Consider the following 57200-nt stretch of genomic DNA (forward strand, 5'->3'; position numbering starts at 1 on the left):
TGGAATTCAAGATCGTGGACGACTCCATCGATCCTGCCAAGGTGGCCAAGGGCCAGCTGCCTCCGGGCCGCGAGATCATCATGGAACGGGTGTCCGGCCGTCAGGGCGAATACACCGAGCGTCCCCTGGTGGTGAAGTCCGAGGCCGTGATGACCGGCGAACTCATTGCCGACGCCCGGGTAAGCTTCGATCAGAACAACAGCCAGCCTTATGTGACGTTCACCCTGACTTCGCGCGGAGCCAAGATATTCGAACGCGTTACCAGCGAGAACCTGAAGAAGCGCATGGCCATCATCCTGGACGGCAAGGCCTTTTCCGCACCCACCATCCAGGACAAGATTCCCGGAGGCAGAGGCCAGATCACCGGCCGCTACACCGAGACCGAGGCCCGCGATCTGGCCGTGGTGCTGCGCGCCGGAGCCCTGCCCGCGCCGGTGAACGTGCTGGAGCAGCGCACCGTGGGTCCTTCCCTGGGCCAGGAATCCATCGACAACGGCGTGATGAGCGTGGGTGTGGCCTGTGCGGCTATCGCCCTGTTCATGCTGGTGTACTATGGTTTCTCGGGCATTATCGCCAACGTGGCCCTGGTGCTGAACGTGGTGCTCATCATGGCCGGCCTGGCCATGTTCGGGGCCACGCTCACCTTGCCCGGCATCGCGGGCATCATCTTGACCATGGCCCTGTCCGTGGACGCCAACATCATCATCTTCGAGCGCATCCGCGAGGAGATTCGTCTTGGGCTGCCGTCGCGCGCCTCCATCAAGGAAGGCTTCATGCGCGGTGCGCTCACGATCCTGGACGCCAACGTCACCACCGGCATCGCGGCTTTGGTGCTCTACGAGTTCGGCACCGGCCCCATCAGAGGGTTCGCGATCACGCTGATTCTGGGCATTGTGGCCTCCATGTTCACGGCCATCTTCGTCAGCCGCACGCTCATGGACGTGTGGATGAGTGGCAAGAGCGCCGAGGTGAAACTGTCGATCTAGCTTGAAGCGTTGTCTTGATGTCTTTACAAAGGGGGCTTCGGCCCCCTTTTTATTTTGTACGGCAAGGAGATCCCCAATGCGTTTCGCCATGTTCGAGCTGGGCGGCCTCACGGCATCGCGGTGAGTGTTGACGGAAGGTTGCACGGCTATTGTTCCGGCCATCCCGAGTATCCGGGCGACCTGGACGCCTTGCTGGCCCGGGAGGCCGACCTCGAACAGGTTGGCAAGGCGCTTGTGCGTGCCCCGCAAGTGTCGCTGCCGTCTCCCAGGCTGCTGCCGCCTTTAAGCAAGCCGGGAAAAATCGTGTGCATCGGCTTGAACTACGCGGCCCACTCCGCCGAGTCCGGCTACGAGGTACCTGCTTACCCCACGCTGTTCGCGCGTTTCCCCTCCTGTCTGATCGGGCATGAGGCCCCGTTGCTCATCCCGGCGGTGTCCGACCAGCTCGATTACGAGGGCGAACTGGTAGCCGTTATCGGACGGGGAGGGCGCTTCATTTCCAAAGATACTGCGCTCGACCATGTGGCGGGGTATTCCATCTTCAACGAGGCCTCTGTCCGGGATTATCAGTTCAAGACCCCCCAGTGGACCATAGGCAAGAATTTCGACGACACCGGCGCCTTCGGCCCCCATCTGGTGACGGCGGACGAACTGCCTCCCGGATGCAAGGGGCTGCGGGTGGTGACGAGACTCAATGGCCAGACCATGCAGGACGGGTGCACCGATGACATGATGTTCGACGTGGCCGCGCTGGTGTCCATCTTAAGCGAGGCCATGACGCTCAGTCCCGGCGACATGATCGTTACGGGTACCCCCTCGGGGGTGGGTTTCGCCCGGACTCCGCCGGTGTTCATGCAGCCGGGGGACGTGTGCGAGGTGGAGATCGAGCAGGTTGGCGTGTTGCGCAACCCGGTAGAGAAACAAGGAAGGTAGCGGACCACGCACTTAAGCTTTCTTTCTCGCCTGTGGATGAGTTGGGGAGGAGAGCCTCCGGCGGCCAAAGGGCTGACGCGGGCCTTCCCGCCCCTCGTCCTGCGGGCGCTGCCAAAAGCGTCTAATTCCGTTGTCCTGCTGAATTGTCGCGCCCTTTGGACCCCCCAACCCCCCGCCGGTTTCACGCTCTAGTTTACCCGGTAGTGGCACCCCAGGCTCTTCGTATTCCTCATTGCCGACAGCGTGATGATGTACGCTGCCTGACAGCCGTGGAATAGGTCCACGATGGGCTTGGAAAGCGGGGTCTCCCGGTAGAAGTCGTGCAGGTGGACGTTAAGGTCGCGTAGATCCTCGAAGGCCCTTTTCAGGCGCGAGGCAGTGCGGTGGATGCCCACGTAGTTCCACATGGTGCTCTTTATGGTGGTCCAGTCCTGGCTTATGAGCGCCGGGTCCTCGTTACGCTCCTGGCCGGGGCTCACCCAGTCCGGAACCGAGTCCGCCAGCTTGCGGGTTATGGTGGGCTTGGAGCCAAAACGCGAGCCGATGTAGCTGCCCGCGCTCACTCCCCAGACCAGGCATTCCAGAAGCGAGGTCGAGGCCATGCGGTTGGCCCCGTGCACGCCCGTGCAGCTGCACTCGCCCACGGCGTAGAGCCGGTCCACGGTGGTGCGGCCGTGCACGTCCACCAGCACGCCGCCGCAGGAGTAGTGTTCCGCCGGGACGACCGGTATGGGCTGGGTGGCGATGTTGATGCCGATCTCCGCGCATTTCTTGGCGATGCTTGGGAACCTTCGGGCCACGTCGGCCACGTGGTTGGCCGCGTCTAAATACACGCAGTCCTCGCCGGACTTGAGCAGTTCCTCCATGATGGCCCTGGTGACGATGTCGCGCGGGGCCAGATCGGCCCGCGCATCGTAGCGGGTCATGAAGGCTTCGCCCTTGGCGTTTATGAGCTTGGCGCCTTCGCCGCGCATGGCCTCGGTGATCAGGAACCTGCGTTCGGCGCGGTGGAAGAGGGCGGTGGGGTGGAACTGGATGAACTCCATGTTCATGTAGCGCGCCCCGCACCGGTAGGCCATGGCCAGGGCCGAGCCCACGCAGGCCCGGGTGTTCGTGGTGTGCAGGTAAATTTGGCCCACGCCGCCCGTGGCCAGTATGGTGTAGTCGGCCAGGATGGTTTCCACGGCCCCGGAAATTTCGTTCAGCACGTAGGCGCCCAGGCACTGGTTCACCAGGTTGTACTTGTATTCCAAGAGTGCCGCGTGGTGGTGCGATGTGAGCACGTCCACGGCCGTACGCCGGGTGAGCACGGTGATGTTCGGATGGCTCTCCACCGCCGCCACCATGTGCTGCATGATGGAATAGCCGGTGGAGTCGGCGCAGTGCAGGATGCGTGCGAGGCTGTGTCCGCCTTCCTTGGTGAGATGAAAGTCCCCATCGGTCGAACGTTCGAAGGGAACGTTCAGCCGGTCGATGAGCATGCTTTTCACCACGTCGGGCCCTTTGCGGGCCAGATAGCGCACGGCGGTGACGTGGTTGTGCTTCCAGCCGCAGGTGAGCATGTCGCGCTCCAAAAGCTTGGGGCTGTCGTCCAGGCTGGTGTAGACGATGCCGCCCTGGGCCAGGGAGGAGTTGCCGTCGGTGAGGGCGTCGCCCGCGCACAAAAGGACAACCTCGCGGCCTTGGTCGGCCAGGGTGAGCGCGGCGGAACATCCGGCCACTCCGGAACCGATCACCAGTACCTGGGTCTTCATGCGGTAGTGAAACATGCCGCTCCCCTTTTATCTATCTGGCTACCTCGACCTCGGTGACGGGCAGCAGTTTTTTAAGAATCGCCGGATCAAGTTCGGCCAGGGCTCCGCGCTTGCCGGCGTTTATGAGAATCGACGCCAGGGTGAAGATGCTCTTTTCAGCGTAAACCGGCAACCTCTTGCGCGTGCCGAAGGGGGATATGCCGCCCACCTGGTAGCCGGTGTGGCGCATGGCGGCATCGGGCGAGCAGGGCGAGACGGTTTTCACTCCGAGCGCCCTGGCCATTTCCTTGAGAGAGACTTCCTTGTCTCCGTGCATGAGCACAAGCAAAGGCTGTTTCGCGTCGTCCTCGAAGACCAAAGTCTTTATGACGCACGTCTCGTCCACGCCCAGCTCCCGGGCTGCCCGTTCGGTTCCGCCGTGGTCCACGTAGGAGTACAGGCGCACTGAAAAGGGCACGCCCTTGTCTTTCAAAAACCTGGTGGCCCCTGTGGCGGGAATTGCGGAAGCCTTGCTCACTGGGCGGCCTTTTCGCCACCGAGGGAAGGCAGCGGGAAAAAGCGCGGAATCATTTCGCGCAGGCCTCGAGCATCCGGGTGAGAGCCAATTTTGCAGGCTCTTTGAGGGCGTCGTCCACCTGGACCGTTGGGGTATTGTCCAAGGATGCGAGAAGCCGCGCCAGATTCGGCTCTGTCACCTTTTCCATGTTGGAGCAGGTGGAATACAAGAGTGGGCGAATGTCCTTTTCGCCGCGGTACTTGTCCGAGAGCCTGTTCACCAGGTTGAACTCCGTTCCGATGTAGACAACGGCCCCTTTGGGGGCGTCCGCCACGTACTTGATGATAAACGATGTGGAGCCGCAGGCGTCGGCCAGGGCCACGGTGTTGGGATGGCATTCGGGGTGGACCACCACCAGGCAGCCGGGAGATTCCTGGCGGGCCTTGCGGATGGTTTCGGGCTTGAAGCGCGAATGGATGACGCACTGGCCCGGCCACAAAAGAAGCCTTGCCTGTCTGGCCTTGTCCAGGTTCATGGCCTGGCCGTGCTCGCGGATGTCCAGGATGTGGCGGTCCTCTTTGGGCAGGGAGATCCAATCGGCCGCGTTCAAGCCCAGGCGGACGTCCGGCAGAAACAGGGTGTGCTTTCCACGGTCCAGGGCCCAGGTGAGCATGGTCTTGGCATTGGCCGATGTGCATACGGAACCGCCGCGCGCTCCCACCAGGGCCTTCACCGCTGCCGAGGAGTTCACATAGGTGAGCGGCGTGACGTCAAGCCCGCCGTGCGCCAGGATATCCAGCACCTTCTCCGCCAGCCAGGCCGGAGCCATGTCGGACATGACGCAGCGGGAATTCATTTCCGGAATGAATACCTTCTGGCCAGGCCCTGCCAGAATGGCCGCTGTCTCGGCCATGAAGAACACCCCGCAGAAGACGATGTATTGCGCGTCCAGAGCGGGGATCTTTCGGGAAAGCTCCAGGGAATCGCCGGTGTGGTCCGCGTGGCGGGCCACTGCGTCGGACATGTAGTGGTGGGCCAGAATCACCAGACGTTTGCCCAGGCGGGCCCGAGTTTCTTCTATCAAATCGAAATCGTTGCTGAAAGTCATGAACTACTCCTCAAACTAGCGACCGCATCGGGCCGCCTCATGAGCGATCTTGGACCACTTCCGGGAACAAGCGGGTGCTGGCGGGAACACTCGAAACAAACTTTGTCACACCCCAGCCTTCTCGATCTGCATGCTGAAGTCGGCGTAGGGCGCGGAGTGGGTGATGCGTCCCACCGAGATGTAATCCGCTCCCAAGGCGCCGAGTGCCGGAAGGTTTTCCAGGGTGACTCCGCCGCTCAGTTCCGTTTCGATCCCTTCAGGTATCATAGTAAGCGCCTGACGCATTTGGTCCAGGGTCATGTTGTCGAGCATGATGCGTTCAGGATGCAAGGCTACGGCCTGGGTGACCTCTTCCAGGGTACGGCATTCGATTTCCAGGGGAGGAGAACCAGCGGCATGGGCCCGGCGCACGGCGGCCACTGCCTGTGGTATGCCCCCGGCCCGGTCGATGTGGTTGTCCTTTAACATGAGCATTTCGGCCAGATTGCGCCGGTGGTTTAAACCGCCGCCAATGAGCACGGCGTATTTCTCCGGATAGCGAAGGCCGGGCAGGGTCTTTCTCGTGTCCAGGAGCCTGGTGCGCGAACCGGCCAGAGCCGCCGCGTAGCTGGCCGTGAGGTTGGCGATGCCCGAGAGGTGGCAGAGAAAATTGAGTATCACCCGCTCGGCCTTGAGAAGACCCACGGCAGGCCCCAAGAACTGGGCAGCTACGGCTCCGGCGGTGAGCCGGTCGCCGTCCTTGGCCGGATAGTCGCGGTCGGTGACGCTGAGGATACCCATGCGTTCAAACACTATGTCCGCGATGGGCAGTCCGGCCACCAGGGTCTCTTCTTTGGCCACGATTTTCGCGCTCAGCCGGTCGCCGCGCGTGAAGACCGCCTTGGCGGTCAGGTCCGGGCCGTCCTCGTCCAGGGCCAAGTCCACTGCCTTGAGCAGGAAGTCGCGGGCCGGACCCGAAAAGTAGTCGTCGAATGTGGTCATGATGTGGATGGAGCGATTAGCACCAATGAAGTCGGAGATGAAGAGGAGTGAAGAACATCACAAGCGGGCTCTGGGTATCATTCCGTCACGATGGGGCTGGCCTTTTGGTTGAAGGGGTTGGTGCGCACGGCCAGATAAAAAAGGTAGGGGTAGGCTTCCTTCAGATAGAGAACGTAGGTGAGCCACTGCCTGCTGATGTAGGAGTATACCCGGGTCATGTCGCCGGCCAGGTGCTTGAGATCGCTGGCAGGCAGCGAGCTTAGGTCCTCCGGGCGGCAGAGCAGTTCATCGCGCAGATGGTATATGGCGCGCAGGGTATCCGAAAAAATCTCGTGTTCGCCGATGCTCGGGTTCTCCAAGAGGCGCAGCAACAGGTCGGATTTCTCCTTGAGAAGAGCCCTCACCGCGAACAGGTCCACCAGGGAGGCATCCAGGGCGAAGGAATGGGTGGCCAGAAGGCGTTTGGCCGCCTTGAACTTTTTTTTGTCCCAGGACGCATTCACGTCGAGCTTGCCGTGGAGTTGCGAAATGTCCAGGTCCCCTGGGGTGATGCGGTTCAGCAGGTCAAGGCCCACGTCCGAGAAGAACAAACCCCGGATCATGTTGCGCTTCTCGCGCTTGGCCCTTTCCTCCTTCACCGCGAAGACCGACTCCGCCACAGTTTCGACCACGCCGACGAACGTCCCGATGCCGGCGAATACCAGACAGATGGCGATCAGTTTGCCGGTGGTGGTCCAGGGGTGGATGTCGCCGTATCCCACCGTGCCCATGGTGATGATGGTGAAGTAGAAGGCATCGAAAAGGCTCACTCCCTCGGCCCAGCTGAATCCGAAGGTCCCTCCGGCCACGGCGAGAAGGAAAAGGCTTCCGAAGAAAATCAGTCGTGATGTGCGCATGGGTATTTGAGTCTTAGAGAGAATGTGACAGTCAGGACTTCTTTTTGAGCCCTTTGAGCCTGGCCGTCAGCTTCGGCTCCTCCCCCTGGTCCTTCTCCTGGTAAAATTGCACGCCGGCAAGCTCCGGAGGGAGGTACTCCTGCTCCACCCAGGAGCCGGGGTAGGCGTGCGGGTACTTGTATCCCTCTCCGAATCCCCACTGTTTCTGGAGTTTGGCCGAGGGGTTCCGCAGGTGCAGCGGCACGGGCCGCATTCCCTGGGTAAGGATTTCCTTTCGCGCGGCCAGATAAGCGGCGTAGGTGGAATTGCTCTTGGGGGCAAGTGCCAAGTAAACCGTGGTCTCGGAAAGGGGGATGAAACCCTCCGGCATTCCCACCATCTCCACCGCCTGCTGGCAGGCCACGGCCAGGGGCAGGGCCCTGGGGTCGGCCAGGCCCACGTCCTCGGACGCGGAGAGTATCAGCCTGCGGCAGATGAAGCGCGGGTCCTCGCCGGATTCGAGCATGCCTGCCAGGTAGTACAGGGCCGCATCCGGGTCCGAACCCCGGATGGACTTGATGAACGCAGAAGCCATCTCATAGTGCTGGTCCGCATCGCGGTCGCCGCGCATCACCTGCTCGGGCAGGTTGTGCTTCAGTTCCTGGGCCACGCGCTTGTCGGCCGGCAGTTGGGCGGTGAACTCCATGAGGTTGAGGAAGGTTCGGGCGTCCCCGCCGGACATGAAGGAGAGGATGTCCAGGCTGTCCTGCGAGAGGTCAAGCTTCAAAGCCTCCAGGCCGCGCTTGGCCACAAGCATCATTTCTCCGTGCGAGAGCGAACGCAAACGCATGACATGCAGGCGCGAGAGCAGCTGCTTGGTCACGGAGAAGGACGGATTTTCCGTGGTGGTGGCCAAGAGCGTTATGTCGCCGTTTTCGAGCAGGGGCAGAAAAAAGTCCTGCTGCGCCTTGGAGAACCGGTGCAGCTCGTCCAGAATGAGGATTTCCTTGCCCTCGATGAGCGTCCGCAACGTGGGGAGCCCCGCTTCAGGAGCGCTGACACGAACGAATGGCCGGCCCTTGGCCTGCGCCAGCAAGAGGGCCAGGGTGGATTTTCCGCATCCGGGCGGGCCGTAGAAGAGGATGCTGGGCAGGCGAGGGACCTTCAGCATGGACTGGAGCCTGGAGATGACGTGCCCCTGCCCGGTGAACTCTTCGAAGGTTGCCGGGCGGATGGCGTGTGCTAAAGGCGTCATGGAGTGGACCTGGTCGGTTGCGGACGTTTTGTCATTCAGGGCTTTCAGGAGCATAAGGCCAGATTTCCGCCTTGGCGCTTGGCGGCAAGCAGCGCCCTGTCCGCTGCCTCTAAAAGCTCTGAAGCCGAGGCCGGATTCATGGGGTCGAACTGGGCGAAGCCGATGCTCGCGGTCACATTCAGAGGGCCTAGGGAAATCTCCCGGCAGGACGTGAATACTACGTCCAGTATTCGCCTGGCAACGACGGAGGCCTCGGAACTGTCGGCGCTGGAGAGCACAACCGCGAATTCGTCTCCTCCTATGCGCCCCACGAGGTCATCCTCCCGTATCAAGGATTTGGTGGCATTGGCCACGGTTTGAAGGACCAGGTCGCCAGCGGGATGCCCGTACAGGTCGTTTATGGGTTTGAACTGGTCCACGTCCATGAAAAGCACGGAGTACACCCGTTGCTCCTGGCTGGCTCTGCCGGCAAAGTCATCGAATTTTTCCATGAACCCTCTGCGGTTGAGAACTCCGGTCAGCTCGTCCATGGTGGCCTCGGTCACGAGGCGTTCTTGCGCGCTTCGTTGCGCGGTCACGTCGTGCAGGAAAGCCAGGAGCGCTCCGCGGCCATCCCATTCGATCGCCACGATATTGGCCTGCACCATGAGTGATCCGCCACTCGCGGGAGCGGCACGGAACTCAATGGACCGAGGTTCTCCCGGTTTTTTCAGTGCAGCGTCGATACCCGCCTCCACCAGCTCCACGTCGTCCGGGTGGATGAAGCTTGAAAAGCTGGCCTCCTGGATGTCGGGCTCGCTTAATCCAGTAAGTTCCAGCAGTTTCGTGTTGTGGAGAAGATACAGGTCATTCTGGAGCACGGCGACGGGTTCGCTCGCGTTATGAATGAGTTGGCGATAGCGTTTTTCGCTGCGGACGAGTGCGGCTTCGGCGGCCTTGCGGCGTTTGATTTCGTCGTGGGCGGTCTGCAATTCGCCCTGCAGCTCGCACAGCTCCTGGATGATGGCGAAGAGAGGACGGTGAGGTATGTACACCCCGGTGAGGCTGTTTTGCCAGCTTAAGTAGGCCCAGAGGACCGGGGCGGCGAAAACGGTGATGATCAGACGGCTCACCAGGGTTCCGCTCATGATGGCGATATAATCGCTCTGGCCCAGAAACGCCCCGGTATTGAAAAGAAACACATCCAGGCACATGACCCCCAGCAGGGTGAGGAAGACCTTGGCGGCCAGAGGGATGGCGTTCAGCTTGCCGTGCAGGTATTCCCAGCAAACGGCCAGAAAGAGCATGTCCGCCAGGTTGGTCAGCACCGAGGCCAGGTTAACGCGCAGGCTGGGAATGGGCATCATGGTTTGGGGAGTGGCATTGGAGAACTGAAGCAGCAGGTGCAGTGCCAGGGAGATGACCCCCACCAGAACCTGCACGCCGACAACGGTCAGGATGGCCACCCGCGTCGCATGGGGACCATCGAACACGTAGACCACGAACACGCCCAGCAGCAGTGCGGTGTAGAAAACCGTAGAGCCGATCAGCATGGTGATGCCCCACAGCTCCACTGTCACGCCTGCGTCCGTCACCCAGCAGGAAATGGCCATCAGGCAGCTCAGCAGGGCGTAGAAGAAGGACAGGCCGAAGCGGTGACGCAGAGAGTGGGACCAAAGCACCAACCCGTAGGCGGCAAACGACCCTGCGGCGAGAATCCAGGCTTCCATCGAGGCGAACTCACTCGGTTTCTTGGTTTTCCCTCACCATTCCAGCCCAAGTAAGAGCTGAACGGAAGTCTCTTTGCACAAGGGCTGGCCGTGAACCAGTCTGCCCGAATACAGGCAGCACTGACCTCACTCAGGCCGCCTTCAGATGAAACGAAAACACGCTGGTTCTTCCCGGTCAAGTCTTCGCGGGCAAGGCGCAGGGCGTCCTTCTATCCGGCATGAGCTATAGGAGTACGCCTCCCGCACAGGCTCTCTCACAATTACCGGCCTGCCCTGGCTTTCGCGCCACAGGGGCCGAGGGGAATCCGGGCGGACCGAAGAAGTGGATGCTGGCAGGCGCGCAGCTTCACAAGGCCTTGAGCCTGGAGGTGGCGCGAACATGGCCGGGAAACTTTTCAAACATGGCAGGTCTTGTTGCGTGGTTTACGCGCAACATGTTGCGGACCACGCACGATGCGTGGACGTCGGCAGCGTGAGATTTAGGCGCTCAGGGCCAGGTTGCCGCCTTGGCGTTTGGCGGCAAGCAGGGCCTTGTCCGCCGCCTCCAGTAGTTCCGAGGGCGAGGCCGGGTTCTGGGGGTCGAACTGGGCGAAGCCGATGCTCGCGGTAACGCACAGGGGAGTGGTGGACGTCTCCCGGCAGGATGCGAGAACCCTCTCCAGAATTCGCCTGGCCACGCTGGCCGCTTCTGAACTGTCGGCACCCGAGAGCAGGATGGCGAACTCGTCGCCGCCCATGCGCCCCACAAGATCTTCTTCCCGCACCAGGGATTTGGCGGCATTGGCAACGGTTCTGAGCACCAGGTCGCCCGTGGGATGTCCGTGCAGGTCGTTTATGGATTTGAACTTGTCCACGTCCATGTACAGCACGGAGTATATCCGGTGCCCTCGATTGACCTTGGCGGAGAATTCTTCGAACTTCTCCATGAATCCTCTGCGGTTGAACACCCCTGTCAATTCGTCCTCGGTGGCTTCGGCCATGAGCCTCTGCTCGGTGTTGCGTTGCGCGGTCACGTCGTGGAGAAAGGCCAGGAGCGCTCCATGGCCGTCCCATTCGATGCCGACGATATTAGCCTGCACCACCAGGGCCTCGCCTGTGGCGGTGACCGCCCTGAATTCGATGGATTGGGGATCGCCAAGGTGTTTCATGGCTGCGCTGGTTCCGGCCGCGACCCGTTCCATGTCGCCAGGGTGGACGAAATCCGAAAAACTGGCTTCCTGGATGTCGTGTTCGCTCAAACCCGTGAGTTCCAGGAGCTTCGCATTGTGGAGAAGGTAGAGGTTGTTCTGCAGCACGGCGATGGGTTCGCTGGCGTTGTGAACGAGCTGCCTGTAGCGTTTTTCACTGCGCATCAGCGCCACTTCTATGGCTTTGCGGTGCTGGATCTCGTCATGGGCGGTTTGAAGCTCCACTCTCAGCTCGGAAACCTCCTCCAGAATCGCAAAGATTGGCCGGTGGGGCATGGAAACCCCTGCCAGGCTGTTCTGCCAGCTCAGGTAGGCCCACAGGATGGGGGCGGCAAAAACAGTGATCATCAGGCGGCTCAACAGGGTGCCGCTCATGATGGACATGTAGTCGCTCTGGCCCAGAAACGCGCCAGTATTGAAAAGGACCACATCCAGCCACATAACGCCGAGAAGGGCGAGAAACGCCTTGGCCGCCAGCGGGATGGACCGGAGCCTGCCGTGCAGGTATTCCCAGGAAATTGCCAGGAACACCAAATCGGCAAGGGTGGTCAGGACGGACGCTATGTTTATGCGAAGGCTGGGGATGGGCACATGGGCCAGGGGCACGGTGGTGGAAATACGCGTCTGGATGTGCAGCACCAGGGAGATAATCGGCACCATGGCGGATACGCCCACCACGGTCAGGATGGCCACCCGTGTGGCTCGAGGGCCGTCGAACACGTAGACCACGAACACGCCCAGAAGAAGCGACGTGTAGAACACCGTGGAGCCAACCAGAAAGGTGAGGTCGCCGAACGTGACCACGACATTCGCGTCCGTGACCCAGGACATGATGGCGGTCAGGCCGCCAAGCAGGGCGTAGAAGAAAGCCAAGCCGAAGCGGTGGCGCAGGGAGTGCGCCCACAGCACCAAGCCGTAGACGGTGAAAGCTTCGACAACAAGAATCCATGCGTTCATGTGGGTACGCTCATTTTGTATTCGGGTCCTGGGCCCACCAGCTCAAACCAAGGCTTAAGAGTGCGGCTGTCTCCCAGCGCAGCGGTCTTGGTCCCAATGTGACCGGGGTGAACCCCGTTTCTTGAAAGCGGAGCGCTTCCGCCTGGGTAAGACCTCCCTCCGGTCCTAACACGAAAACATGGCGGCCCGCACTGATTAAGTTCTCACGTGCGAGGCCTTGCCGGATGTCGCCTGATTCCCACAGAAGCCAACGATGTTCGAAATCGTTGCAGCGCTCGATTATGGCTTTCGATCCTCCACGCACCATTTCCAATGCGGGCAGCCAGGGGTTGCCGCACTGTTTGGCCCCGGCCACAAGCTGGGCCTTCCAGGTGTCCTTGGGAGTTTCCGGCATGCCGCCCTGGCTGCGCTCCGCCTCCCAGAACATGATTCCGGCAGCGTTTAACTCCACGGCCTTTTCCATGAGCCAGCCACGCCTGGTGGATTTGTTCCAGCCAAGGGCAAGCCAGGTTTCCACCGCTGGGCGCTGGACCATGCTTTCGGTTTCCAGGCTTAAGGTCACCGCGCCCTTGGTGGACTCCACAGTGAAGATCCCTTCGCGCCCCTGGCCGTCGAAACAGCGGACGCGAGCACCTGGTCCCAGGCGAAGCACCTTGACCAGATGGCGCGCCTCGTCGCCCTCCATGCGGAAGGGAGGACGCCAGGAGCCTGGGGGGAGATAGAAGGAGTCTAGTCGGGCCATAGTGGAGCGAAGGATAACAGTGGCGAAAAAAGCCTCCGGCGGCCAAAGGGTTGACTCGGGCCATCCTGGCCCTCGCCCCGCGGGCGCTGCTCCGCAGCGTCCAATTTCGCTTTCCTGCGAAATTGTGCCGCCCTCTGGACACCCTTGTCGCTTTGCGGGATTCGCCGCTCCGCTTTTGGCGGAGCGGCGCGTCATTATAACACTAGACCAGCTTGGTTCTAGCCGAGCCGCCTGAGTAAAACGGCAGGTCCACTTTTTTCGCGGGCAAATCCACCTTGGCGGCCTTGACCACGAATTGGGCCGAGTCGGCCGCGTCCGCCTTTACGAAAGCCAGGGCAATGGAGTGTCCCAGGGTGGGAGAGAACGAGCCGCTGGTCACCACGCCCACCTCCTCGCCGCCTGGCAGGCAGACCTTGTCGTGGTGCCTCGCGCTGCGGCGCCCTTCGATGGAGAGGGCCACCAGCTTCTCGCGGATGTCCAAAGCCTTGGCCTTGCCCACGTATTCCGCCGGGGAGACGAGCATTCCCGCGTATCCGGCCTCGGCCGGGGTGTGCGCAGTGTCCAGATCCTGGCCGTAGAGGGGGTAGCCCATTTCCAGGCGCAGGGTGTCGCGCGCGCCGAGCCCGGCCGGAATCACCTCGGGGTCGGCGGCCAGCTTTTCCCACAGTGCCTGGGCCTTGCTTGCCGGCAGATAGAATTCATATCCCAGCTCGCCGGTGTAGCCGGTGCGGCTGACGATCAGGTCCGCGCCTTCGAAACCCGTCTTGGTGAAGCTGAAGTAGCCGAGTTTGGCCCATTCGCCTGGAAGAAGCCGGGTCAGGACCTCGAAGGATTTGGGGCCTTGCAGGTCGATCTTGGCGGTTTTCTCGGAGATGTCCTGGAAGGAAAGGGAGTCTGGCAGGCGGCTCTTGATGGTGGCGAAATCGGACTCGATGCAGGCGCCGTTCACCACTAGCATGAACTCGTCGTCCGCGATACGGTAGACGATGAGGTCGTCCAGCACTCCGGCTTCGGGGTTGAGCAGAAAACCGTAGCGGCATTTGCCCGGGGCCAGGGTCTCCAGGTTCTGGGTGACGGCGCGGGCCAGGACATCCTTGGCTCCGGCCCCTTTCAGGCTGAATTCACCCATATGGCAGATGTCGAAGATGCAGGCTTTGCTGCGGCAGTGCTGGTGCTCGGCTATTATGCCCGAATACTGCACCGGCATTTCCCATCCGGCGAAAGGAACCATCTTGGCCCCGTGGGCCTTGTGCCAGGCATTCAAGGGGGTGACGAGGAGCTTGTCCAAGGAAGCGTCTCCGGAATTTAAAGGGTGATAACGGTTTGTGATTTGGGCTGTTCGGCCCGGAACCTTCTGATGCGGATGAATTCGTCTAAAAGCGATACGAGGCGCCCATACATCCTCTTGATCTGGAGGCCGTATTCGGAGAGGTCGTCGTCTTTTCGGTTCACGAAGTTCTTGTGCAGGTAACGGTCTTGAAGGATGGTTTCGGTCATCTTGATGACCCGCTCCACCAGCTCGTCAAAGTAGTTGACCATTTCGAACTTGAGGTCCGAAACGATGCCGGTGAAGGAGGAGAGCATCTCCAGGTAGGAGAGCTTCTTGCCCTTGCTCCTGCGGACGTGGAGGTCTTCCAGGGTTTTCACCTTCCTGGCCTGCTGGATGTAGCTGTACTTGCTCCAGACTTCCTGATGCAGGGCGCGCATGGAGGTGAAACGTTCGAAGTTCTCTGGCGCGAGAAGATAGCCGTCCAGCACCTTGACCACATTTGCGTAGAAGTCTTCGGAATAGCTGATGATCCTGCGTTGATGCTTGGTCAGCCAGGAGTGCAGGAACTTGAGCCGCTTTTCGTCCGTTTCCGTGCCTTCCACGATCTCGTGGCGCTTGAACACGATGCGGCCGTGGTATTCGCCGCGCACGATGTCGTTTAAGCGCAGGAACATGGAGTAGGAGTCTTTGATGATGTTGAGCCCCGAGAGCACCTCGCCCGTCAAGGGATGGATGACTTCCTGGCGTACCACCGAAAGGGCCCGGTCCTGACGGACGTTGTCCGGGTCGTATTTGTGCTGGCTGTAGGCCACGCGCAAGATGACCACACGCCGGTCCGGGTCCACGAAGAAGCCTCCCTCGCGAAGAAGCTTCACGGTGTCCTTGAAGTGCTCGTGCACGCTCACCAGGGCGAGCTTCTCCACTCTGGGATAGTGCTTGGCGTCCGGGTGGGAGTACATGGTGGTGATGGTCCGGTCGCTTTGCCCGAGCACACGAACAAGAAAATTCTCTCCGGAGCGGAACAGGCGGCGAGCGAACATGGCCGCGGACGTGCGCCGCTCGGACACGATGGGAAATCCGTAGAGCTCCATGAGAAACTGGTACACGAACAGGCGGTTGCGCTCGTATTTCTTGTCGTCCCCGGCGCCAAACTTGCCGATGCGCAGCCCGAACTGCTTGAGTTCGGTATCCAGGTAGGAGGGAAAGGAGCTGTACACGCCGGACAGGTGGAAGCGTTTTTTCGAGTTGAGGGAAAGAACGTGGGCGCGTTCCATGTGCAGAAGCGTGGGCAGGAGTTCCGCGTAGTTGGCCAGCGAAGTGATGTCCGTGCCCCCGAAGCTCTGGCGGAACTGGTCCTGGCTCTGCTTCGGAATGCGCAGGGTCAGGGAGTTCAAATTGTTCTGGCGCAGGCGCTCGGGCATGGCCGGGTTGGCCTTACGTTCCTGGATGGAGACGTCCTCCGGCGAATGGAGGATGTCGTACTGGAATATCTCCTGAAAGTACGAAAGGCGCCTGGGCAGGACAACCATGGAGAACCCGGGCAGCTCCTTGTATTCAAAGAGGTCCACTTCGAAAGAGGGGAGAAGCTCGCGGTTCTCGACCAGCGGATAGCTGTCGGTTTCGAAAAAAGGCTTGAGTAGGGCGTATTTGACGTGAACCAGATCCAGGAACTCTTTGAGGCTTGAGAGGCTGCCGTCCTTTATGGACTTGGCCCGCCCGGCCAGGCCGCGCGGCCCAGTGGCTTTGGTGAAGGCGAGTTCCCAGGAAAAAGGCATGAGGGCTGGCTCCGGATGTTCCCTATGGTTGTTTTCGTGCGTAGGAGACTTACGAGTCCCGGTTGGCCCCTGCCGCTTTCCAAAAGGGGCTCTTTGGGCTACCAGAGACCGGTCGGGAATCCGGAAGGCTTTGCTCTGACCGGCTGTCCCGCACCTTAAGTCGACCATCAAAAGAGCATTTCCCCTGTTCTGTCAAGGGCGCAAACCCCAACGAACAGGCCAACGGAGCCATAAGAATGAGTGATGCCTGCGCCAACCAAGCTTCCGGAAATCCGGACTGCAACTGTACCTATCCCGGCTGCCCGCGCCACGGCAATTGCTGTCAGTGCGTGAAGCATCATCGTTTGAAGGATCAACTGCCCGCCTGTTACTTCACCGCCGAGCAAGAGAAGCGTTTCGACAGGTCGGTGGCCTTCTTCCTCTCTTGCCGTAACGGATGACATGATCCGCCAGGACGTTTTCTCCAGGGTCTTGCAGCTGGTCTGCAATGTCTTTGACAGCTATTCGGCAGTGCTTTTCCTCCCGTCGGCCGGGGGAGAGGGGTGCCGTCTGGTAGCGTCGTTCAGTTTGGGCGACGACGTGCGCCATGGCATGGAGCTGGCCCTGGGGCAGGGGCTGGCCGGGTGGATCGTGAGGGAAAAAAAGCCGCTCCTCATTAGCAATTTCGACCAGAAGCGCGGTGTGCTGGGCTATTACTCGGGGAGTGCCGAGGATGAAATCCGGGCCTTCCTGGGTGTTCCGCTGGAAGGCGTTTCCGGAGCCCTGTGTCTGGACTCGAAAAAAGTGCACAGTTTCGGGGACAGGGACCAGAAGATTTTGTCCGAATTCGCCCGTCTGGTGTCCACGCTTTACCTCGAACGCGACGGCCTGGTGGAGGGGCTCGCCGAGGTGCGCCTCTGCCTGGGCCTGCGCCAGATGTCCAGCCTGCCGAAGCAGCACCCCAAGTGGAGCGCATACTTGAACGAGCTTCTCGACCTGGTGTCGCGTTCACTTGGGTTCATGCACTGCTTTCTTGCCGTGCGCGACGATGCCGCCTGCGTGTTTCGGGTGGAGGGGGCAAGCCAGGTGTTGTTCTCTCCGGCCCAGCCCAGCCCGGACAGCTTTCCATTGGGCGGAGGCATGATCGGGTGGGTCTTCAAGAACGACGCGCCGGTGTATTCCCAGGACGCGGACACCACGGCGCTTCGGCTGTTCGGGGCCCAGGCCAGTTCGCCTGTTTTCAAGACGGTGATCTGTCAGCCCGTGCACTTCTCCAAGCGGACCAGGGCGGTGCTTGTCCTGGCCAGCCAGGATATGGCGGCGATAAGCGAGGTGCACAAGGACTTTGCCCGGTCAGTGGCAGACCAACTCGCTCTATTTCTTGAGAATTTGCACCTAAAGTCTCGGCTGGAGAAGCGTAAGGCGTAGACTTTTTTCAAGCCTGTCCGTAGACAAGAGTGATTGCGACTGTAATCAACCACAACTCCCAACGGGTAGAGCATGATATTCGAAAGATTTTTCCGGCTCCTGGGCAAAGACCTGGCAATGGATCTGGGTACCGCCAATACCCTGCTCTACACCCCTGCCGAGGGAATTGTGCTCAACGAACCTTCGGTGGTGGCCATTGAAACCCGCAGCGGCAATTTGGTGGCCGTGGGCAAGGAGGCCAAGGAATTTCTAGGCCGCACCCCCGAGCGCATACGGGCCATTCGTCCCATGAAGGACGGCGTCATCGCCGATTTCGAGATCACCAAGGAGATGATCGCCTTTTTCATCCGCAAGGTGATCACCGGTTTCAGGCTTGCCAAACCCAAAATCGTCATCTGCGTGCCCACCGGCATCACCCAGGTGGAGAAACGCGCGGTCATCGAGAGCGCCCAGCAGGCCGGAGCCAGGGAAGTCAAACTGGTGGAGGAGCCCATGGCCGCGGCCATCGGCGCGGGCCTGCCCATCGAGGAGCCGGTTGGCAACATGGTGGTGGATATCGGCGGCGGCACAACCGAAGTGGCCGTCATTTCGCTTTCCGCCGTAGCCTACGCCGAAAGCGTCCGCGTGGCCGGAGACGAACTCAATGAGGCCATCCAGCGCTACATGCAGGACCAGTTTCAGCTGCTTATCGGCGAGAACATGGCCGAACAGATAAAAATTAAGATCGGAAGCGCCGCCCCGTTGCCCGAACCCCTGACCATGGAGGTCTCGGGCAAGAACATGGTTACCGGAACTCCGGGCACCATAGAAATAAACGACGGGCATATCCGCGAAGCCATGAAGGACCCCGTGGCCATCATCGTGGGCGCGGTTCTCAAGGCCTTGGAAAAGACCCCTCCGGAACTGGTGACCGACATAGCCTCCCGGGGTCTGCTCCTGGCCGGTGGCGGCTCTTTGTTACGGGGCCTGGACACGCTCATAGCGGACACGACCCAGCTGCACGTCATGCTCGATGACGACCCATTGACCACGGTGGTCCGCGGCACCGGAAAGACAATCGAGTACCGCAGGAATTACCAGCAGGTCTTCATCAACTAACCATGCTCCTAGAAAGCGACGACCTGGCCTCTTTGGCCCTGGAGGCCGGCCGGGCTGTCGCGGCTGCTGGCGATATCATCCGCTCCCATTGGGACGAGCCCAGCGACGTAAAGCGCAAAGGCCGCATCGACCTGGTGACCCAGACGGACTTGGCCGTGGAATCGGCCCTCAAGAAGAGCCTGGCGTCAGTGCTGCCCGGTTCCACGTTCTTGGCCGAGGAATCAGCGGAAAGTCTCGATCCGGGGGAGCTGACCTGGATAATCGACCCTCTCGACGGCACCACCAACTTCGCCCACCGCCTTCCTTTCGTGGCCACTTCCGTGGCACTCTGGCATCAAGGCCGAAGCGTGCTCGGATTCGTGAACGCGCCCATCATGGGCGAGCTGTTCCACGCGATCCGGGGGGGAGGGGCCTTCGTGAACGGCAAGCCTCTGTCCGTATCCGGCGTGGACCGGCTGGAGGACTCCCTGGTGGCCACGGGGTTCCCCTACACCGTGCGCGAAGACATCCGGGGGCTCATGGACGATCTGGAGCGGATGCTCATGCACACCCAGGGCGTGCGCAGGCCGGGAGCGGCCTCCATCGACCTGGCATACACCGCTGCCGGACGCTTCGACGCCTTCTATGAGATAGGGCTCAAACCCTGGGACACGGCAGCCGGATGGCTGCTGGTCGAGGAGGCGGGGGGGCGCGTGAGCCAGTTCGACCCCGGGAGCGCGTATCATCTTCGCTCGCGCTCCATTTTGGCTTCCAACGGCCTTTTGCACCAGGATATTTCGGATCTCTTGAACAAATGCTGATAGCCGCGCCGCGCTCCAGGGCGCGCGAAAAACGGCTTTCATTTTCCTCTGCTACGTAAGAATTCCCTTTTCCAAGACATAGATAACGGAGGGCGCGAAGAGCTCTCTGAACTCCTGGGACAGGGCGGAAAGCTCTTCGGCACTTGCGGCCAAAAGCTCTCCCCCGAACGTTCCGGTGCCGGAATCAACCCGGAGTTTATAGACGGTAAGATCCTCGAAGTCGGTGCCCACGGACGAGGCGAGCTGGCAGCAAAGCAACAGCAGGCCGCATGTTCCGGGAAATTCCGCCTCCACCAGTCTTTTGGCGGCATCCAATGACGCCTCGCCGGGCTTGATGTGCCCACGGGCAGTGAAATCCCATCTGTCAGGAAAGGATGCCGCGGTTTTTGGGCGCTTACCGAGCAGAAGCTTGCCGTCGCGGTTGAAAAAAAGTACCAGCGCGGCACGGTGCGGAAGCGATTGGCGGTGGGCCTCGGATGCGGATACGACGGCCAGGAGACGGCCGGAAACGTCCACCACCTCCACGGGCTCCGCGCCCTGGGGCGTGTTGATTTCACTCATCGGAAAAACCTTGAAGAATCGTTTGGCAAAGGTGCTCCATCAGTCATGACCAGCCCGAAGGAATCGCCAGGCAGCCCCGGAAACCACGAGGCGGTGAAACCGCACAAACTCCGGCCAAAAAGCTGGTCCGAAGTTGTGAACATGGTTTCAGTCAGGCCTGGCATGCCCAGGGTGTTGGCCAAAGCCGATATACCCGATCTGGTGGCGCTGGAAAAGCTTTGCTTCTCTGTGCCCTGGTCCGCGAAGCAGTATGAGACGGTGCTCGGCAACGAGCCGTTTCATGTCTTCGGCATCCGCCAGGATGCGGAGCTGGTGGGGTACCTGACGCTTTTCGCCGCGGACTGGGAGATGGAGATATTAAACATCGCCGTCAATCCCGCCCATCGCCGAAGAGGGCACGCCCGGCGCATGCTCGACCACGTCTTGCATCTTTGCCGCAAGATGGGCATAAAACGGGGGTATTTGGAGGTGCGGCGGTCCAATGTCCCGGCCCAGAACCTCTACGCCGCTTCCGGATTCAAGGAGGTCGGCGTGAGGAAGCGCTACTACCCGGACAACCGGGAGGACGCCATCATCATGCGCCTTGATATGGAAGACGACGCAACCTCCGCCTGACCGCGCGTTTGTTCCCTGGGATACTCTTGCGGGAAGGCTTGGCGCGCCTCAGAGCCTGCGTCAAAGCGGAAACGATGCACCTTGTGTCCGGTACACGCCGTAACCAGAACAACCCGTTCTTGATCCGATAAGGAAAGGAGCGTCACATGCCCATGCGCTTTTTGGATGAGATGACCGTGGACGGCAAGCGCCTGTTCGTAAGGGTGGACTACAACGTCCCCATGAAGGACGGCGCCATCACAGACGACACCCGCATAAAGGCCAGCATTCCAACGCTTGAGCTCGCCTTGTCCAAGGGGACCTCGCTGGTGCTGTGCTCGCATCTGGGCAAGGCCAAGGGCGCCCCTGATCCGAAGTTTTCCCTCGCTCCGGCCGCCAAGCGCCTCTCCGAGCTTTTGGGACGCCCGGTGGCTTTCGCGCCGGACTGCATCGGGCCGGAAGTGGAGAAGATGGCCGCGGCCATGAAACCCGGGGACGTGCTCCTGCTGGAGAACCTGCGCTTCCATGCCGGAGAGGAAAAGGGCGACCCCGAATTCGCCAAGGCTCTGGCGAAGCTTGGCGAAGTTTACGTCAACGACGCCTTCGGCACGGCTCATCGTCCCCACGCCTCGGTGTCCGGCGTGCCCGCCGTGATGTCCGCCTGTTGCGGCGGCCTGCTCCTCAAGAAGGAGTGGGAGTTTCTGGGCAAGGCCCTGGAGAATCCTGTGCGGCCTTACGTGGCGGTCACGGGCGGAGCCAAGGTGTCATCGAAGCTTGCGGTGCTCACCCATCTTCTGGGCAAGGTGGACAGCCTGATCATCGGCGGAGCCATGGCCAACACCTTCCTCAAGGCCCAGGGGCTGGAGACGGGCAAGTCCCTGGTGGAAAACGATCTTCTGGACGAAGCCCGGTCGATTCTGGCCAAGGCCAAGGAGAAGGGCGTCCGCATCGCCCTGCCTGTGGATTTCGTCATCTCCATGGATGCGGACAAACCCATGGGGGAAATGAAGGCCTCCGGCACCGTGGACGCCAAGGCGGTTCCGGCCGGGGCGGTGGCGTTGGACATCGGGCCTGCCTCGCTCAAGCTCTTCACTGAAGTGCTCGCAACCGCCAAGACAGTGGTCTGGAACGGTCCCATGGGCGCATTCGAGAACCCGGCTTTCGCGGCCGGAACCCTTGGCGTGGCCAAGGTCCTGGCCGGTCTCGACGCCGTGACAGTAATAGGCGGCGGTGATACGGACGCAGCGGTGCACGCCTCGGGCCTGGCTGAGAAGATGAGCTTCATCTCCACAGGCGGCGGAGCGTCCCTCGAATTCATGGAAGGTAAAGAATTGCCGGCCTTCAAGGCCCTGCGGGAGTACGGAAAATGAAAAAGCTCATGGCCGCCAATTGGAAGATGTACAAGCTGCACCACGAAGCCAAGGACACCGCCGATGCGCTTGTGAAGGCACTCAAAGGCGTTTTGTCCGAGGATCGCGAGGTGCTCATCATACCGCCCTTTACCGCGCTACGAAGCGTACGCAAGGCCATAAAGAAGGTTCCGGGATTCGCCCTGGGCGGGCAGAACTTCTTCCCGTCCATGCAGGGGGCGTTTACCGGCGAGATCGCACCGGACATGCTTTTGGACATGGGGTGCACGTACGCGCTGGCTGGTCATTCCGAGCGCCGCCACGTCATGGGCGAGTCGGATGATTTCGTGGGCAAGAAGGTGGCTTTCGGTCTGGAGCGTGGTCTCTCCATGATCCTGTGCGTGGGGGAGACCATTGACGAGCGCAAAGAGGGGCGCTTGGAAGAGGTTGTTCGCCGCCAGATGCTCGAGGGGCTGGCGGGAGTGGCGGCGGATGTGGCTCCTGAACGCATGAGCATCGCCTATGAGCCCGTGTGGGCCATTGGTACCGGTCTTACGGCCGGCCCCAAGGAAATCCTGGACGCTCACGGCCTGGTCCGCTCCATATTGCAGGAGAAATTCGGGGCCAAGGCACTTAAGATGCGCATTCAGTACGGCGGCTCCGTGAAGCCGGAGAACGCTCCTGAAATAATGTCTCTTGACAATGTCGACGGGGTATTGGTAGGTGGCTCCTCCTTGAGCGCGGACAGCTTCTCCAAGATTGTCACGGCGTAAAGCCACGCGTTCGAATCATCAATCGGAGATCGACTTGGACACTCTCATCGCAACGGTTCACATTATAGCCTGTGTGCTGCTCGTGGTGCTGGTCCTTTTGCAGGCCGGCAAAGAGGGCATGGGTGTGATCTTCGGCGGAGGCAGCGGATCGGTCTTCGGCAGCACCGGAGCCGGAGGGCTGCTGGTGAAACTGACCGCCGGATTCGGCGCTCTGTTTCTGATCACCTCCCTGGCCTACAACTATTACACCGGCGCGGCCCGCAAGCCTTCGTCCTCAGTGATGCAGGGTACGGTAATCGAACAGAAGGCCGCTCCCGTAGAGAACAAAAAGCCAGGGCAGACCCTCTTCGAGGAACAGAAAGCCCCGGCAGAGAACAAACAGTAATCGATCCTGCCGAAGTGGTGGAACTGGTAGACACACCATCTTGAGGGGGTGGCGGGCGAAAGCCCATGGGGGTTCGAGTCCCCCCTTCGGCACCACCAATATGTCCAGGGACGGCCAAACAAAGCCGCAAACCCTTGGAAAATCACGGAAGCCGGGCTAGCGATAGTCCGGCTTCGTCTGTTTTGCATGGCCGCATCTCACTGCTGTCCTCAACTATCCACATGAGAAGCTTGTTCTTCATATCATTAATGAATATTGCTTGCCGTAGAACGCATAGGCGGGAGCTGAAGTAAATAGTAAGCAAGAACAGTTCGTTGTCGCGAGGGGTTCAGGTTGCAAATCAGGGACGATAAATTCTACCCGCCCCAGGTAGACACGCCTCAGTTTCTCTTTCGGGAGAGGATTGTCGACGAACTCCTGCGTCGAAGCGGTTCAAGTACGCCAACTCTCATACTGGAAGCTCAGGCCGGGCAGGGCAAGACCACCCTCATCAAGCAATTCCTCAATCATTCCGGGATGAAGTCGGTCTGGTATCAGGTCGGTCCCGAAGACGCGGACCAGGCTTTTTTCCTCCTCGCAATCCCGACCTGCATATCCAAAATGATGACGGATTGCCCTTCCGCGGCCACGATGAAGAGTCTGACAGGTGGAGATATTGCACTTTTCGACTTGCCCAAACGGCTCGATCTTTTGCTGGGCGATCTTCAATCCTGTTTGAAGAACGACCTGTATGTGGTCTTTGATGACTTGCACAATCTGATTGCGCACGAGTCAAGTCTGTTCATACTCAACTATCTGGTTGAAAACGCTCCGCCAAGGCTCCACTTCATATTGTCCTCGCGTGAACCGTTGCCTCTTGACCTGTGGCAATCTCCCCCGGGCAGCCACAATCTGATAAGAGTCGGCAACCGGGAACTGGCGCTGAACGAAAACGAAATAACCGATTTTTTCCATCGGATTTTTAACTTGTCCGTACCTCATGACTCTATTTTGGAGATTTCCACCAGCACGGACGGCTGGGTCATGGGGGTTGTGCTGCTGGGTCTTCAGATGATGCAACAGCGCGGCATGCCGCTTCCGGTCATGCGTGGAGTAGAACGCCCTGACATGATTGAGTTTTTTCGGAGAACAGTGTTCACTCCCCTGGAACCGAGACTGCACCGGCCATTGCTTATGCTGTCATTTCTGGAGGAGATTCCTGTGGTGCTGGCTGAGATGCTGACGGGTGAGCCCGGAATACGGGCTGATCTGGGCACGCTCGCTGGGCGCAACATCTTTATCCGTCCTCTCGATCCGGACTCCTCGGTGTTTGGTTTGCATCACCTCTATCGGCAGTTTCTCCGGGAAAAGGCTCAGGAGGAGCTTAGTCCCGACACCATCCTCCTGATATACCGCCAGGCCGGGCATTTTTTCGCCGAGCATGGCAATCCGTCGCAAGCGTTACGCTATCTTCTGCAGGCAAAGGACTACGGAGGCATGGAGGCGGTGCTCCAAAAAAGCGGAGCCGCCATGTTGGCAGCCAACCAGTCAGCCACCCTCACAGCTGTCCTTGGACAAGTGTCTGAACCGGACCTTACCCGCCTGGGCTGGGTCGCCTTCTATCTGGCCCTAGCCCATCTGGACTTCGCACCCGCACGGGCTCTTCCCCTGCTCTCCAAAGCCTTGGAGGTCTTTACCGCCCGGCAGGACGAACACGGCGAACTGCTCTGTTTGGCCCACATCATTTCCATTCACATCACGACCACCGGACATTACCGGGAAGGTGAGGCTCTGCTGGCACGAGCGGAAGAGCTCTTCTCTCAGAGAGCGGACACTCTCGACACATATACCACGATTCTGCTTGCCCGCAGTCTGGCTATGGGGCGTTGCATCTTTCTTGCGGACATCGATACGGCCACCCGGTACGCAAGCCTGGCCCTGACTCTTGCCAGGAATGAACAGCTGGTCAATTTCGAGTCGGGCTTGCTCATGGTCATGGGGTACATCCGGATTTTCGCCGGACACATGTCGTTGGCGCTTATCTGGCTGGAGCAGGCCGCCGCAGTCATCCGCCGTCCTGAAGTAGGCTCCTTTAACGTCCTCGCCACCAGGATGATGCTGTTCAATTACCTCTTTCATGACGGAGATTTCGCGAACTACTTCGACCAGAAAAAACAGCTCATCTCCGCCATTGGCAATGAGCTGGTTTCTCAGTCCATCGCTGGTCCCTTCTGTTATGTTTGGGAAATGGACATCGCCATCAACCAGGGCCGGTTCGAGGATGCTCTCGATCTCGCGGGCATGGCCCTGACTCTGCACCCCCCGCTCAGTCCCCATTTGCACAGTCAAGTTGTGCAGCTTAAGGCTGTTGTTTTGGCTCACCTGCAACAGCCTGGCCTGGCAATGGCCGCTGCTGCGGAATCGACAGTATTACGCGAACAGTCAGGCGGGTTTTACTTCGTAACGCTCAATAAACTGCTGGTCGGCCTGGCTCATGGTCTTTGCGGGAGTTACGAACAAGCCTTGGAGTTGCTGTCGGACGGGATCGACAGTGCCCGGCGGATGCCCACCTCCTATCTCGAAGCCTGCGGGCTTATGCACCGGGGCGCCATCCATCTGGTTCGCGGGGACCCGAGAGCAGCCCGCAAGGACATTGAATCCGGGCTAAGCCTGATGCGGCGCAATGCCTATCGGCATTTTTGGGCCTGGACTCCCCAGGCAATACAGACGGCCCTTGGATTCGCTGTGTCCCAGCGGATTGAAATTGACTACGCCCGAAGCTTGGCCGCTGAACGGATCGATGTCGCCCTGCTGGACGATGGAACAGCCATTCCCCTCATTGAATTTCGAACCTTGGGTGGTTGCACGATTTTATATCGTGGATCGCCCTTGCTTAACGCCGAAGCCTTGACCCCGACGCAGCGCGAGTTGCTGTGCCTGCTTCTGGCCTCTCCAGGCCAGAAAATGCCTCAGGAGACCGCACAACTCCACTTCTGGCCGGACAGTTCGTCAGCCGCGGCAAAGGCCAAGTTCGACACCATGATGTCGCGGTTGCGCAAGACATTTGCTGAAGTATTGCCGGAGAATACGGCCCACCACTATCTTGGAAGGGACAAGGGAATAATCCGGCTGGCCCATTGCCGTGTCGATGCCCTGGAGTTCTTAAGCGCGGTCAACCGAGGCCTGGAGCACTCACGCTTGCAGGAGTTCTGGCAGGCCGGAAAATCGTTCATAAGAGCGGAGGCGCTGTGGCAAGGGGAATTCGCACCAGGAATTACCGGTGAAGACCAGATCCGTTCCTTCCGGGACAGTCTTGCCAAGGCGCTGACTCAAATGGCCTTGAGTTGGTGCGGGCAGTTGGCCGGAGAAAACCGGCTTCAGCCGGCAATGGATTTTGCCGAAAAAGCGTTGCGTGCAGACCCCCTCAACGACTCCCTGTGGGCGCTCCTTTACCGTTTGAACGGCAAGCGTTCCGCCATCCAGGCCCGCCAGGTGCTGAACCGTTTTGCGAAACTGCTCAGGGACGAGGACTACCCAGAAAATGAAGTCGCCGAACTGATAGCAGGCATATCGTCCGCGTAGGGCTCTTCCTATGCGTTGAAAGGAGAGCACGCTCCGGGCACCGTTGTCTGGGCTTGGCTCTTTCGTGCCGATGGCTGCAAAGCGCTTTTCAACCTCAAGCGCATCTGCGTGTACATTCAGCGTGAAGCGGTTGGTTACTTGGATGCGTCCTGCATAATCCGCAAGACCTTGTCCTTGCGAAGCTCAAGGATGAGCAGAAAAACATCGCTTCCCTTTGTCCGCCTCTCCCACCATTCCGGGTCCGCGAGAGCAAGGATGGAGTCGGCCACGGCATCGCGCTTCTCCCTGGGAATCATGCGGATCCGGGACAGGCACATCTCTCTTGCGTCGGCAATCTTATTCTGTACGGAGCTTATGCCGTTGTGTGGCATCTTCACCATGCTCTCCCATTAATAGCACGCAAGAGTGTGGTTGAATATAATTCATGTCTTGCGCTTCAATGAAGCAACAAGCTTCTCCTCTTTGTCCTTGAGGCTTTTGACAAGTCTGTCTTGCTGTTCGCACTTTATCTTTAGAGAACTGTTTTCCTTTTTCAAGGATGAAATCTGGTCGATCAATGCGTTCACGTCAATCTTTCCGTCAGCGGTTGAGTCTGCAAGCAGAAGCTTGTATCGAGAGTTCTCCTTCTTAAGGTCATCAATCGTATTTATACTAAGATCAAGTTCACGTCGATTATCTAACAGTTCTCTCTTTATGCGCTTGAACGCAGTGATCAACTGCTGGATCTTGTGCGCGTCGTTCGCTATTGCCTGAAAAGAATCCCACGATTTTTTTATCTCGGTTACTTTGTCATGCAGCTTGTCATTCTCTGCTTGAGACTCTCTGAGTTGAGATTCCGCCTCTTCCGCGCGCTTTATGGCCAGCGACAATTCATTGCGAACTCTTTTCAGATCGCTGCCTTGCTTGCTTAATGCGAACTGGAATTTGGATTTCATCGAGCTCATCATGGCGCGAGCCCGGCCTAACAGCCCGGTGTCGAGTAGTCCCATTCCCTCACCTCCACAAGCTGACGCCAGAATGAATACCAAGTCCCTTGCGGTCAGTATTTTCTATCTGATCAAGGCAGAGGCGTATATGCTAAAAAGGTCTTGCAGTAGTGCCTGGTATTTATTTCCTGGGAGTGGGTGTACTGCCCCAGTTTAGCAAGCATCCGCTAAGAGAGTCTCGCGGCTAAGGTATTCTGCCTCGAAAACCTCCGGCGACCTGTAGCCGAGAGACGAGTGCAGGTAGTTTGCGTTGTAAGCGTCGGGCCAGGTGTCCAAGGCTTCCAGGAAGATGCTAGGGCTCGTAAACTCGTTGATCCAGACCAGCTCTGCCTTGAGCGTGCGCATCAACCGTTCTGTGTCAGCGTTGCCTTTGGGATTAGAGTAGCTGGTGAAGGCCTGTATCGGTCTATAATCGTGCTCCGCCCGCCTGTATCCCTGGCCAATGCTGAACCGAATCGGTCCGGCGGTGAGTGAATGGCGCTCGCCCAGCACCATGACTTCATTGTGGTTCCATGTGTCAGCCGTATGGGCGGACCCCTTGCGCAAGGCGCCCGCCCAGGCTTTCATTCTCTCTCGCGGCCAAGTTCTTTCAATCAGTGCTGATGCGCCCCCGTAGCGGCCGTTTGCGCATGCTGGGGGACGCCATGCACTGCATTGGCAAGTCCTTCAACGTAATGGACATAGGTGACATAGGCTTCGACATACTTCCTGCCTGCCTCCACGCTCTCTCGGGCATGCTTCCCGGTTTCCAGGGCGTGTTCGAAGCGCTTACGAACGCCCTCTTCGGTGTGAACGGCGATGGCCTTGGCGAGGCCATCCACACTGCCATCCGTCAGTGCGAGGTCGGCCTTGGCTACCACCGGATCAACTGAACCGGCTGCCTTGAGTCCTGTATACGGGGCCCCCTCACCGGCTCTATGAACCCTCACCAGTGTTTCAAAGAAGTAGGTGTCAGCCAGCTTCTGCGCCTTGGGGTCGAGCTTGCGCACCGCCATGGTCTTCGCGAAGGCCTCGCGGATCTCCGCCTCATCTTTGGGCTGTACCCACTTGAGTATCGGGGTGACATCCCCTTTGCCTATGGCAGTGCGGGCGTCTCCCACCACAGGCCCGTCCAGGGTATCGCAATGGGCCAAGGTCGTTTGCGGTGTTGCCAGGGCCAGCACAGCAAAAAACGCTGCAGTCAAAATGCCTTTTTTTGCAGTCGTACTCACGGTCTTCATGTCGGTCTCCTTTGAATTTGGCTGATCAGTGATCGTTGTCAGTCAGAACGGAGCCCGAGGGATGTTCGTGACAGGAAAAAAATAAAAATTTTCATGTCACAGAAACCCGCTCGCAACCGTATTTGATACATGAGACACCAAGAAAAGATTCAACACTGTTCGGATTCAAACCAGAGAAGATCTGAAGCGATACGGGATGAAGCGCACGAACGTCGCATCATCGTACTCATGTCCTTTGTTGGCTAAAGCCCGGAATGCCTATGGAAGAAGAAACGCCGGGATGGGAAGAGGTGACGACAATTGACCGATGAGGAGTTGATGCTGTCCTATGTGGATGGCGATATGGAGGCTTTCAAGGCCTTGTACCAGCGGCATAAAGGCCGGGTGTTCGGCTTTCTGATGAACAAGCTCAAGGACCGCAGCGATGCGGAAGACATATTCCAGACGGTGTTTTCCAAGCTACATCGCAACCGGCATCAGTACCGCCGGGAAGTTCCATTTTTGCCATGGCTGTTCACCCTGGTGAGACACACGATGATCGACTCGCTGCGAAAAAAAACCGTCTATGAAAACTACGTAACCATTTCCGAGGAAGCAGTGGAAACATACAGCGCCCCGGTGTCCGACGCGTCTTCGGCCCAGGCACTAATCGCGGAGCTCACCAGGCTAACGGAAAGCCAGCGCCAGGCCCTGAAACTGCGCTTCAACCAGGGGCTGAGCTTCGCCGAGATCGCTCAAGAGATGCGTACCTCGGAGGACAATTCACGCCAGATAATAAGCCGTGCCATCCGCAGATTGCGCAGCCTTTTGGGGCGCAAGGAGAGCCGTGATGAATAGAACTTCATCGGAAAAGCAATTCCTGAGGCAATTCGCCGAGTTTGTCGAAACCGACCAGGTTGCTCCATCCAATGAGGTGGATGAGGCTGTGCTCCGGGGTGTGGCCAAAGACCTCCGGCCCGCGCCCCGGTGGGTCTACGCGAAACTGACGCTTACCGGCGCGGGGGCCGGGTTTGCCACACTGACCCTTTGCCCGCAATTCGGCCTGGGGTTCGGCTTGCACAACGAGTTCCTTCACACGCTCCACGCCGCCACTTCTCCCTTGGTCTTCTATCTCCTGTGCGGAGCGCTTTTCATGTCGCTTGGCGCATTGCTGGGCGGTTTGGTTTTAACCCGCCAGGATATCCGCGCCATCAGCCGCACCAGACACCGCTATTTCGCAGCCTACAGCGTTTTGGCCTATGCGACGTTGGCACTATTAGGATCTGAAGCGTTCGTGGCTGCATCCTTGACCTGGATGGTGGGGGCGTTTTTTTGCAACGCTCTTTGCTTTAGAGTGATGGTCCGGCTGCGGCATGCCTGATATGTGCTGTGACACATTCGCGAAAGAACAGACAACGTGTATTTTCTAAAAATAATAAATATTTGCGTGGATTGTTTACATGCCTTCAAGATGGAGTTGATGTCCTTCTGGGGGCATACGAATGCCAATATCATCCTTTTGCTTCACAATGCCCCTAACAAGCCCAAGAAATCCAACTGGTCATCCTCAGGAACGGTACTTCAGCAAGAGTCTTTTTGTATGGGCTTTCCTTTTCATTCTCATGGATTCATTTATCATGAGCGAACAATGCCGCGCAGCGGACGACAAACAATGCATCACCAATATGATTTCATTCGACACTCTCCCCAAAAGTATCCCTGGAAGCGTTTACCTGGACAAGGCACCCATAGGCGCGGTGGCCCCCCCTCTTCAGACCAGGAAAACAGCGGCAACGTTTCCGTGTGCATTGACAAGAAATACGTGCGCCATATCGATAGCGGAAGCATCTGCTACATTTCCAGCGACAAGATGTATTTGTACAATATCTGGGCAACAGGCTAAAAGCTTAGCGAAAACAGTGTAATCCCCGGATTCTCAATCAACCTGCGCCTTTTTATGCATGAGGTGAAACTGCTGCTCTCTGGGTTTCGCAGAGAGAGGCTGCTTTGGAGGAGTTGCTCGTGTTCTTGGGCAGCAAAACAGCTGAGAAGCTACGAAAGAGCGAAGTACCTTGGTAATGGAGAAATCCCTACGCGGCCCGGACGTCTTATCCGCGCCCAGACCCACGCATTTCGGCAAGAAGGGCCTTGAGAAGAAGAGCGTCGTCGTGCCGTTTGGTGGGGTCGAGGCCGGTCATGTCCCGAAGCCTGGCTATTCGGTATGCCAGGGTGTTTCGATGAATGCCCAGCGCGTGCGCCGTCATATCGCTTTCAAAGTTGTTGGCTGCCAAGGTGGTTATGGTCTCGAGCAACTCGGGTTTCCTGGTTAACGCCACCTTCATCGCTTTGGACAAAGGGCGCAGGGCCATTGAGGCTGGTCCGGCGAAAGCCTGTTCCAGCAGATAGCCGGCAGTGAAGGAATTGTCGTAGATGGTGCGGAACGCGTTTTTGGCGTCCTTTTGGCGAAGACAATACCTGGCTTGCCGATAAGAGAGGGGGTATTCGTCCAGGCCCAGGGCCACCGCGCCCGACCCGCAGGCAACCTTGCCCACGCCCCACGCTTCGAAGGCGCCCATGAGGCGTTCGCCCCAGAGGTGTACTTCTGTCCTAGCCTGTTTTTCTTGCATGGTTTTCAGAATGATGAGGCGTTCATCCAGGATGACTGCCACATCCTGGCTCCCGATGCCGCCACATGCCAGAAGACCCTCGAGAATGGCCTCGGCTGAGCGCTCCAGGACGAGTTCCGACGAGCCATATTCTGAGTAGAAGCCTCGAAGCAATCCCGAAAGGTCGGCAACGGCCACAAGCCTTGGAAGCTCCAGTCCGATGTCCAAAACCTTGGCTGTCCGGGCTATGCGCGAGCGGTACTGTTCCCCGCCACCAATGAGCATTTCGACGAATTGTTCCGCAAGTCTCAGGCGGCTTTGCGCCTCTTGCTGGATGAGTTCACGTTCCAGAATGAGTTCTGTGATCATTTTGATGAGCCGGGCAGACCCACGGACAGCGTCGGGATTTCCGGTGACCCCGATAACCCCGATCACCTGGCCTTCAAGCACGATAGGAAGGTTCACTCCTTGCAGCGAGCCAGGATACCTCTCCACGTCCTCAGGGCGGATTTCAACGCCCGTACCCGACTCGATCACATCCCGGGCCCCTTTATGGAAGCTCCTGTAGCGTTCAGGCTGGGCGGTGCCAATAATTATCCCTTCCCTGTCCATGATGTTGACGTTGCACCGGATAATGCCCTGTGCGGAATCCACAATTTGTTGCGCGAGATCGTCGGGAATGATCATGCTCTTTCCTTTTGTGCATGTGCACAAAAACCCATGCGTACTGACGACATATTTCGGTCAAGTTGTCAATTGAAACCCCTCTTAATTTAAGGGTAAATTCATGCCAATTGGAAAAAATACCGGGCCAGCCTGTCGTATCTCTTGTGCCAGTGCTTAGCGAGCCCGGAAACTCCGCGCAGTCAGAGCGCGGGACCGGCCTCCGGCCGCCCGTATGCGCAGTCACTCAGGAAAACCGGAACTATCCCAGGGATATCCCGGGTTGAACAAGCAAGGAGGACGGTATGGAATGGAAACAGATCTATGATCCGCTTGGCAACATCTGGCTCTCGGCGGCAGTGGCAGGCATTCCGCTCTACATCCTGTTCTATCTTCTGGCCGTTAAACGGGCCAAAGGGCATGTGGCCGCTTTCTGCGCTGTCACTACCGCACTGCTGCTCTCTATCTTTGTTTGGAAGATGCCAGTGTCACTGGCCCTCAATTCCTTCGCCTTAGGCGCCCTCTTCGGCATATTCCCAATTGTCTGGATCGTGATTTGCGGCGTCTGGGTGTACTTCATGACCGTCGAATCAGGCGAATTCGAAATCATAAAGAATTCGCTGGCATCAATCACAGACGACAGGCGGTTGCAGGCTCTGTTCATCGCGTTCGCCTTCGGCGCATTCATCGAAGGCACGGCCGGATTCGGTACGCCAGTGGCCATCACCGCAGCCATGCTTGTGGGCCTGGGCTTCAACCCGACCTACGCGGCGGCTATCTGCCTTATCGCCAATACCGCGCCGGTGGCCTTCGGCTCCATCGGCATCCCGCTGGTCACGGCCGCCAACGTCACGGGCCTGGACCTTATGACCCTGTCAAAGATAGCCGGACGCCAGCTGCCGCTGTTGTCCATCATAGTGCCAATGTGGCTGTCCGTGACCATGTGTGGCTTCAAGCGTTCCATGGAGATCATGCCGGCCATCCTGGTGGCGGGTTTCGCCTTCGCTGCCGCCCAGTACGTCTTTTCCAACTTCCATGGTCCCTATCTGCCGGACATCATGTCCGCAATCGTGACCATTCTGGCCCTTCTGGCGCTCCTGAAGGTCTGGAAACCCAAGGCCGTGTGGCATTTCCCGGATGAGCCCGCCCCCACCGGCCAGAACAAGTGCGACTATACCGCCGGGCAGGTCTTGCGCGCCTGGGGACCCTACATCGTTCTGGCCATCATGGTGCTGTTGTGGGGCTTGCAGGGCGTGAAAGCCTTCCTGGCTCCCTTCGGAACCACCTTCCAGTGGGCCGGGCTCCACAACCTGGTCATGAAGATGCCTCCTATCGTTCCTGAGGGAATTCCCGCCGCCAAGGCGTTGTATCCGGCCATATACAACTTCAACTTCGGTTCCGCCGCCGGCACCGCGGTGCTCATCGGCGGGCTCATCTCCGTGTCGTTCATGCCCAACTACGGCTATGGAAAGGCCATCGCCTGCCTTGGCAGCACCATCAAGAAGCTCGTGTTCCCCATCATCACCATAGCCATGATTCTGGCCATCGCCTATGTGTACAACTACTCCGGACTGTCGGCCACCATGGGCCTGGCCTTTGCCAACACAGGGGTCATGTTCCCGTTCTTCGCGCCTATTCTCGGTTGGCTGGGCGTGTTCCTGACCGGTTCCGACACCTCGTCCAACGCCCTTTTCGGCAACCTGCAGAAGACCACCGCTCAGCAGATCGGCGTCAGCCCCGAACTGTGCGTGGCCGCCAACTCCACCGGTGGCGTCACCGGCAAGATGATTTCGCCCCAGTCCATCTCCGTGGCCACCGCTGCCACCGGCCTGGTGGGACATGAAGGCGACATCTTCCGCTTCAACCTCTTTCATTCACTGGCCATGGTGCTGGTGCTGTCCGTGCTGACCATCGCCCAGGCGTATGTCCTGAAGTGGATGCTGCCCTAGCGGGGCCTTGGACAGTCTGATAGAATACATTCCGCCGCAGGGGCCGGGCTCATGCCCGGCCCCGGGCGGGCAAGGAAAGGAGAGGAGCCCAATGCAAGAATTCGAGCACCTTCGCCAGATGTTCATGGCGGCCCTGGACAGGGTTGATCCGTATAAGATGATCCTCAACCACGTGAAGTTGGAGGGCTCCAGGCTTACTGTCTCTTTTGAAGGCGAACGCCATGAAGTGAATCTGGGCGATTACAACCGTATCCTGGTGCTCGGCGCGGGAAAAGCGTCGGCGAGAATGGGCAAGGCTTTGGAGGATATCCTCGCGGACAGGATCACCAAGGGGCTCATCTCGGTCAAGTACGGCCATGCGGAGCCTCTCAAGCATATCGAGGTGATCGAGTCCGGGCATCCCACCCCGGACGAGCAGGGCGTGGGCGCGGCCCAACGCATCGCCGATCTGGTGCGCGAAGCCGACGACAAAACCCTCATCTTGAACCTCATTTCCGGGGGCGGGTCCGCGTTGCTGCCGTGTCCCCTGGTTCTGGACCACCCGGACGGACCGATCAACCTCACTCTTTCCGACAAGCAGAACATGACCAAGGCCCTCTTGGCCTGCGGTGCGGACATCGGTGAAATAAACTGCATCCGCAAACACATTTCCGGCGTGAAGGGCGGAAGGCTCCTGCGTCTCATGCAGCCGGCCCGGAGCCTGAACTTCATCCTGTCCGACGTGGTTGGCGACAGGCTCGATACCATCGCCTCGGGACTTACCAGCTACGATGAAACCACGTTCGAAGAGGCCATGTCCATCATCGAGAAGTACCAGCTCTACGACAAGGCTCCTCCCAACGTGATGCGCACCCTCACCTTGGGCGTGCAGGGCAAGATCGAGGAAACCCCGAAATACGGCGATCCCGCTACGGAACTGGCCACCAATATCCTCATCGGCTCAAACCAGGCAGCTCTCCTGGCAGCCTGCGAAACAGCCAGAGGCCAGGGCTACAACACGTCGGCCCTGACCTGCGCCCTTACGGGCGAAGCCAGGGAAGCGGCCAAGTTCCTGTGGGGCATAGCCAAGGACGTGCGCAAAACCGAGATGCTGGTGAAGAAACCGGCCTGCATCATCGCGGGTGGTGAAACAGTGGTGACCTTGAAGGGCGAAGGCAAGGGCGGACGCAACCAGGAGATGGCCCTGGCGTTCCTGGCCGAACTGGCCCGCGACGAGCAGAAGGGTGCGAACATCTTCTTTCTGTCCGCCTCCACCGACGGCACCGACGGGCCGACGGATGCCGCTGGCGCTTTTGCCTCGGCCGAGTTGGTGGAGCTCTCCAAAAAGGCCGGGCTTTCCATCAACGGTTCTCTTAAGAACAACGACTCCTATCACTTCTTCGACGCCATCGGGTATCTTTTGAAAACGGGTCCTACCATGACCAATGTCTGCGACCTGCACATGGTGATTGTGACGCCGTAACGTTGCCAGACTGTGCTCTCCAAGGTGAGAGTGCGTTTTCTGCCCTCACAGCGCCAAACCGAAAAGGCCGGGACTCGTCCCGTCCTTTTCGGTTGTGGATTGGCAGCCGGCAAGCGAATGGGGCACAATGAGAACAGGCTGGAATGAGGCTTGTGATGAGGCGCGGTTTTCAGGAGAGAGTGCTCAGTTCGCGCAGCGGGCGCCCTGACAAGGCTCCCTTGGCCCCGAGTCCCCTCCTGGCAGCACGCCAGGCCACAAGTTCAGCCACGATGCTCACCCCGATCTCTTCCGGGGTCTCAGCCCCGATATCGAGCCCGATGGGGCTGTGCACCCTCAAGAGATCATGCTCGGGCGTTCCCTCCAGCCGGAGTTGATCGAACACGGTCCGGACCTTGCGGCGGCTGCCGATCATGCCCACATATCCAGCTCTCGTCAGCAGGGCCTGGGCCAGAGAATCCAGATCGTGCAAGTGGCCGCGAGTGACGATGACGATTGCGTCGGAAGGCCCCAGATTTCGACCAGCAAAGCATTCTTTGTATGAATCAAGAATGACTAACTCTCTGGCCTCGGGAAATCGTTCGCGGTTTAGGAATGCTTCCCGGTCGTCCATGGCTACCACCCGAAAGCCCACTCGATCGGCAAAAAAGGCTGTGGAACGGGAGACATGCCCCGCTCCGACGAGATAGAGGGTGTCCAATGAGACAAACGGCTCAAGAAAATAGCGTTGGCTGCCGGTCTCGAACATCTCGGGAGTTTTGAAGGAGCATCCTCTTTGCAGAAGGGCATTAGCGGTCGGTTCATCCAAAGGCTCCCCAAGGAGCCTGCCCTCCGGTAGCAGAATGCGTTTGGAGTCTGGAACGGAGTGTGGGCATTGCTGAAAGCCCAATGGGGTCACGAGCAGGCAGTTCTCTCCCCTTGCCAAGATGCGAGAGAGCTCCAGAAAAAGGTCCAGAGAAGCTTTGTCCGGATCGATGCGTTCAAGGAGTATCTCCACCGTGCCCCCGCAGATCATGTCGGACTCCGCGGCTTCAGCACTGTCAAGGTCGAAACGGAGAAGGGTGGGGTGGCCGGATTCGAACACTGCCCGCGCCTGGACCAGGGTTCTTCCTTCCAATTGCCCGCCCCCGATGGTGCCCATGATGTCCCCATTGGCATGGACGAGCATCTTGGAACCCGCTGCTCGCGGGGCCGATCCATGCCTGGAGGCGATAGTGGCCGTGACCAGTTGCTCGCCCGCGCTCAGGGTGGCGATGAGAGCATCAAGTAATGTCTTCATGTGTTCTTTGCTTTCCTGGGCGGCTGAGCAGCCACAAGGGGATTTGATGCGATCCACAATGATGCAACACAAGCGCGATCAGTTCTGCTTTGGAGAGAACGAATACGTCAACCATTGATTGGTCGTTTTCTTCCGGGTGAATACTCAGGGGGCGATACCCGTTGGGGACGCTCCATTCTTTGGGAAGCATCACCGGCAGCCAGAGAGACCTTGCAGGAGTTGAAAGCCTTTGCAACCAATTCGTATTTGATCTGCGTGTTCCAGGCGTTCAGGGGAGGGCAGGGGGAAAACAAAAAAGGCCAGGAACGAGTCCTGGCCCTTTGTTCTTACCTGTATACGCTCGAAGGGGCCTTGGGGCCTACCAGCGGCGATCTCCGCCGCCGGAGCCGCCTCTGCCGCCGCGGGGCTTGTCTTCGGCTTCGTTGACCTTCAAATTGCGGCCGCCGAATTCCTTGCCGTCCATCCCCTGGATGGCAGCCTTGGCGCCTTCGTCGTCCATTTCGACAAAACCAAAGCCGCGAAGGCGGCCGGTTTCGCGGTCGGTGATCAGGCTAACGCTGATGACTTCGCCGAAGGTGGCGAACTGGTTACGGATGTCGTCCTCAGTGGAACTGAAGGAAAGATTTCCGACATAGAGTTTCTTAGACATGGGCTATTGCTCCCTTTTTTGGCATTTTTTTCGTATCGCTTGGAGCTGCACATCGCAAAAGCCCAAGGTTCAAAAAAGTCATGCTCGTTGAATGGCTCGAAAGAATCTCATATGCTAATATTAAAAAATGTAAAGGGCCTTTGAGTGGATAATTTTTAAAAAATGAATGTTTGTCATTTCAGACTACACATTTTTACTAAAAATCTTGTATTAAGGGAAAACGCAGTTTTAATTCATAAAAAGTGCATTTGTAGAATTTCCTGGCAGTGGTCGAACGTCAGTAAATTGCATGAATGCACTGCAAATATTCATTTCCCCCCTCGAAAATGCATGCTATTCGGCCTGGTATTCTACTGCTCGGGGTAGGGTTTCGTGGCGACAATGGCCGCACAATCTGTTCCTGATTGAGCCGTTGGAGGAGTCCTGAAGGTATCAGCATTATTCGCTGGTGAATTTCCGTCTGGCCCAGACGTTCGCCTGCACATCCATTGCCGGTCCGCCGCCTCCGCGAATGAACGGAGAATCTCCCGGCCAGATGTTCTCAAGGTAGTATCTGAACCCCGCCTGGGCGAGAACAGCCAACACCTGGTGGAGGGTTTGAGGCCTATGGCGCCAGCAATGGCACTCGACAAAAGCGAACCCCACTCTCGGGAGTAGGTCTGCGCAGTCGGCGAGGACGTCCGCTTCAGCCCCTTCGATGTCCATCTTGAGGAAATCCACGCGCTCAAGGCCTGTGAGGACATCGCGCAGCCGCAAGGAGTTTACCCGGATGCTGGGGCCTACCCCCAGGATGGACCCGCCTTCGCTGCCCTCCGGCGTGAATTCCATACCTTCGCCGTGTACCCAGACCGCGCCTTGTATAACCGGGATGTGGCCAAGGCCGTTTCGGGAAAGATTGCGTTCCAGATAGCCGGTTATGGCCGGGTCGGCCTCGAAGAGGAGCATCTGTGCATCCGGATGGCGGGTGGCCAAATGGACAGCGCTGACACCCACGTTGGCTCCGCAGTCCAGGATTACAGGGTTTGGTATGCTGCAAGGAAAATCATAGATTCCATGGGCCATGATCTCCTTGGCCTGATAGAGAAAGCCTATTGGATCAGGGACTTCGAAGACCCAGTCCATAAAGGTGATGGTGGCTGGCTCGTTGCGGGGTTTGTCTTTGTATACGTTGTAGAGGCGTTCGAGTTCGGTAAGGTATTGGGTCGACATCTGTATCATTGAAGAAATCCATTCCCGAAGGGGCTCGGCAAGAAAACATTTCAGAAGAAGGTGTTGCCGCTTCGCCCGGAACCAACCACAAGGCCGGTTTCAGGGCCATGCCATTCTGTGGAGGCATCTTCATGCCTCATAGCGACAGAGTACATGTATCGTCCTGTCGAAACAACGGGTGAAATGTATCGTGGCTTATCTGTATTCAGTCGAAAAGGAACGCTAAAGCGGAAGTGCTCACAAAGAAAAAGGGCTCCGAGTAAAAAACTGGAGCCCTGTCTTATTCTGGAGCCAGCGAGGGGACTCGAACCCCTGACCTGCTGATTACGAAGTGGATGCACCTTAAAATTGTCGATTGATTTCAGCTGACTACAGCCTATTTTTCACCACGTCAAATCGATTATATTTACACAGTCATTCCAGCATGTTATACCTATTTCAGGTGGAAAGATTTTTCACAAACCTTTCACCTGGGAGGCGGAAATAATGACTACAAAAACCAACGTGATAGAAAAGCTTCGGCATCCTTACAAAATTACGCTCTATAAGAACGGAACGAACGCAAATATCTATTATTACTTTACTTTCAAGAAAAAATCTTATCGAGGTTCGACTGGAACTGATTCGGTTGACAAAGCTATTGATGTAGTCTCTGAAATCTACTTTGGCGTAAAGAAGGGGAAAGATCCGAAAGCGCAAAAGGGTGACAGCGTTAAGTTTGAGGTCGCAGTGGCGAAGTTCTTGGAATACAAGTTGACGGAAGGTAACATCGCACCAAAGACCTTGAAGGAATATACAAGGCAGTCAAGATATCTGGTTGAGAAACTTGGTAGCAAATCCATTGACTCCTTCACGGCGAAAGATTTTCTTGAGTATGAAGAATGGCGGGTGAATTACTACAAGACACACGCCGCAAAGAAAAAACAGGTATACGTTAGGGATGGAAAAAAAGTTACTGGAAGAACATTTGATACTGTGGGAAACTCTGAAATAAACAGAGAATGTACCCTGATCGGTTCTATCTTGAGACATGCAAAGAGATACATGAACGCCTTGCAGGGTAAAGATGTTCCAGTGTTCAAGAACAAAAAGGAAAGGATTCGTGAAGACATCCTAACAAAAGATGAATATCTCGCTCTTGAAGACTACTGGATGAAAGAGAACCCCTATTACTGGCAGATAATTTCTTTCGTCAATAATACTGGGATTAGATACCCATCAGAACTGTGTAGGATCACGTGGGGTGATGTCGACCTCCTAAAATCGTATGTAGTCATTAGAGATAGGAAGAGCAAAGGGAAAACCCCTCTTCATTCCAGCGTTCCACTTGTTGGCAGAGCACGGGAAATCATAGAGCAACTTGGCAATAGGCAAAACATTCCAAAAGGTCACAACGATATTGTATTTGTCAACGACAATGGCGTCCAAATTAAGAATATCAACAAGGCTTTTAAGAAAAGTTTGGAGGCGTGTGGCATTGAGAAGGATATCTCGATGTACTCGCTACGGCATCTGTTCATCACCAGAATGATGAAGCGCCCAGATATTCCCATGCAGATGATTGCTAGTACGGTCGGTCACGTAGATACCACAATGGTTGAACGTCGGTACTCGCATCTACGCACAGCGGATATTGTAGAAGCATTCAAGCGGTCAGAGGACAACAAGAAAGAGTTTATTGCAAAGATGAAGCGCCAGATTGAAGAATTGGAACAAGAATAATATAAAAAATCGATCATTGGATAATGTGTATACATGACTTCCTAGGTATGGTTTTCGCTTGTCCATTTTTTTCTTCCAAATGCACCAAATCAAGCTTAAGAATTTAAAAAAACCGTTACAAATCTATATTCAGAAAAGATCAGTAATTACGAGGTGTTGGTGGCATAATGCATGATGGAATGATAAGTCAGTTAGATGATGGTACTTTGTACGTTAGATTTAATAACGAACTGTATGAATTGGAAGCAATTAGGGCTGCTGCCTTTAAGTTTTCTGGCAATTACTTTGTACTAATGAAACCATTTGATGCTCATGAAGTTATATTAATACTTGATCCGAAGCCAGATTGTGAATGCAATATAGAAAATGACTTGAAATGTTTTTGTAATGAGACGTTAGATCAACAGATAAGATTGGATCTTGAAAAAAGATACGGAAATATGAAAGAATTGATCGTCAGGCAGGCATTCTTACCTGTCGAAGACGGGAAAATGGATATCAAGTGTGAATAATCAGCCGTATCTCATACTTCCGCACAGCTATACAAAGATTAACAGCGGAGACTACCTCTTAACAAACGATGGAGGGGATTTTTATTATTTGAGTCCAAATGAGCTTGAAGGATTTCTTACATATAAACTAGATAATTCTGGTGATATATACAAAGACTTAGTGAGCTCACAGTTCATTTCAGAATATAAAACTAGTTTGTCTTTAAATTTAGCAGCTACAAAGTACCGTACACGAAAAGGATTTTTAAGAAATTTCACAGTTTTGCACATGATGGTGATAACTGTACGGTGCAATCAACGATGTGAGTATTGCCAAGTGTCATGTGAGCCTGAAGAAGCTTCTAAGTATGACATGCCAATTGATACCGCATGTAAAATTGTCGATTTCATTTTCAAGACACCATCGCAATCAATTAAAATTGAATTTCAAGGTGGTGAACCGCTACTGAATTGGAGGACAATCAAAGAAACAGTTGATTATGCAAAAATGATAAACCATAACATAAAAAAAGATTTAGAGTTTGTGATTTGCACCAACATCACTCTCCTCACAGATGATCAGTTGGAGTTTATCAGCAGGAATAATATCGCCATTTCAAGCTCTCTCGATGGTTCAAAAGAAGAACATGACTGCAACAGGATATTGAGGAATGGTGAAAGTAGTTACAACAAGGTGATGGAAAAAATTGAGCTTGCACGATCTAAGGGTGTAAACGTTTCTACCTTATTAACTGTAACTAAGCAGAACATCGACAAGGTCGAGTCTATTGTAGATGAATACCGAAGGATGAATTTTGATGGTATTTTTTTTAGAGCCCTAAACCCTTACGGGTTTGCATCAGAACAAGCCTCAAAACTTGGGTATACAGCAGAAGAATTTGTTGAGTTCTATAAGAGAGGACTGGATTATATAATTAAAATCAACAAAAACGGGGATTTTTTTGTAGAATACTATACTCAGTTGTTATTGACGCGCATATTGACCAGTTTTCCTACTGGATTTGTTGATCTTCAGTCTCCAGCTGGGACTGGAATTAGTGGTGTCATTTATGACTACAATGGTGATATTTATCCAGCCGATGAAGCAAGAATGTTAGCAAGGATGGGAGATGATTATTTTAGGCTCGGTAACGTTTCGCATGATCCTTATGAAAAGGTTTTTACAAGCGAAAAACTAAAAAATATCATCAAAAAATCTTGCTTAGACACAATACCCGGTTGCTCTTGGTGTGCCTACAAGCCGTATTGCGGGGCAGATCCAATTCGAAACTACCTGGAGACAGGTGATTTAGTCGGTCACAAGCCCACAAGTTTCTTCTGCAAGAAACACATTGGCATTTTTGAACATCTTTTTTCTTTATTGCAACGTGCGAGTGATGACGAACTAGATATATTTTGGTCGTGGATAACTCGAAATAATTAATATGAAAACTTTCAAAGGAACTCCAAGGCGCATACCTCGTCGTATTGTAGGGGTTGTTACACGATCTCCATTGCCGTTACTTAAGCGTCCCTCACGGATATTAGTAAGTGATGATGGGCACGGCTTCGGCTACTCAGGGATAGTGTCTACTAAAGGTTCACTGGCGTCACTACTGTCTCCCTCAGTATGTGATCTGCCTTATGAAGATGCATGCTACCTTAACGATGGAGATATTGTCTCTCTTGACGAAGAAGGAAATGTCTCGGTCTTATGGGAGTATAACAGTTCTAGCAACTCTTTGCTGGTAACTGAAAAATGTAATTGTAACTGCGTTATGTGTCCGCAGCCGCCAAAGCCTGACTCTGCATTGCTTGATTTTATTAATGAAGCGGTTATTAATTTGCTTCCGCTTAATTATGACAAGCCGGTCTGTCTCACAGGAGGTGAGCCTACAATCAATAAAGCACGATTCTTAGGATACTTAAAAGCTATCAAAACTAAACTCCCAAACGTATGCTTAGATGTGCTTACTAACGGACAAACATTTTCTGATTTTGAATTCGTACAAGAAATTTTTGATTGTGCACCTAAAAAAACGACATTTTGCATATCATTGCATGGGGACACGTCTTCAACACATAATTCTATTACCAATACTCACGATGGTTTCGCGAAAACAATATACGGTATCCAAAACCTAGCAAGAGTTGGTCTTCATATTGAAATTCGTTTTGTGATTACTCAAAGTAATTTCTCAAGAATGTTCCGTTTGCTCATTTTGTTCAGAAAAATTTCCCCTTTGTTGTACACGTTGCATATATGGGTCTTGAGATTACTGGGTTTGCACAGGATCATTTTGATTCAGTTTGGATTGATCCCCTTGAATATAAGGATGAACTATTAAGAGCAGTTCAACATCTTTCTAGGTCGAAAATTAATGTTTCTATTTACAATGTTCCACTATGTCTTTTGGATGAGTCTGGTTGGAAGTTCGCTGCAAAGTCTATTTCTCAATGGAAGAACTGCTATCTTCCTATCTGCGAAAACTGTTTAGTTCTCAATGACTGTTGTGGTTTTTTTGCGACATCCGGACATGTTAGTTCAAATGTAAAACCTATAAGTCATTAATAAGGAGAGCGTATGAGAAAACTTGTTGGATTTACTCTTTCTGTTTTTAGTTTGTTTGCCGTATGCTTCGGTTTTTCGCCTATTCTGGCGAAAGCATCTGTTCCAGTTAATGTTGATGTTGTTAAGTCTAATGTGAATACTCAAGCTTTGCATCTTGACACTGCGATTAAGCACTTGTCATCAACTCAACCTGCTGAGTTTGCACAGCATCAGTCTCATTATTCTCATGGTTCTCACCAGTCTCATGCTTCACATCGGTCCGGATATTGAGTCGTTATTTTAATATGTAATATGGTTTTTTAAGTAATTTTGTTTCTTGTGGTTCTCAATTTTTATGTCTTCATTGTGAAAAGGAGGTGTCATGCAGAAAATTCTCCTGATTGCATTTTCTTTTTGCAGCTTGTTTATAGTTTTTTTTGGATTTTCTCCGTTGCAGGTACAAGCTTCGGCACCTGTAACTTTCAAAGTGAGCAACCATAAGTTTGATGGTACTGCTTTATATTTTGATAAAGCAATTCAGATGATTGCTTCTGATCAAACTTCGGAAATTGCTGCTCACCGTTCTCACTATTCGCATAAGTCTCATAAGTCTCACGTGTCACATCGTTCAGGGCATTGAGGTGACTACAATAGTGGAGGAGGGCTTTGCTCCTCCACTATTGTCGCAACGAGCTGTCATTGATATAGATTATATGCGTCGTGTTTTTGGTGAGACTTAAGGTGGAAATTGTAAGATCCATTGTCGCCATATTTTGGCGTAAAGTGGTAAGTCAAAAACTCTAACCCCACGTTTATCAGCACTGTCCTCTCAAGAATGACCCTTGAGTGGTAAACGTCTGAGTTCGCCAAGATTTATCCTTCAAAGTGTCATGTGGCTTGTGCCGACGATCAATTTCAATTTCTATCTTCTGTCCATTCATATCCTTAGTAAACGCATCCTGAAACGTGCTGATTATAGCAGCACACGAGCCAACAAAAAGCATTATCCCTAGTGCAGCGGAAACAATCCACCGAATAATTTCTGCACTCAGCCCTTTAGAAAATGAACAATTAAAAATAGAACTGGTGACAGCCGCAGACAATAGAAAAGAGATGAAAAATGCGGCAAGATTTCCGAGTATTGGAATGGTAGATAGAACCATGTTTGAGAAGAAGCAAACTCCGCCTGAGATTATCGTTGAATATATCGCTCCACGATAGCTCGCCTTTTGAATGCGCGAGATTTTTGCCCCCATGTATAAAGCCAATGACGATAACAGCAGACCGACAATCAAAACAGTAAAAATTCCACCGAAAATATGGTTCAACAATAGGTTGTTGTGCCATACTGTGAATGATTCAAAAAACAAATGCCACCCTCCAGTCTATTGAATGATTGCAAACGCTCAATTCAATTTAATAAGACATGACCAGTGCGGTTGAGATGCCGCCTACCTTCGTCAAAGTGAGCGCAGCAATTTGAACCTTAGTCCTGCCTGTCCTGATCGACAGGATTGATCCTAGTCAATCCTGAGAGAAAAGGGAACGACATGCGTTGCATGCCGCTCCCCGTCTCGTTAGGCGGTCAGGTAGAGTGACTTCGCATCATCCCAGTTCTCAGTGCTGAGCATACCATCGTAGAAGAGGATCTCAGACTTGAGATTGCCGCTCTGTTCAAGCTTTTCAAGGCGCTTCTTGGCATAACGCTCTTTCCACATAGCGGTCAGAGACTCTACCGAGTTGTCATACCTCCGAGTCAGGCTTTCAAAGTCGGTTTTCCCCTGTAAAAACTCGGGGGTTTCATTGAACAAGGAACAAAAGAACGTGCCGCGCTGATGTGAGCACTGGAAGTCATTGGTCTTGAAACCGAGCTTACGAAACATATACTGTAAGAAGCGGTTCTTGTTGTCGCGCACAAAGGGCATTCCGCTCGGTTTCTTTTTCTCCATATAGTAATAGTACTTTTCATAGTCATATTCTTTTGCCCAGTTCTTCAACATTTCAAACTCAACGTCAGGTAGTTTGAAGGCTACTGTGCTGTCGAGGTGACCTGTTTTTCTCCAGTATTTGAGGTTAGAGTACTGGGAAAAACTTCCATAGAGGCTTGTTGTTGAAAGTCCAACAAGCTTGTCTCCATACGCTTTGTTCCAGTCGTTTTCGACCACATTACTGGATGCAAGCAAAGAAATGAGTTTTCCACCCATGTAATTATATCCAAACGGCTGCATCGGGACGAGCGTATAGCAGTTTGCAATATGATCGAGACACTTCCAGTCGCGGGAATTGATTTGCTCCGATATACCCAGGTACTTGTTACGGGGACCAAGCTGTGCCATGTCAGAGCTGATGTGTATCATACCAATATATTTACCAGTCACTTCGTCGGTGACCAAGTAGCGTAAAGCTCTTCCAATTCTGCTAACATTTTCATGGGCTGTACAAAACGTACGGAGAATCTGGAAAGTCTTCATCCCAGACTTCATTGAAGAGTTTACATAAGTCAACTTAGGCTTGATATTCAAAACCTCTGATGGATCAGAAGGATTGAAAATCATCCTTTTCACCGCATCCAGTTCGGTTTGTTTATACTTACCGCTTTTCCCTTGGATTTCTTCAAACTTCTTTGCAAGGGTGTACTCACGGGAAGTCATATGGTTGTAGTAACCAAGCTTTCTGGAGATTGTATCAACAAGTATTTTGGTTTTATTGGCTTTATCAGAATCAAGTAACATGGTCATTCCCCTTCGGTTAGTGTTTCCTCACCTCACGAGAATGACTTTATCAAAGACGCTGACCCGTCGAAACAAAAATCAACAAGTATTACAGCATGTTATCCGATTAGTTCAGATTGCAGGTGTTGACATGTGACATCATGCGATGAGATGTGATGGATATGTATCTGTAATATCTGTTGTATTGATCAAAAAGTACAACAACATTTGCATGGAGAACAACGTAGTTGATTCAGAACCATTTGTCGCTCTCCATGCTATCAGTTGCATGTACTAATAGTTTGTAAAAGTATAGTGCTTTTATGGTAATGAGTTATAACATATTGTTTTTTGCTCTCCCAGGGCATGCTAACCAATCGCATTCTGAGCATGATGTATTACGTTGATTATTGAAAATTAACGCTGCATCGCATGGCATTGGCATTCCAGATTGCATATCTGCTATATAATAGCACGTAGTATAGCCATCCCAGTAAGACTTCAGGTTTTCCTCGGTAGATTTCCAGTTGTCCATAACCCTAATCCTTTTGTCGCAGTGTTATTTCATCTTTGCCTCACCGACAAAATACAGTATAGCACGCGGCGGACATTTTTCAAGAATTTTTACAAAGTATTACAGTATGTTATCTCTTGAAATGCGATTGCAGGTGTTGACATATGACATGATGTGATGAGATGTGATGAAGTCATAAGTGTTCAATGTCGTTGACAAAACTCAGGAGAGATGTATAATGATTTCAACAGCTTTGGATAAAAAGATATCTGTTCCTGTTTCTTCCGAGATGAAGGAGGAGATCAGAACTCTATGTGCCAAGTTGAGCACTCAGGAGACTGGAAAGGTCAATATGACTGACTTTGTAAGGTGGTGTCTTGTCGAAGGTATCAAGAGCAAGAAGGCACAACTTGAGAAGGTCGGACTCTAGCATTCTTCTCCATACTCTGACCTAGCCTCTCTGAGTAGGATTGATCCTAGTCAAATCTCCGCGATTTCTTTTTATAGCATCCATCTCTGATGGTTGCTCTCTCTCGCCTGAACCGTCTCCCCGCATTGCAAGAATAGCAGTTACCATTTTCACTGTCGGTACGTTTACACACTGACCTTGTCTGATATCCTTGTACAGGTCGACAGCGATGACCTTATCTGCCTTTGTCATCTCGTTTTGATAAATACGGTATATCAAAATGGGAGGACATTTCTATGTATGAGGATTCACACGATGAGACCTTTTGGAAGTACCTGAAAGACATGGATGACAAGAAGATATCGCCATTCACAACTTTGGATGAATGGTCTGTAATGTCGCTATTGAAGAGCAAGGCTAATTCAGGAAGAGCGTTTGATGATAGTCAGGCGCTGAGGCACTCAAAGGCACTGGCTAGTCGCATTGGCGGAGCGCAATCAATGTTTCAGGTCGGAGTCATAGTTTCGAGCATGGTACTCATACTCGCAGGTGCGTCTTCAGGCGACGAAGCGGTGCTGAGAAAGTGCATTGGTGTTGCTGCGAATGTGTCGCACATTCAGGAGAGATAAGCTTATGGACAAAGATATCGTCATCAAAGTTGAATTCTATAAGGCGACAGACCCTTTAGTCAAAAAGGTTTTGGAGCTGGTGCAGAAACTGTTTGGAAAAGGATATGCGATTGAGACGGGTAAAAAGGACGTTACGGTATGGAAGTGACCTTATGAAACAGTACACGGGTTTGTATTCTGGCGATACTCATGAAAAGGATGTCAGAGTCACCTTTCATACATCATCGTTTCAGAAGCAATGGCTGGCGAAGTTGGCAAAGGAAGAAGACGTTTCTTTGAGTCAGGTGGTGCGCAAGGCGTTAGACAGATGGCTCATTGAGAAATGTAAGAATTGACAATGACATCTAACAGTCAGGAACGAGACGAACTTCTGTCTTTGTCTCGTTCCTGATACAAATGAGGTATAAACATGTTCAACTATAAAAGAAAAAAACAGAGTGTAAACCAGAAGAGAGATTTTGATCCAAATCTTATGGGCAAAGGATACGTTCGTATTCCAGACCTTGTGATGCATCTGTTTATGACCAAAGCTATAAGTGACCCCTCAAAAAGAGTCTACATGGCAATCCTGAATGAAACAATCAGGTTCAACCGCCTCAAAAGGGCTGTCAGGAACAGGGATATCGTGTTCCTTACAGGAATAGACAGTCGTAACGTCAGAAAATATCTGGATGAATTGAATAGTAAAGGGTTCATCAGGCTTCATGATGATGAAATAGAAGTTGTTCTTGATGTTCGGTCGTGGGTACTTGATGAATTTACGAGGGAACTCATTGGGTCGAGACTGGGTGAAGGCAAGCAAGTTGTTGTGACCAAGCCTGTTGAAGAAGTTGATGACCAGTCAGAAGATAATATGACGGATGAGCAGTTGTTGGAGAGCATCGCATCCATGTGATGCGTATCAATGTCATATCATCGGAAGGATGATGTAGGCGTTCGGTGGATGAAAAAATTGATAATTCTGCATCTCAAGGATGAACGTCTACATCCTTCCGATGAAAGTGCTCATCGATCGGATGAATCTTGAAGTCTCCGCATATGATATGGAAAGAGATTGCTGAAGTTGTATATCCTCTTAGACCAATAATAAACCATATATAAACCAAGGTTTACACATCGCTACGCTAGGTGAAAGGCAAAAGGCAATTTCCAGTATTAGACAAGGCAACTCTTTGTTTCCTACTTCAAGGCTACCACGGTGTTTTCATCACAACGACTTGGATCTGGTGATTCTCCGAATATCAACTTCTGCGTCAAAGTTGACATTCACTAAGTTGGCACAAGATTATAGGTAGTTACCGACAAAGTGGGAAAGCTCTTGCCAGTGAATGTCATGTTTCTTATCCGATGACCAACAAAGTTGATTTTCACTGTTCACGCAAGGGGAAAACACATGAACGTCGAGCCAATTAGAGACATCAACGCCGTTGAGAACATCAAGAAGATCCTTAACGGTAATGTCAGAGACAGACTTCTCTTCGTTCTAGGTATCAACAACGGTCTTCGGATCGGTGACATTCTCAAACTGAAGGTCTCACAGCTTCTAGGACTCAAGATTGGTGATACTCTTCCAATCGTCGAGGAGAAGACTGGGAAGCAGAACGTTCTTATGGTCAACAAGTCTGTCTTCAAGGTTTTCCAAGAGTACCTCGACGCATACAAGCCGAATTCTGACTCGTATGTGTTCTTCTCACGCAAGGGTGGGGGGCATCTGACTGTCGAGGCGTGCAATAGGATGGTGAAAAGCTGGTGCAGAGCGGTGGGCTTGAAAGGGAACTACGGGACTCATACGTTGAGAAAGACTTGGGGATATATTCAACACTCTCGGTTTGGTGCTTCAAGTGAAATTATCTGTCGCCGGTTTAACCACTCAAGCCCAAGGGTAACAATGCGTTATTTGGGAATTACATCGGCAGATGTGGAGACTGCTTTGCTGAGAGATTTGTGAGAAATATAAATGGTAGCATTCAAAGTCTACTTAGTAACGTTGCAGTACCTTTGAGCTTTCACTTAAAATGACAAGTGAATCTCCAGATATTCTTACAGTCCAAATTGATTCAGTGACACCAGATGCTTCTTTCATGGAATTCTTTGCAAAAAATTCAACAGTTCCGATTACACGCTTTACATCCGCTTCATTTGTTTGTTGAACGTCCAAGTCCAAAAGCTTGTAATTTAATTGAGACCACCGTTTGATATAGTCCTTCTTTTGTTTGAGTATCTCATCTCTTCCAAGTTGTTTGCCGTAAAAGGAAACCATGTCAGAGTAATAGCTTGATATTGCATCGACTCCATTAACATCTTTGACAGCTAACAATGACTCTACGAGGCGCTGCACATTACCAATTGTATTTCCATCAGGCATAACTCTAAAGTATCTATCTTTGTTGAAGGTGTACATAATTTTCGAATTACAAATAACTGCTTTAGATTTCGATTTGTCGAGTGACGTTCCCCTGGTTATCGTCTCAATGTTGTAATATCCTTCGTTTGTATTGTCTAAAAATCTCCACGTCGTTTCATTGTTGTAGTTAATTAACCCCCCAATCCCTTCGTAACCATCTTTCGTATTAACTTTGAAAACACAAGTTGGACTCCCAGCGTTTAATGCATATAAAAAAGCTGTTGCTGCATCCTGCCCTTGACCACCAGACTCTTCTTCAAGGTAAAATCCAGTCTTATTAGGACCAAGCTTTACAGCATGAGGGTCTGGTATTGAGCCGTATCTTCCGAATTTTTCAATTGCAAACTTATAGTGGTCAACGAGCCATTTATTATCAGAACAAGAGAATACAATATATCCAAGATAAGGTTGAGATCCTCTTCCAGAGTCAAAGTCTATGTAAGGAGCAATCTTTAAGAATAGTATTATTTTTTCAAGTCCATCTTCAGTTATTTTTTCGCTTTTCACTGGGTACACAACGCTATATCCATTATGTTTACCCATCTGCACCCATGAATCATTGTACCAAATGTCAGTTTTTTTCCATAGTGAAGCATTGTATGCAAGATTAAAATTTCCAAATACCAAGTCCATAGCAACTGGAATTTTGAATTGTGGAAGAGTTTGCTTGCTTGCTTGTTGAGGTGTCTTGCTTATTCCTGCAAGTTCCATTGTAGTGTCAATGTCAATAAGTTTTGTGATTGCTTTTGCATCAATCGCAAAGTTTAAGTTTTGTCCCTCAGTGAGCATGAATGTTGAAATGCCAATTACTTTTCCGTTAGAATCTAAAACCGGACCACCACTGTTTCCTGGTGATATTGGTGCTGAAATTTGTAAAAAATCATAGCCCTTATATAGTCTTTTACCGCTCACAATCCCAGTCGTAAGCGTTTTTTCCAATCCGAGTGGGTTGCCAATTACAAATACATTCTCTCCGACCTCGACGCTAGAATCGGTAATGCGAAGTGGTTCTAACGACCTTGAGCATTTTAGTATGGCAATGTCATGGTCAAAGTTTATGTATGTAAGCTTTGTTATGGTGATTATTTCTTCAGAAGAAATTTTACATTTTACATACTTTGAATTTGCTACAACGTGTGCATTCGTAACAATTTTATCACCATTGCCTGCAACGAATCCTGTCCCAATGCCAGTTTGTTTACCTTGTTCACTGTATGACTCTATTAGGACAACAGATGAACTAGCAAGCTTGAAAATGTCTTTTGCTTCCATTGCATGTGATAATGGCAATACAAAATTCATGCTAATGAAAGTGATGATTGTTACAATAAATGTTTTCACTTGTTTCACCATTGTCGTTTGGAGAGCATTGGCTACATAGGTCGTTTTTAGCACGATAATGCAATCACTTGAATCTACTCATCAGTGTCAGATTCCTCATCCTCTTCATCCGATGCAATTTCATAGGTTGTCATTTGGTTTTTGTAATATCTGTAGACTCCAAAGTAACTTCCGGCACCATCGCCGTATGTATCTTCAGTGTCACGCGTCCTTCCGTCATATTCAATGGTAACAATTTCAATCCTTGTGTACCATTCTCCCACCTTTGTTCCGCAGTCTTCCTGTTCATCGCGTTGTTTTCTGTAGGATTCAATATCAATGTCAGAAGGAATAAGTTCTTTTCCGTCGGCATGCCTTGTGAGATGGCATTTTGCCGATTCGTAGCTTGTAGCCTGTCGTATTCCCTTGTATAAATCTGGTGCCTTTCTCAATTCCACAGTTATTTTTGACGGGTCAAAATTTTCAACATTGCTCCATATATGGCACAAATCCTCTGGAGCTTCAATGCCCCATACGTACAATGCCTTTTCACTCGTATTAGGCATGCTCTCTGGCTCTAGATATGTAACTTTCATGCCGAGCATGTCAGTTTCTTCATTAAAGCCATCACCTTTGACCTCGTATATTTTTCCGGAAACTGTCTTTCCATCCATTGCTTCGTATTCATACTCTAGATACCCTTCATAGAAGTTGTAGCTACTACAGCAATCAAAGTCGCTGATAAACTTTTGTATTTCAGACGTTGACAGATTTGGATCGTCAAATGAAGTGCACATGTCACTAAATCCAGATTCAAGTAAGGTTAGAGTCTTCACTGTGAGTTCCCTTTGGTTCAACAGACTCATTCTATTGCTAGTCAACACTTCCAATAAAATACCCTAGACACTCGAAACGCTCAAGGATTTCTCAGGCGAGCTTTGAGGGTTTGGCTACTCGCAGTGCTGCACGGCGTGAGGCAGTGCGTCAGGATTTGTCAGGATCGCTCGTAAGCATTTGAACTAGGCTGAGTATGATCAAATCGGCAGGCGAGCTCAGGAGACGATTTTTCACACTTGATGGAATGTGTGAAAAATTTGGGCTCGCTGAAAAGTGGCGTGGAGTCTACGTTGCTGGCGAGGGTCGAGGCGTTGTAATTATCCGAGAATCCAGGAGAAATTGTGAAAAGTTACCGAAAAAATCTTTCACAATCCTTTCACAAAGCCAAAAAGAAGGGTTTACGATTTTAGTCGTAAACCCTTGTTTTTTATGGAGCCAGCGAAGCGATTTGAACGCTCGACCTGCTGATTACGAAGTGGATGCTCCTCAAAATTGTCGATTGATTTCAGCTGACTACAGCCTATTTTTCACAACGTCAAATCGATTATATTTACACTGTCATTTCAGTGTGTTATACCAGTTTCAGGTGAAAAGATTTTTCACAAACCTTTCACCTGGGAGGCGAAAAAAATGACTACAAAAACCAACGTGATAGAAAAACTTCGGCATCCTTACAAAATTACGCTCTATAAGAACGGAACGAACGCAAATATCTATTATTACTTTACTTTCAAGAAAAAATCTTATCGAGGTTCGACTGGAACTGATTCAGTTGACAAAGCAATTGATGTAGTCTCTGAAATCTACTTTGGAGTAAAGAAAGGCAAAGATCCAAAAGCGCAAAAGGGTGACAGCATCAAGTTCGATGTCGCAGTGGCGAAGTTCTTGGAATACAAGTTGACGGAAGGTAACATCGCACCAAAGACTCTGAAGGAATATACAAGGCAGGCAAAGTATCTTGTTGAGAAACTTGGTAGCAAACCCATTGACTCCTTCACAGCGAAAGATTTTCTTGAGTATGAAGAGTGGCGGGTAAACTACTACAAGACACACGCCGCAAAGAAAAAGCAGATATACGTTAGAGACGGAAAGAAAATCACAGGCAGAACATTTGATACGGTAGGTAATTCAGAGATAAACAGAGAGTGTACCCTCATTGGTTCTATCTTACGACATGCCAAGAGATACATGAATGCTTTGCAGGGTAAAGACGTTCCCGTGTTCAAAAACAAGAAGGAAAGGATTCGTGAAGACATCCTAACAAAGGATGAATATCTCGCTCTTGAAGACTACTGGATGAAAGAGAACCCCTATTACTGGCAGATAATTTCTTTCGTCAATAATACTGGCATTAGATACCCGTCAGAACTGTGCAGGATAACTTGGGGTGATGTTGACTTGCTCAAATCGTATGTTGTCATCAGAGACAGAAAGAGCAAGGGGAAAACGCCGCTTCATTCGAGTGTTCCACTTGTCGGGAGAGCGCGAGAAATCATTGAACAACTTGGTAACAGGCAAGACATCCCGAAAAGTCATAACGACTTTGTATTTGTCAACGACAATGGCGTTCAGATCAAGAACATCAACAAAGCTTTCAAGAAAGGCTTAGTGGCGTGTGGCATTGAAAAAGACATTTCAATGTACTCACTACGGCATTTGTTCATCACTAGAATGATGAAGCGACCTGACATACCTATGCAGATGATTGCGAGTACGGTTGGTCATGTGGACACAACTATGGTTGAACGTCGGTACTCGCATCTACGCACAGCAGATGTTGTAGAAGCATTCAAACGGTCTGAGGAGAACAAGCAGGAGTTCATTGCAAAGATGAAGCGCCAGATTGAAGAGCTGGAACAGGAGTAAGCTAGTTCATCTTTCGCGAGGACGGCACAACGGTTGTCGAAAGTCGCTCAAGATTTTATGGGAATTCTCACGTTGTCTGATCCTAGAAGGTAAGGTAAAAGAAGTCAGGAAAATGAACTAAAATCCTGAAAAATCGCAGAGATAACCCGTAGTCATTGATGATCTATGGACATTTTCTCCAAGGAAAAACGTAGCGAGATAATGAGCAGGATTAGAAGCAAGGACACTGCTCCTGAAAAAGCAGTTAGGTCTTTACTTCATTCTCTAGGGTATCGATTCCGACTTCATCAAAGAAATTTGCCAGGAATACCAGATTTAGTTTTTAGAAAGTACAAGCTGGCTGTGTTTGTTCATGGTTGTTTTTGGCACGGACACAAATGCAAAGCTGGTACGAAGCAAGTCAAGACCAATACGGAATACTGGACCAACAAAATCCGTTCCAACATTGAAAGAGACTCCAATAATATAGCACTTCTAAGTCAGTTGGGGTGGAAGGTTGTGGTTGTTTGGGAATGCTGTGTGCAAAAAGGAGCTATAGACGTCCGAAGGATGTTTATGAATTGCACGCAGTAGGCTTGCATTTTTACTTACTTTCTAGAGGTTTTGCATGAAATATATTGAGTCTTTAGATTCACTTCTACGCCCTAAAGACAAAGCATCATATCTGGCTTTAGATCTTTTTGCTGGATGCGGCGGCATGGCTCTAGGTTTTGAAGCTAATGGATTTGAAACTGTAGGCTATGAATCAGATCCAGATTGTTGTTCGACGTATAAGAGTAACCTCATGGGTTCTTGTGAAAACGTTTACTTGGACAAAAATTTTCAATTTCAAAACGCAGATATTGTTATTGGCGGACCTCCTTGTCAGCCTTTTAGTGTTGGCGGTAATCAAAAAGGTGTCAAAGACAAGAGAAATGGTGTTCCCGTCTTTATTGAGGCTGTCCGACAAACTAAACCCAAGCTTTTTGTGTTTGAGAATGTTCGCGGATTACTCTACAAGAACAATTGGTACCTGGATACTATTGTCAAAGAGTTTATGGCTATGGGATATGTAGTTGATTTCAGGCTAATGAACGCAAAACACTTTGGTGTCCCACAAAATAGAGAACGGTTGATTGTGGTTGGTCACAATGGTTCGTATAAATTCCCAACTGAATTGACTACTTTAGTCAGCGCTGGTGAAGCGTTAGGTGATCTTGCATGCTCTGTTCCTCCAGGTTCTAGGTTTTTGAATGAAAGCATGGACAGGTATGTAAAGAAATATGAGGATGCATCTTGCTGCGTTACTCCAAGAGACTTGCACCTCAATAAACCGTCTAGAACCATTACATGTAGAAATCTTGCTGGTGCAACTGGCGATATGATGCGAGTCAAGCTGAAGGATGGCAGACGTCGGCGACTCGTAGCAAGAGAAGCTGCTAGGCTTCAAAGTTTTCCAGATTGGTTTGAATTCATTGGCAACGAAACTAGTGTATTCAATCAGATTGGAAATGCTGTGCCACCAATGCTTTCATACCACATCGCTAGTTCCGTAAAATCTTACCTTCAGCTCTACAGTTCGACCAGTCCGGCAATTGTTTCTCGGAGATATGAACAACAAGTAGCTATGAACATCTAATCAAGTAAGTACTATGATGAATTATTTAGAACACTTGTCCAGGAGTTCTGGCTTTGCTGCTAAACCAGCAGAGATGAAGGCGTTGATTGCTCAGGCATGTGGGATTTTGCACAGTCTTGGCATTCCCATTGAAAAATTATCTCCACGCAGGGCTGAAATGGCTGCTCTGTGTTTTTTAGCTGTTGCTGGTGTTTTCAAAGGCAATTGGAAAGATGCAAAAGACATAACTGACGGCATCGACTTGAAAACAAGAGATATAATCGACATTATCAATAAAAATTTCAAGGAAAACATTTCTTCTGGGTCGTATGATGATATTAGAAGGAAGCATCTAAAGCTGACAGTGCTTGCTGGAATTATCACAAGAACTAAGCCAGAAAGCGCTAGAAACAGCCCCACTCGAGGATATGCGTTGAGTTCTGAGTTTTCAGGTCTGATTAGGTCTTATGGTGATGCTGACTTTGACCAGAAAGTTGTGGACTTTTTCAAAACCAGAAAAAAACTCTCTGATGAGTTAGGCGCTACTCGAAACATAGAGAAGATGCAGGTGAAGATTTCTTCAGAAGTTGTTCTTGGTCTAAGTCCAGGCGAGCATAACATTCTACAAAAAGCGATAATCGATGATTTCCTTCCAAGATTTGGCTACGGTGCAGAGGTTTTATATCTTGGAGATGCTGCAAACAAATCTCTTTATATCGACGCAACAACACTCAAAAGTTTAGGTTTTTTTGAATTGAAGCATGGAGAGCTTCCAGACGTTATTGCATATTCAAAAGAAAAAAACTGGATATATCTTGTCGAGGCAGTGCATTCATTCGGTCCTATTTCTCAGGTTAGGCTCAAGGAACTAAAAGAACTTGTCGCAGATTGTTCTGCCGATGTTGTTTATGTTACTGCTTTTTTGACACGAGAATCGTTTCGGAAGTTCATCAAGGATGTTGCTTGGGAAACTGAAGTTTGGATTGCAGACGCACCAGATCACATGATCCATTTTGACGGTGAAAAATTCTTGGGACCATACTGACATCAATCTTGTTACAATTATCTAGTATAAAGCTCCATCTTACAAAGATGACCGTTCACGGAATTGATGCGATGCGACCTAAGCGAAGCCGGAACAGTACGGGTCACGTACTGTTCCGTCTTTTGTTTACCAATTCAAATAAAGAGTCTTCGCCTTGTTCCAGTTTTCAGCGTTGAGCATACCATCATAGAACAGGATCTCAGACTTGAGGTTTCCACTCTGTTCAAGCTTCTCTAGGCGCTTCTTGGCATAGCGTTCTTTCCACATAGCGGTCAGAGACTCTACTGAGTTATCATATCTCCGAGTCAATTTCTCGTAGTTGATATTCCCCTGTAAGAACTCAGGGCTTTCATTGAACAATGAACAGAAGAACGTTCCACGAGCATGAGAGCACTCGTAGTCTGTTTTCTTGAATCCAAGCTTTTTGAAGACGTACTGGTGGAACTTGTTCTTGTTGTCTCGGATATACGGTCCTTTGCCGCTTGCATGTTTCCTCTCAAAGAAGTCAAAGTGCTTTTCAGGCTCAATGTCATTCAACCAGTCTTTGGC

The 57200-nt window shown here is 53.0% G+C and carries 56 protein-coding genes and 1 tRNA gene (2 of these 57 only partly in view); 32 read left to right on the plus strand and 25 right to left on the minus strand.

Going from position 1 to position 57200, the window contains the following annotated elements; translation table 11 throughout:
- Nucleotides 1-986, plus strand: partial view of a protein translocase subunit SecD gene (gene secD / locus HY795_02060; protein ID MBI4804001.1) — the 3' portion only. Its footprint begins 616 nt before the window's first position; only the last 986 of its 1602 coding nucleotides appear in the window; the start codon falls outside the window, past its left edge; it ends in the stop codon at nt 984-986.
- A 114-nt stretch (nt 987-1100) separates the two neighbouring features.
- The gene (locus HY795_02065; GenBank protein ID MBI4804002.1) at nt 1101-1919 is read left to right on the plus strand and encodes a fumarylacetoacetate hydrolase family protein; all 819 of its coding nucleotides are present in this window, start codon (nt 1101-1103) and stop codon (nt 1917-1919) included.
- Between the two features lie 188 nt (nt 1920-2107).
- On the opposite strand, the gene nadB is transcribed toward HY795_02065, so the two are convergent.
- From nadB to HY795_02120, 11 genes are all read right to left on the minus strand, one after another.
- Complete coding sequence (gene nadB, locus HY795_02070) at nt 2108-3688, minus strand: L-aspartate oxidase (protein ID MBI4804003.1); 1581 nt, start codon at nt 3686-3688, stop codon at nt 2108-2110.
- A 16-nt stretch (nt 3689-3704) separates the two neighbouring features.
- On the minus strand, nt 3705-4190 hold the full coding sequence (locus tag HY795_02075; GenBank protein MBI4804004.1) for an aminoacyl-tRNA deacylase: 486 nt from the start codon (nt 4188-4190) through the stop codon (nt 3705-3707).
- Nucleotides 4191-4239: 49 nt separating this feature from the next.
- Complete coding sequence (gene nadA, locus HY795_02080; GenBank protein ID MBI4804005.1) at nt 4240-5277, minus strand: quinolinate synthase NadA; 1038 nt, start codon at nt 5275-5277, stop codon at nt 4240-4242.
- Between the two features lie 105 nt (nt 5278-5382).
- The gene (nadC, locus tag HY795_02085; protein ID MBI4804006.1) at nt 5383-6258 is read right to left on the minus strand and encodes a carboxylating nicotinate-nucleotide diphosphorylase; all 876 of its coding nucleotides are present in this window, start codon (nt 6256-6258) and stop codon (nt 5383-5385) included.
- A gap of 77 nt (nt 6259-6335) precedes the next feature.
- Nucleotides 6336-7154, minus strand: coding sequence for a two pore domain potassium channel family protein (locus HY795_02090; protein ID MBI4804007.1), 819 nt, complete (start codon nt 7152-7154; stop codon nt 6336-6338).
- A 31-nt stretch (nt 7155-7185) separates the two neighbouring features.
- A complete protein-coding gene (locus tag HY795_02095; GenBank protein ID MBI4804008.1) occupies nt 7186-8388 on the minus strand; it encodes a replication-associated recombination protein A in 1203 nt (400 codons plus the stop codon).
- Between the two features lie 44 nt (nt 8389-8432).
- Nucleotides 8433-10097, minus strand: a complete 1665-nt coding sequence (locus HY795_02100; protein MBI4804009.1) for a GGDEF domain-containing protein — start codon at nt 10095-10097, stop codon at nt 8433-8435.
- A gap of 479 nt (nt 10098-10576) precedes the next feature.
- Nucleotides 10577-12241: a diguanylate cyclase gene (locus HY795_02105; GenBank protein ID MBI4804010.1), complete on the minus strand. Its 1665-nt coding sequence runs from the start codon at nt 12239-12241 to the stop codon at nt 10577-10579.
- Between the two features lie 10 nt (nt 12242-12251).
- Nucleotides 12252-12983: a 16S rRNA (uracil(1498)-N(3))-methyltransferase gene (locus tag HY795_02110; GenBank protein ID MBI4804011.1), complete on the minus strand. Its 732-nt coding sequence runs from the start codon at nt 12981-12983 to the stop codon at nt 12252-12254.
- Between the two features lie 202 nt (nt 12984-13185).
- Nucleotides 13186-14271, minus strand: a complete 1086-nt coding sequence (gcvT, locus tag HY795_02115) for a glycine cleavage system aminomethyltransferase GcvT (protein ID MBI4804012.1) — start codon at nt 14269-14271, stop codon at nt 13186-13188.
- Between the two features lie 17 nt (nt 14272-14288).
- Nucleotides 14289-16028, minus strand: coding sequence for a hypothetical protein (locus tag HY795_02120; GenBank protein MBI4804013.1), 1740 nt, complete (start codon nt 16026-16028; stop codon nt 14289-14291).
- Between the two features lie 236 nt (nt 16029-16264).
- Between HY795_02120 and HY795_02125 the strand changes: the two genes are divergently transcribed.
- From HY795_02125 to HY795_02140, 4 genes are all read left to right on the plus strand, one after another.
- Complete coding sequence (locus HY795_02125) at nt 16265-16468, plus strand: hypothetical protein (GenBank protein MBI4804014.1); 204 nt, start codon at nt 16265-16267, stop codon at nt 16466-16468.
- Nucleotide 16469: 1 nt separating this feature from the next.
- Complete coding sequence (locus tag HY795_02130; protein MBI4804015.1) at nt 16470-17435, plus strand: GAF domain-containing protein; 966 nt, start codon at nt 16470-16472, stop codon at nt 17433-17435.
- Nucleotides 17436-17507: 72 nt separating this feature from the next.
- Nucleotides 17508-18533 carry a rod shape-determining protein gene (locus HY795_02135; GenBank protein MBI4804016.1) on the plus strand — a complete coding sequence of 342 codons (1026 nt, stop codon included), beginning with the start codon at nt 17508-17510 and terminating at the stop codon, nt 18531-18533.
- Nucleotides 18534-18535: 2 nt separating this feature from the next.
- The gene (locus HY795_02140; protein MBI4804017.1) at nt 18536-19333 is read left to right on the plus strand and encodes an inositol monophosphatase; all 798 of its coding nucleotides are present in this window, start codon (nt 18536-18538) and stop codon (nt 19331-19333) included.
- A 51-nt stretch (nt 19334-19384) separates the two neighbouring features.
- Here the strand turns inward: HY795_02140 and HY795_02145 are convergent, their stop codons facing one another.
- A complete protein-coding gene (locus HY795_02145) occupies nt 19385-19894 on the minus strand; it encodes an NUDIX domain-containing protein (GenBank protein MBI4804018.1) in 510 nt (169 codons plus the stop codon).
- 45 nt (nt 19895-19939) lie between these two features.
- On the opposite strand from HY795_02145, the gene rimI reads away from it, so the two are divergent.
- The 6 genes from rimI to HY795_02175 all read left to right on the plus strand — a co-directional run bounded on the left by rimI (nt 19940) and on the right by HY795_02175 (nt 26556).
- On the plus strand, nt 19940-20509 hold the full coding sequence (gene rimI / locus HY795_02150; protein ID MBI4804019.1) for a ribosomal protein S18-alanine N-acetyltransferase: 570 nt from the start codon (nt 19940-19942) through the stop codon (nt 20507-20509).
- Between the two features lie 146 nt (nt 20510-20655).
- On the plus strand, nt 20656-21858 hold the full coding sequence (locus HY795_02155; GenBank protein MBI4804020.1) for a phosphoglycerate kinase: 1203 nt from the start codon (nt 20656-20658) through the stop codon (nt 21856-21858).
- Nucleotides 21855-22610, plus strand: coding sequence for a triose-phosphate isomerase (locus HY795_02160; GenBank protein MBI4804021.1), 756 nt, complete (start codon nt 21855-21857; stop codon nt 22608-22610). Before HY795_02155 ends, HY795_02160 begins: the two co-directional genes overlap by 4 nt.
- 34 nt (nt 22611-22644) lie before the next feature.
- Complete coding sequence (secG, locus tag HY795_02165; protein MBI4804022.1) at nt 22645-22995, plus strand: preprotein translocase subunit SecG; 351 nt, start codon at nt 22645-22647, stop codon at nt 22993-22995.
- Nucleotides 22996-23003: 8 nt separating this feature from the next.
- Nucleotides 23004-23090: transfer RNA gene (locus tag HY795_02170), tRNA-Leu, on the plus strand.
- Between the two features lie 238 nt (nt 23091-23328).
- On the plus strand, nt 23329-26556 hold the full coding sequence (locus HY795_02175) for an ATP-binding protein (protein MBI4804023.1): 3228 nt from the start codon (nt 23329-23331) through the stop codon (nt 26554-26556).
- A 134-nt stretch (nt 26557-26690) separates the two neighbouring features.
- On the opposite strand, the gene HY795_02180 is transcribed toward HY795_02175, so the two are convergent.
- From HY795_02180 to HY795_02195, 4 genes are all read right to left on the minus strand, one after another.
- Nucleotides 26691-26927: a hypothetical protein gene (locus HY795_02180; GenBank protein ID MBI4804024.1), complete on the minus strand. Its 237-nt coding sequence runs from the start codon at nt 26925-26927 to the stop codon at nt 26691-26693.
- 51 nt (nt 26928-26978) lie between these two features.
- Entirely contained in the window at nt 26979-27545 is a 567-nt protein-coding gene (locus HY795_02185) for a hypothetical protein (GenBank protein ID MBI4804025.1), read from the minus strand.
- 150 nt (nt 27546-27695) lie between these two features.
- Entirely contained in the window at nt 27696-28109 is a 414-nt protein-coding gene (locus HY795_02190; protein MBI4804026.1) for a transposase, read from the minus strand.
- Between the two features lie 26 nt (nt 28110-28135).
- Nucleotides 28136-28762, minus strand: a complete 627-nt coding sequence (locus HY795_02195; GenBank protein MBI4804027.1) for a hypothetical protein — start codon at nt 28760-28762, stop codon at nt 28136-28138.
- A gap of 318 nt (nt 28763-29080) precedes the next feature.
- On the opposite strand from HY795_02195, the gene HY795_02200 reads away from it, so the two are divergent.
- Entirely contained in the window at nt 29081-29599 is a 519-nt protein-coding gene (locus tag HY795_02200; protein MBI4804028.1) for a sigma-70 family RNA polymerase sigma factor, read from the plus strand.
- Nucleotides 29592-30122 carry a hypothetical protein gene (locus HY795_02205; GenBank protein ID MBI4804029.1) on the plus strand — a complete coding sequence of 177 codons (531 nt, stop codon included), beginning with the start codon at nt 29592-29594 and terminating at the stop codon, nt 30120-30122. The genes HY795_02200 and HY795_02205 overlap by 8 nt, the downstream gene beginning before the upstream one ends.
- A gap of 727 nt (nt 30123-30849) precedes the next feature.
- On the opposite strand, the gene HY795_02210 is transcribed toward HY795_02205, so the two are convergent.
- Complete coding sequence (locus tag HY795_02210) at nt 30850-32034, minus strand: helix-turn-helix domain-containing protein (protein MBI4804030.1); 1185 nt, start codon at nt 32032-32034, stop codon at nt 30850-30852.
- A 281-nt stretch (nt 32035-32315) separates the two neighbouring features.
- Here HY795_02210 and HY795_02215 point away from each other — a divergent pair, with 281 nt between their 5' ends.
- Both HY795_02215 and HY795_02220 read left to right on the plus strand, forming a co-directional pair.
- The gene (locus HY795_02215; protein ID MBI4804031.1) at nt 32316-33959 is read left to right on the plus strand and encodes a lactate permease LctP family transporter; all 1644 of its coding nucleotides are present in this window, start codon (nt 32316-32318) and stop codon (nt 33957-33959) included.
- Between the two features lie 91 nt (nt 33960-34050).
- Nucleotides 34051-35421 (plus strand): glycerate kinase, encoded by a 1371-nt coding sequence (locus tag HY795_02220; protein ID MBI4804032.1) that lies wholly within the window; start codon nt 34051-34053, stop codon nt 35419-35421.
- Nucleotides 35422-35590: 169 nt separating this feature from the next.
- On the opposite strand, the gene HY795_02225 is transcribed toward HY795_02220, so the two are convergent.
- The 3 genes from HY795_02225 to HY795_02235 all read right to left on the minus strand — a co-directional run bounded on the left by HY795_02225 (nt 35591) and on the right by HY795_02235 (nt 38564).
- Nucleotides 35591-36697 carry an XdhC family protein gene (locus HY795_02225; GenBank protein ID MBI4804033.1) on the minus strand — a complete coding sequence of 369 codons (1107 nt, stop codon included), beginning with the start codon at nt 36695-36697 and terminating at the stop codon, nt 35591-35593.
- A 358-nt stretch (nt 36698-37055) separates the two neighbouring features.
- The gene (locus HY795_02230; protein MBI4804034.1) at nt 37056-37346 is read right to left on the minus strand and encodes an RNA-binding protein; all 291 of its coding nucleotides are present in this window, start codon (nt 37344-37346) and stop codon (nt 37056-37058) included.
- 438 nt (nt 37347-37784) lie between these two features.
- Nucleotides 37785-38564, minus strand: a complete 780-nt coding sequence (locus HY795_02235) for an FkbM family methyltransferase (protein MBI4804035.1) — start codon at nt 38562-38564, stop codon at nt 37785-37787.
- 477 nt (nt 38565-39041) lie between these two features.
- Between HY795_02235 and HY795_02240 the strand changes: the two genes are divergently transcribed.
- From HY795_02240 to HY795_02265, 6 genes are all read left to right on the plus strand, one after another.
- Nucleotides 39042-40277 (plus strand): site-specific integrase, encoded by a 1236-nt coding sequence (locus HY795_02240; GenBank protein MBI4804036.1) that lies wholly within the window; start codon nt 39042-39044, stop codon nt 40275-40277.
- A gap of 167 nt (nt 40278-40444) precedes the next feature.
- Entirely contained in the window at nt 40445-40789 is a 345-nt protein-coding gene (locus HY795_02245) for a hypothetical protein (GenBank protein ID MBI4804037.1), read from the plus strand.
- 13 nt (nt 40790-40802) lie between these two features.
- Nucleotides 40803-42212 carry a His-Xaa-Ser system radical SAM maturase HxsB gene (hxsB, locus tag HY795_02250; GenBank protein MBI4804038.1) on the plus strand — a complete coding sequence of 470 codons (1410 nt, stop codon included), beginning with the start codon at nt 40803-40805 and terminating at the stop codon, nt 42210-42212.
- 1 nt (nt 42213) lies between these two features.
- Nucleotides 42214-43116 (plus strand): radical SAM protein, encoded by a 903-nt coding sequence (locus HY795_02255; GenBank protein MBI4804039.1) that lies wholly within the window; start codon nt 42214-42216, stop codon nt 43114-43116.
- 236 nt (nt 43117-43352) lie between these two features.
- Nucleotides 43353-43610: a hypothetical protein gene (locus tag HY795_02260; GenBank protein MBI4804040.1), complete on the plus strand. Its 258-nt coding sequence runs from the start codon at nt 43353-43355 to the stop codon at nt 43608-43610.
- Nucleotides 43611-43701: 91 nt separating this feature from the next.
- The gene (locus tag HY795_02265) at nt 43702-43959 is read left to right on the plus strand and encodes a hypothetical protein (GenBank protein ID MBI4804041.1); all 258 of its coding nucleotides are present in this window, start codon (nt 43702-43704) and stop codon (nt 43957-43959) included.
- 175 nt (nt 43960-44134) lie between these two features.
- Here the strand turns inward: HY795_02265 and HY795_02270 are convergent, their stop codons facing one another.
- Nucleotides 44135-44689: a hypothetical protein gene (locus HY795_02270; protein ID MBI4804042.1), complete on the minus strand. Its 555-nt coding sequence runs from the start codon at nt 44687-44689 to the stop codon at nt 44135-44137.
- 207 nt (nt 44690-44896) lie between these two features.
- The gene (locus HY795_02275; GenBank protein MBI4804043.1) at nt 44897-46051 is read right to left on the minus strand and encodes a DUF4338 domain-containing protein; all 1155 of its coding nucleotides are present in this window, start codon (nt 46049-46051) and stop codon (nt 44897-44899) included.
- Nucleotides 46052-46782: 731 nt separating this feature from the next.
- Here HY795_02275 and HY795_02280 point away from each other — a divergent pair.
- The 6 genes from HY795_02280 to HY795_02305 all read left to right on the plus strand — a co-directional run bounded on the left by HY795_02280 (nt 46783) and on the right by HY795_02305 (nt 49530).
- Nucleotides 46783-46974 (plus strand): hypothetical protein, encoded by a 192-nt coding sequence (locus HY795_02280; protein ID MBI4804044.1) that lies wholly within the window; start codon nt 46783-46785, stop codon nt 46972-46974.
- A 275-nt stretch (nt 46975-47249) separates the two neighbouring features.
- Complete coding sequence (locus HY795_02285) at nt 47250-47582, plus strand: hypothetical protein (protein MBI4804045.1); 333 nt, start codon at nt 47250-47252, stop codon at nt 47580-47582.
- Nucleotides 47583-47586: 4 nt separating this feature from the next.
- Nucleotides 47587-47730 (plus strand): hypothetical protein, encoded by a 144-nt coding sequence (locus HY795_02290; protein ID MBI4804046.1) that lies wholly within the window; start codon nt 47587-47589, stop codon nt 47728-47730.
- Between the two features lie 4 nt (nt 47731-47734).
- Nucleotides 47735-47917: a hypothetical protein gene (locus HY795_02295; protein MBI4804047.1), complete on the plus strand. Its 183-nt coding sequence runs from the start codon at nt 47735-47737 to the stop codon at nt 47915-47917.
- Nucleotides 47918-47991: 74 nt separating this feature from the next.
- Complete coding sequence (locus HY795_02300) at nt 47992-48477, plus strand: replication protein (GenBank protein MBI4804048.1); 486 nt, start codon at nt 47992-47994, stop codon at nt 48475-48477.
- 498 nt (nt 48478-48975) lie between these two features.
- Nucleotides 48976-49530: a site-specific integrase gene (locus HY795_02305; protein ID MBI4804049.1), complete on the plus strand. Its 555-nt coding sequence runs from the start codon at nt 48976-48978 to the stop codon at nt 49528-49530.
- A gap of 30 nt (nt 49531-49560) precedes the next feature.
- Here HY795_02305 and HY795_02310 read toward each other — a convergent pair whose 3' ends face one another.
- Both HY795_02310 and HY795_02315 read right to left on the minus strand, forming a co-directional pair.
- On the minus strand, nt 49561-51327 hold the full coding sequence (locus HY795_02310; protein ID MBI4804050.1) for a trypsin-like peptidase domain-containing protein: 1767 nt from the start codon (nt 51325-51327) through the stop codon (nt 49561-49563).
- Between the two features lie 74 nt (nt 51328-51401).
- Complete coding sequence (locus HY795_02315; GenBank protein MBI4804051.1) at nt 51402-52142, minus strand: hypothetical protein; 741 nt, start codon at nt 52140-52142, stop codon at nt 51402-51404.
- A 631-nt stretch (nt 52143-52773) separates the two neighbouring features.
- On the opposite strand from HY795_02315, the gene HY795_02320 reads away from it, so the two are divergent.
- The 4 genes from HY795_02320 (at nt 52774) to HY795_02335 (ending at nt 56651) form a co-directional block, all read left to right on the plus strand.
- Nucleotides 52774-54009: a site-specific integrase gene (locus tag HY795_02320; protein MBI4804052.1), complete on the plus strand. Its 1236-nt coding sequence runs from the start codon at nt 52774-52776 to the stop codon at nt 54007-54009.
- A 165-nt stretch (nt 54010-54174) separates the two neighbouring features.
- Nucleotides 54175-54582, plus strand: a complete 408-nt coding sequence (vsr, locus tag HY795_02325) for a DNA mismatch endonuclease Vsr (GenBank protein ID MBI4804053.1) — start codon at nt 54175-54177, stop codon at nt 54580-54582.
- 34 nt (nt 54583-54616) lie between these two features.
- On the plus strand, nt 54617-55627 hold the full coding sequence (locus tag HY795_02330; GenBank protein ID MBI4804054.1) for a DNA cytosine methyltransferase: 1011 nt from the start codon (nt 54617-54619) through the stop codon (nt 55625-55627).
- 73 nt (nt 55628-55700) lie between these two features.
- A complete protein-coding gene (locus HY795_02335; protein ID MBI4804055.1) occupies nt 55701-56651 on the plus strand; it encodes a restriction endonuclease in 951 nt (316 codons plus the stop codon).
- 126 nt (nt 56652-56777) lie between these two features.
- Here the strand turns inward: HY795_02335 and HY795_02340 are convergent, their stop codons facing one another.
- A protein-coding gene (locus HY795_02340) for a DUF4338 domain-containing protein (GenBank protein ID MBI4804056.1) crosses the window boundary here: on the minus strand, nt 56778-57200 show its 3' portion. It continues 735 nt past the right edge of the window; the window shows 423 of its 1158 coding nt (coding positions 736-1158); its start codon lies off the right edge, out of view; the stop codon is at nt 56778-56780.

Origin of the sequence: Desulfovibrio sp., from assembly GCA_016208105.1 — a bacterium.
Taxonomy (GTDB): domain Bacteria; phylum Desulfobacterota; class Desulfovibrionia; order Desulfovibrionales; family Desulfovibrionaceae; genus Fundidesulfovibrio.

What these genes read in the sequence shown, in the direction of transcription:
- HY795_02155 (MBI4804020.1), top strand. Translation starts at nt 20,656, where the DNA reads ATGCCCATGCGCTTTTTGGATGAGATGACCGTGGACGGCAAGCGCCTG.
- HY795_02220 (MBI4804032.1), top strand. Translation starts at nt 34,051, where the DNA reads ATGCAAGAATTCGAGCACCTTCGCCAGATGTTCATGGCGGCCCTGGAC.
- nadC (MBI4804006.1), bottom strand. Translation starts at nt 6,258, where the DNA reads ATGACCACATTCGACGACTACTTTTCGGGTCCGGCCCGCGACTTCCTG.
- HY795_02140 (MBI4804017.1), top strand. Translation starts at nt 18,536, where the DNA reads ATGCTCCTAGAAAGCGACGACCTGGCCTCTTTGGCCCTGGAGGCCGGC.
- HY795_02205 (MBI4804029.1), top strand. Translation starts at nt 29,592, where the DNA reads ATGAATAGAACTTCATCGGAAAAGCAATTCCTGAGGCAATTCGCCGAG.
- HY795_02185 (MBI4804025.1), bottom strand. Translation starts at nt 27,545, where the DNA reads ATGGGACTACTCGACACCGGGCTGTTAGGCCGGGCTCGCGCCATGATG.
- HY795_02305 (MBI4804049.1), top strand. Translation starts at nt 48,976, where the DNA reads ATGAACGTCGAGCCAATTAGAGACATCAACGCCGTTGAGAACATCAAG.
- HY795_02240 (MBI4804036.1), top strand. Translation starts at nt 39,042, where the DNA reads ATGACTACAAAAACCAACGTGATAGAAAAGCTTCGGCATCCTTACAAA.
- HY795_02095 (MBI4804008.1), bottom strand. Translation starts at nt 8,388, where the DNA reads ATGACGCCTTTAGCACACGCCATCCGCCCGGCAACCTTCGAAGAGTTC.
- HY795_02300 (MBI4804048.1), top strand. Translation starts at nt 47,992, where the DNA reads ATGTTCAACTATAAAAGAAAAAAACAGAGTGTAAACCAGAAGAGAGAT.
- HY795_02295 (MBI4804047.1), top strand. Translation starts at nt 47,735, where the DNA reads ATGAAACAGTACACGGGTTTGTATTCTGGCGATACTCATGAAAAGGAT.
- HY795_02135 (MBI4804016.1), top strand. Translation starts at nt 17,508, where the DNA reads ATGATATTCGAAAGATTTTTCCGGCTCCTGGGCAAAGACCTGGCAATG.
- HY795_02230 (MBI4804034.1), bottom strand. Translation starts at nt 37,346, where the DNA reads ATGTCTAAGAAACTCTATGTCGGAAATCTTTCCTTCAGTTCCACTGAG.
- HY795_02100 (MBI4804009.1), bottom strand. Translation starts at nt 10,097, where the DNA reads ATGGAAGCCTGGATTCTCGCCGCAGGGTCGTTTGCCGCCTACGGGTTG.
- HY795_02160 (MBI4804021.1), top strand. Translation starts at nt 21,855, where the DNA reads ATGAAAAAGCTCATGGCCGCCAATTGGAAGATGTACAAGCTGCACCAC.
- HY795_02245 (MBI4804037.1), top strand. Translation starts at nt 40,445, where the DNA reads ATGCATGATGGAATGATAAGTCAGTTAGATGATGGTACTTTGTACGTT.
- nadA (MBI4804005.1), bottom strand. Translation starts at nt 5,277, where the DNA reads ATGACTTTCAGCAACGATTTCGATTTGATAGAAGAAACTCGGGCCCGC.
- vsr (MBI4804053.1), top strand. Translation starts at nt 54,175, where the DNA reads ATGGACATTTTCTCCAAGGAAAAACGTAGCGAGATAATGAGCAGGATT.
- HY795_02130 (MBI4804015.1), top strand. Translation starts at nt 16,470, where the DNA reads ATGATCCGCCAGGACGTTTTCTCCAGGGTCTTGCAGCTGGTCTGCAAT.
- nadB (MBI4804003.1), bottom strand. Translation starts at nt 3,688, where the DNA reads ATGTTTCACTACCGCATGAAGACCCAGGTACTGGTGATCGGTTCCGGA.
- HY795_02110 (MBI4804011.1), bottom strand. Translation starts at nt 12,983, where the DNA reads ATGGCCCGACTAGACTCCTTCTATCTCCCCCCAGGCTCCTGGCGTCCT.
- HY795_02145 (MBI4804018.1), bottom strand. Translation starts at nt 19,894, where the DNA reads ATGAGTGAAATCAACACGCCCCAGGGCGCGGAGCCCGTGGAGGTGGTG.
- rimI (MBI4804019.1), top strand. Translation starts at nt 19,940, where the DNA reads ATGACCAGCCCGAAGGAATCGCCAGGCAGCCCCGGAAACCACGAGGCG.
- HY795_02260 (MBI4804040.1), top strand. Translation starts at nt 43,353, where the DNA reads ATGAGAAAACTTGTTGGATTTACTCTTTCTGTTTTTAGTTTGTTTGCC.
- HY795_02210 (MBI4804030.1), bottom strand. Translation starts at nt 32,034, where the DNA reads ATGATCATTCCCGACGATCTCGCGCAACAAATTGTGGATTCCGCACAG.
- HY795_02275 (MBI4804043.1), bottom strand. Translation starts at nt 46,051, where the DNA reads ATGTTACTTGATTCTGATAAAGCCAATAAAACCAAAATACTTGTTGAT.
- HY795_02090 (MBI4804007.1), bottom strand. Translation starts at nt 7,154, where the DNA reads ATGCGCACATCACGACTGATTTTCTTCGGAAGCCTTTTCCTTCTCGCC.
- HY795_02225 (MBI4804033.1), bottom strand. Translation starts at nt 36,697, where the DNA reads ATGAAGACATTACTTGATGCTCTCATCGCCACCCTGAGCGCGGGCGAG.
- HY795_02190 (MBI4804026.1), bottom strand. Translation starts at nt 28,109, where the DNA reads ATGAAAGCCTGGGCGGGCGCCTTGCGCAAGGGGTCCGCCCATACGGCT.
- HY795_02285 (MBI4804045.1), top strand. Translation starts at nt 47,250, where the DNA reads ATGTATGAGGATTCACACGATGAGACCTTTTGGAAGTACCTGAAAGAC.
- HY795_02105 (MBI4804010.1), bottom strand. Translation starts at nt 12,241, where the DNA reads ATGAACGCATGGATTCTTGTTGTCGAAGCTTTCACCGTCTACGGCTTG.
- HY795_02180 (MBI4804024.1), bottom strand. Translation starts at nt 26,927, where the DNA reads ATGCCACACAACGGCATAAGCTCCGTACAGAATAAGATTGCCGACGCA.
- HY795_02255 (MBI4804039.1), top strand. Translation starts at nt 42,214, where the DNA reads ATGAAAACTTTCAAAGGAACTCCAAGGCGCATACCTCGTCGTATTGTA.
- HY795_02120 (MBI4804013.1), bottom strand. Translation starts at nt 16,028, where the DNA reads ATGCCTTTTTCCTGGGAACTCGCCTTCACCAAAGCCACTGGGCCGCGC.
- HY795_02125 (MBI4804014.1), top strand. Translation starts at nt 16,265, where the DNA reads ATGAGTGATGCCTGCGCCAACCAAGCTTCCGGAAATCCGGACTGCAAC.
- HY795_02290 (MBI4804046.1), top strand. Translation starts at nt 47,587, where the DNA reads ATGGACAAAGATATCGTCATCAAAGTTGAATTCTATAAGGCGACAGAC.
- HY795_02335 (MBI4804055.1), top strand. Translation starts at nt 55,701, where the DNA reads ATGAAGGCGTTGATTGCTCAGGCATGTGGGATTTTGCACAGTCTTGGC.
- HY795_02280 (MBI4804044.1), top strand. Translation starts at nt 46,783, where the DNA reads ATGATTTCAACAGCTTTGGATAAAAAGATATCTGTTCCTGTTTCTTCC.
- HY795_02215 (MBI4804031.1), top strand. Translation starts at nt 32,316, where the DNA reads ATGGAATGGAAACAGATCTATGATCCGCTTGGCAACATCTGGCTCTCG.
- HY795_02265 (MBI4804041.1), top strand. Translation starts at nt 43,702, where the DNA reads ATGCAGAAAATTCTCCTGATTGCATTTTCTTTTTGCAGCTTGTTTATA.
- HY795_02195 (MBI4804027.1), bottom strand. Translation starts at nt 28,762, where the DNA reads ATGAAGACCGTGAGTACGACTGCAAAAAAAGGCATTTTGACTGCAGCG.
- HY795_02320 (MBI4804052.1), top strand. Translation starts at nt 52,774, where the DNA reads ATGACTACAAAAACCAACGTGATAGAAAAACTTCGGCATCCTTACAAA.
- HY795_02200 (MBI4804028.1), top strand. Translation starts at nt 29,081, where the DNA reads ATGCTGTCCTATGTGGATGGCGATATGGAGGCTTTCAAGGCCTTGTAC.
- HY795_02235 (MBI4804035.1), bottom strand. Translation starts at nt 38,564, where the DNA reads ATGATACAGATGTCGACCCAATACCTTACCGAACTCGAACGCCTCTAC.
- HY795_02330 (MBI4804054.1), top strand. Translation starts at nt 54,617, where the DNA reads ATGAAATATATTGAGTCTTTAGATTCACTTCTACGCCCTAAAGACAAA.